This window comes from Methylovulum psychrotolerans (assembly GCF_002209385.1).
Taxonomy (GTDB): Bacteria; Pseudomonadota; Gammaproteobacteria; order Methylococcales; family Methylomonadaceae; genus Methylovulum; species Methylovulum psychrotolerans.
On the sequence record NZ_CP022129.1, the window covers coordinates 1557719 to 1615389 of the forward strand.

Below are 57671 nucleotides of genomic sequence, written 5' to 3' on the forward strand. Positions count from 1 at the left end.
CTCTGCCCTACGTTTTTCAGATCACGTTCGGCGGCATAGTGTCCAACTCATAATATTGATGCCGTACCTGTTCCACTATGTGGTTGACCATAGCCTTTTGCAGGTCAAGCAGAACTTCCGCCTGTGCCTCGCTAAAACCTGCCGGCTTAAGTTCAGTAAAAACTTTATGGGTGTCGAAGAATACTATAGCCATTTTTTCCTCATTTCATAAATTCAATCACTTAGCAGCAGTTTATCAAGCAAGATTTGATGGGGCAATAAAGGAATATAGGCTTTGCGGCTATATTCCATCGGCAATAGCGTTTATTTTATCGCCAAGGGGTTTAATAAAATCCCATAATGATCTAAGCTTATAATAAGCAAACCTAATATAAGGTAATGGATATGAAGTTTTTAGCAAAATTGCTTGCCCAGACTGTTGGCGTAGGCCTTGGGGTGTTCTGTGCAATATTGGTTTCTAAGTCTATAGAAGTTAAGGATATTAAAGAAAATACCTTAATAAGCTACATAGCCGATAAGCTCCAACCCGATGCCGACAGTAAGGACGATAAAAAGCCTAAACTGCCTGAATTTAAGCCAGTTGATGAAGGCGTTGAAGTGACAGGCGGGGTTTTGCTCAACGCCGATGGCCAAGGCCATTATAGGGGTAGAGCGGTCATTAATGGTGTCACTATGCCCTTTTTGCTGGATACCGGAGCCACCTCAGTGACCGTGCCTATTGAATTGGCCAGAGCCGCCAATATGCCTATTGGCGAGATCAGGCGAATGCTGACGGCTAACGGCGAAACTTATGGCGTGGGCTCTACGATTAAAGAAATGAAGCTAGGCAAGGCGCTGTTAAAAAATATCGATGCGACCGTCAGTTATTCGCTGGACGAAGTGCTAATGGGCATGACGGCCTTAAAGATGTTCAATGTTAAAATTGAAAACGGCACGATGAGGCTAACGGCGAAAAAAGGTTATAATACCGACTTGACCGTCAGTGAGGGTGACTCAGTAACGAAATGGAAGAAAAATCGGGTCTGTAATGCCGATGGCGAAGAGTGCCGGACAACCTATAGCGAATGAGTTTTTGGCTATTTTCCAATCTCATTAAAAGATTGTGCCACATAGCCTGCACTTTGCGCCCCAACTGCCAGTTTAAAAAAGGTACTGTTATGAGTTCTTGGACAAAATTAAGCCAAGGTATGGTGGCGTTTTTGATGCTCTTAGGCGTGTTGCATACTGTCGATTACCGCCAAGCGATAGGCCCGTTTATCGGGCAGCACTGCGAATTAGACCAAAAAGACATTGTTATCCACGGCGATAATAAAGGCCATTTCAGGGGTCGGGCATTGATTAATGGGGTCAGTATGCCCTTTTTGATTGATACCGGAGCGACCACTACCGCCATACCCAGCAAATTAGCCAAGGAAGCGAAGTTGCCGATAGGCGAATCCGGCATGGTCAGTACCGCTAATGGTCTGGCGGAAGTGCATGAGACGGAAATAAAAGAATTGAAATTGGGTAACGCCATTATCAAAAATACTGAAGCCAGTATTAGCGATAATTTGGACGAGGTGCTGATCGGCATGACCGCCCTGAAACATTTTCAGGTGCGTTTTGAGGAAAATACCTTAATACTGATCGCCAATAAAGGCTATGGTGTCGACATCGCGGCAGAGAAAACCTGGAAAAAGAATGTGGTATGCAATAGCGAAGGCAATGACTGCAAAACCAGTTACAGCCATTGACAGGATAAGCCCCCTGCCCCGCTGGCTTAAGCTTAGGATGGCCGATGCGTTATAAGATACAAACGGCAAACCTGTCTTATGATTTTAAATCCTTGCGCAACCTGATGGCGAAAGCCACGCCGCCGCGTTCCGGTGATTATTTGGCCGGCGTAGCGGCAGTTAACCATCTGGAGCGGGTGGCGGCGCAATGGGTGTTGGCGGACGTGCCGTTAAAGCAGTTTTTAAACGAAGCCTTAGTGCCCTATGAACAGGACGAAGTGACGCGCCTGATTATCGACAGCCATAACGCGTCGGCCTTCGCGCCAGTCAGTCATTTAACGGTCGGAGATTTCCGCAATTGGTTGCTGTCAGAACAAGCGACAACCAAAGCGTTAACCGCCCTCGCCCCTGGCCTGACCCCTGAGATGGTCGCGGCAGTATCAAAAATCATGCGGATTCAGGATTTGATTCTGGTGGCGAAAAAATGCCGTGTAGTTACCCGTTTCCGTGGCACTATCGGCTTGGCTGGCCGCCTGTCCACGCGCTTGCAACCCAATCACCCGACCGATAATGCCGCCGGAGTGGCCGCCAGCCTGTTAGACGGGTTGCTGTACGGCTGCGGCGATGCGGTGATCGGCATCAACCCGGCCTCGGATAATTTGCAGGCCACCACGCGCTTATTGCATTTGCTGAATGATGTTATTGAGCGTTATCAAATCCCCACCCAAGCCTGCGTCTTGGCGCATGTCACCACGACGTTAAACGCTATGGCGCAAGGTACGCCAGTCGATTTGGTGTTCCAATCCATTGCAGGTACTGAAAAAGCCAATGACAGTTTCGGCATCAATCTAACCCTGCTCGATGAAGCCCATCAAGCCGCTTTGGCGTTACAGCGCGGCACAGTCGGCACTAACTGCATGTATTTTGAAACTGGCCAAGGCAGTGCCTTATCCGCCAATGCCCATTTAGGCCTAGACCAACAAACTTGTGAAGCGCGGGCTTATGCGGTGGCGCGGCGTTTTCAGCCTTTATTGGTCAATACCGTAGTCGGCTTTATCGGCCCCGAATACCTGTATGACGGTAAGCAGATTATCCGTGCGGGTTTGGAAGACCATTTCTGCGGCAAACTGTTAGGCCTGCCGATGGGTTGCGATGTTTGCTATACCAATCACGCCGAAGCGGATCAAGATGATATGGACATACTGCTGACCCAGTTCGCGGTGGCGGGCGGCACATTTATCATGGGTGTGCCGGGGGCGGATGATGTCATGCTCAATTATCAGTCCACGTCTTTCCATGACGCGTTGTATTTACGGCAGGTGTTAGACCTGCGCCCTGCCCCCGAATTTGAGCAATGGCTGCAAAACCAACAGATTTTTACTGGCGATAACCGTCTGCCCAATCACCGCGATATCCCCGCGCTGTTTAAACCCACTTTAGAAAAACTCGGCGGCTATGGCAGTGAATAAACCCGAACAACCCATAGCACCGCCAGACCCATGGCAGACCTTACGCGAGTTTACCCCGGCGCGTATCGGCCTAGGCCGTGCGGGTATGAGCCTGCCCACCCAAGCCAGCTTAGATTTTCAGTTAGCCCATGCCTTAGCGCGTGATGCAGTCAATATCCCCTTAGATTTTACCCATCTGGCCGAGGCTTTGGCGGCGCGGGGCTTAGCATCGTTGACCTTGGCAAGCCAGGCGGACAACCAGCGCCTGTATTTACAGCGTCCTGATTTAGGGCGTTTATTGGCGGAGTCGGCGGCAGAGACGTTACGCCGCCACACCACTCACCAAGCCGATGCCGTCATTGTGGTGGCGGATGGTTTATCGTCAAAAGCCATTGCCTGTCATGCGGAAAATTTTTTAGCCCTGCTGTTGCCGGCCTTGCAAAGCTATGCCCTACCCCCGGTGTGTCTGGTCAGGCATGGTCGGGTCGCTATCGGCGATGCCATCGCCGAGCAGTTTGCCGCCCGATTATGTATCCTCTTAATCGGCGAACGCCCCGGCCTAAGTTCGCCGGACAGTATGGGAATTTATTTTACCTATCGCCCCCGTGCCGGTATCAGTACCGATGCCGACCGCAATTGCATTTCCAACATCCATCACAATGGCTTAAGCTACGCACAAGCCGTGCAAAAGTTGTTGTTTTTAATCAAAGAAGCGGAGCAGCGCCAGCTTTCGGGGGTGGAATTAAAAGACGGGACGGTCGAGGCGGTGCTGGACAACCAGCAAGCGTCAGGGTGTTTTTTATTGGGGTGACGAACAGACACTCACTTGGGCGGCTTATAAACAAAGCCCCCTCCTGAGGGATTGGAGGGGGCCATATATTTCATTGGGTCGCTTAAGCTTGCCAATTTTTACACAAACTTAAGTCAATGAGACAAACACCACAGAAACGCCTGTATAATTTACGCCAGTATCTGGGAATCTCATATCGTAAATTAAAGCGCCGCTTGCCGTATAGTTATACAGATTGTTTGCCGATGCCAAATAGACATTGCCTGACTTACCGGCAGCTATGCTGCTTATGCTAAACCCTGTATTGCAGTAGGACAACTGATTCAAATTCAGATCGCGTACAGTGAACCCTAACTGGGAACCGTTGTAGGAAGCATAAACTTTATCGCCAAGAACGGTCACATCGGTATAGTTTATCGTGTTAATGGGGAAGACCATATCGTAAATCAGCGCCCCATTTGTTCCATAATGGTAGATATGGTTTCCGGAAGCCAGATAAAGGTCATTATTCGTTCCGGCGGCGATGCCGCTGGTAACAAATGGTGTGGCAAACCATGAAAGCTGGTTAAGGTTCAAATCACGGACTGTCACGCCCACTTGTGAGCCGGAATACGAAGCATAAACATGGTCTACGGTGACGGTAATGCTTGTATAATTGATTCCCGCATCTGGAAAAGTCATCGTGTTAATCAAAGTGCCATCTGCTTTGTAATGGTAAATACGATTGGCCGAGGTCAGATATAAATCACCGTTCGCCCCTGCCGCGATGCTGTTGATATTAAAGCCAGTGTTACAAAAAGACAATTGGTTTAAGTTTAAGTCGCGTACGGTAAAGCCTTTTTGTGAGCCATTGTATGATGCATATACATTGTTAGTCATTTTAAACGCCTTTGAAAAAGTTAAACGCATTGCAGGCCATTATTTTTATAATAACCCAAGAAAACATTACCCATATTATCGGTAATGCGGAAGGTGCATCCATGCCTGTACGCCATATAAACTTTTGTATTTCCAAGCCAGTTTAAAGGCGCACTCATTCATAGAAGTCATTGAAATTTAATTCTTGTGACTAATGGGATTAATAAAAACTCTGTTTTATTTAAAAGCCTGATAAAACTTAAAAAATCATAAGCTAATCTCAATTTTAATTATTAAAAAATAATATATCTGAAAGATAAATTTAATGAGTTGTTTTAGTCTAAGTTAAAAAACTATTAAATGAAATTAACTATTACTATTAAAAATAGTCAATATTTAACAAATGGCACGCCTACGGCAATAAGCAGCTGATATTTAAAGCTAAAATATTTATTGTCGGCATGATTAAAAACGGTTTTTTTATGAATAACCATCTAAATCAAGCAACGGAAAGATGCAAGCCACTGACTCCTTCGCTTAGCAAAGCCAAGGATAAACAGTAAAAATGCAAAGTGGCGGGTATTAACAGCTAGCGTAAGAATAACCTCGCTAACTTTTTTGGGGACACAAGCAAAAGACGCGGCTCGCGTAGCTGTGCCAGATATAATCTGGCGATCGCTCCGGGAAGCCTATTTTTGGCGTGGTTAAAAACCGTAAAGGTTATGGTCTTGTGGCTTGTAGAATAGGGGATTTAGCCAGCGTGAACGGGATATTAACCCGTTCCGTGACTTATTATTAGTGAAGAGGGGGGGGATTAGCGCTTACACTAATGTAAGGCTTTTATGATTCAGGGCGTTGCGATTGCGCGGAACGCATAAAAGAAATCGGCGCATCATTTTCGTTATCGAACGTGACCATTTCCCAAGCGTCTTTCTCTTCAAGCAATTTACGCAATAATTTGTTATTCAAACCATGGCCGGACTTATGGCCGGTAAAGCCGCCAATCAGGCTATAACCCAGTAAGTACAGGTCGCCGATGGCATCAAGAATCTTATGTTTGACGAATTCGTCAGCACAACGCAGGCCTTCTTCATTGAGGATTTTATAGTCATCGACAACAATGGCGTTATCTAAACTGCCGCCCAATGCCAGATTGTTTTGCCGTAACATATCAATGTCTTTCATAAAGCCAAAGGTTCTGGCACGGCTGACTTCCTTGACGAAGGTGGTGGACGAGAAGTCCATTGTCGCCGTTTTGACATGTTCTTCAAAAGCAGGATGTTCAAAATCAATGGTAAACGTGACTTTAAAGCCGTCGAAGGGATCAAAAGCGGCCCATTTATCGCCGTCTTCAACCAGCACCCGACGTTTGATGCGGATATATTGTTTAGGGCACTCCTGCTCTTCAACCCCGGCAGATTGCAATAAAAACACAAAAGGCCCGGCACTGCCGTCCATAATCGGCACTTCGGCGGCACTGACATCAATCATGGCATTATCAATACCCAAACCCGCAAATGCGGACAATAAATGCTCAACTGTGGAGATTTTCACCCGCCCCGCAACCAACGTGGTCGACAGCACTGTTTCACCAACATTATTGGGCGATGCTTGGATAGTGACGGGGTCCGCAAGGTCGACACGGCGGAATCTGATGCCCGTATTCGCTTCGGCAGGACGTAAGGTCAGATAGACTTTTTCGCCGCTGTGCAAGCCGACACCCGTGGCCCGAATAGTATTTTTTAACGTACGCTGTTTGATCATAAACTCATTAACTCCGAATGAAAGGAGCAAAAACCGTGAATATTATCACAATTTGTTAAGAAGGAAGCATGTTAACGCCAAGCATTACAGCGCATAAAGGCATTAATATGATTTGGATAGTGACTATTTACAGCCAGCAATAGGTACCGATAGTTTGGCGTAGCGATTAATGCTACTCTTACTGCCGCTCTTAGTGCTATTTTTGATGTTAACTCTTGATTGACCATTTCATTAAAGAAAAGCTTCAACCCATAAAGAGCTGACTTTACTATTTTTTACGGAATTATGCTAAAACATTTTTTTCAGCCCCGCCCTACCCTGCCTCCCGATCCTGCGCCTGAGTTAGCAGGCTTATTAGCGGGCAGATATGCACAGCAAGTTGTGCAAAAACAACTCCGGCAAGACCCCGCCCAACTCCAAACGTTGCAAGTTTTGCAAATCTTGTTGGAGGAATTGGCGGCGCAGGAGGGCGGCAAGCAGCGGCCTTGCCGGAGCGTATACATTTATGGTGATGTCGGGCGCGGCAAATCCATGCTAATGGCATTGTTTTACGAAGCCTGCCCCATTACCCAAAAACGTCGGGTACATTTTAATACCTTCATGCAGGAAGTTCACACATTTATCTATAAATGGCGGCAACAAAACCAAACTGACGCGATTTCCGCCTTGGCGCAAAATATCCGCAGCTCGGTGCGGCTATTGTGTTTTGACGAGTTCCATGTCACCGATATTGCCGATGCCATGATTTTAGGGCGTTTGTTCGGTAAGCTGTTTGAACTGGGGCTGGTGGTGGTGATCACTTCCAACCGTCACCCTAATGACCTTTATCAAGGCGGCCTACAGCGCGAGCAATTTTTATTTTTCATTAGCATTTTAGAAAAAGCCGCGCATATTATAGAGCTGTCTGCCGAGCAAGACTACCGTTTAGGCCATGGCAGTGCGCAACAGGTCACTTATTATTGCCCGCTTAGCGAAGTGCCGGGCGAACGGACTGAGCAGATGCGCCAATTTGTTTGGCAAACCTATCGGGAATTATCGGAAGGGGCCTTGTTACAGCCGGATTTTGTCACCGTCTTAGGCCGTGAAATCCAACTAAAAGCCACCTATCAGGATATTCTGTTCACCTCATTTGACGAACTGTGCGCCCAAGCCCTCAGCGCCGCCGATTATCTGGCGATGGCCGGACGCTTTAACATCGTCATGATGGTCGGCATCCCTCAGCTGTCCGCCGAAAAGCGCAACGAAGCCAAGCGTTTTATGACCTTAATCGATGTGTTATATGAGCATACCATCAAGCTGATTTGCAGCGCCCAAGTCCCCGCCCCTGAGCTGTACACCGAAGGCGACGGCGCGTTTGAGTTTAAGCGCACCGTCTCCAGGCTGATTGAAATGCAATCGGACAGCTATTGCCAACGTGCCGACGCATTGCGCCAAAACCGTTAACCCAGCTCAAGGCTGGTCACGGCAAAGAGCTTGCCGATAGCAACATTGGGCGGGGATTGCGTGTACATCCGCGCCGTTTCAAAAACCGGCTGCATGGCACGGTCAGCCGCTAAGGCTAAAGCCTCGCGGTTAGGTTCGGGGATGTCCATAAAAAAAGGGCTACCTTCGGGCAAGGTCGCCACTAAGGCCGTTAATAACGCTTCGGCAACGTTGGCGGTATCCGCCAGCAGCGGCCCTAGCCGATAACCGCCATGGCAAGCACGGATGACCCCAAAACCTTGCAGCCGCCCTTCCCTCACCACCGCCAAGGCCGTGCCGTGGGTTTGGTTTAGCCAAGCCTTTAAAAACCCTGGCCTAGGCGCTGGAAACAAGGTACTGTCATACGCCAATAATTCCGCAAACGGCACACTGGCCGCTGCCCTGATGCCATTATCTGAGCTGGCGGCCTCCACCGTACTTAAGCCTTGATAACGGACATGCCGATAGGCGCTGTGAAAACCCGATTTCTGATAATTGCCCTGTTGGGCTACTACCCCGTCCAAGCCTATATTACCGCCTTGTAAATAAGCCATGGCCGTTTGCCAAAGCTGCATACCAAAACCCTGCCCACGGTAGTCTGGCTTGACGATATACAGCCCGATAAAGCCGTACTCTGGGCTATATTTCACTCCCGAAATGCTGCCTATCGGCTCGCCATCCAATAAGCCGAGAAAAAACCCTTGCGGGTCGGTCGGGTAAAAATACCCGGCATCTGCCACCCCAGGCCGCCAGCCTTCTTGCCCTGCCCAGCCCAAAACCGTTGTCAGCTCCGTTGAGCCCATTGTACGGATCAGATATTCAGCCATTTTTTTAACCTCTTATGTAAATGTGGGTAGGGTTTACTATGCTTAGCTTTTCGCTTGCTTTCAAGCTTTAATTAGGGAAATTGGCACACTCTTGCATTGCCACCTACAGCATTTTCTTATACAATCATTTCAAACAACTGTTTAATACTGCCGTTTACATGTTAGAGACCCGCTCAGCAACCAAGCCAGAATTAGCCATTAACCGCTTATTGCAAATTGCCGTGGAAGTGTTTGCCGAGCAGGGCTACCGTGACGCGACCGTGCGCGAAATTTGTACCCGCGCCAATGTCAATGTGGCGGCAGTTAATTATTATTTCCGCAGCAAGGAAGGCTTGTATACGGAAGCATTGGTTTTTGCCTTTACCGAACTGAACAAACTCTACCCTTACCAAGCTGCCGAGGATGTCGGTTTGCCGCCTGAGCAACGCCTAAACCTATTTATCCAACATTTTCTCAATAAATTATTGGATGACAGCCATTTGGGTATACCGGGCAAACTGATTAGCCGGGAAATTGCCGAGCCGACCAAAGCCTTGGATATCATCATCGCCAAGGCGATTATTCCGCAATGTGCGTTGCTGGAAGAGATTATCTTAGTATTGTTAGGTGGACAGGCCGATAAAATGCTCTTGCAACGGTGTGTGATGAGCATTTTAGGGCAATGTCTGATGTTTAAGCATTCGCGGTCGATTATTGACCGCCTGTTTCCTGAAGCAATTGCCGGCCCCGCCGCCATACAAGCGAGCAGCCAGCATATCGCCGCGTTTTCCCTAGCGGCGCTCCAGCAATTAAAGCCCGCCGTCGAGAGTCCGTTATGAATCATATCGCCTTAAAAATGCTGATGGGAGATAAAGGCAAATATCTAGGGATTGTCATGGGGCTGACGTTTGCCTCACTGATTATGACTCAGCAGCCAGCCATTTTCATCGGCCTGATGGCACGTTCTTACAGCTTTATTTCTGATGTCGGTTTGCCCGACATTTGGGTGATGGATCCCAAAGTGCAGTTTATTGACGACATTAAGCCCATGCAGGAAACCGAACTGTACCGGGTGCGCGGCATCACTGGCGTGGAATGGGCAATGCCCTTGTATAAGGGCTTATTAAAAGCCCGTCTCACTGACGGGGCGTTTCAGACTTGTAATGTCGTTGGTTTGGATGATACTACATTGATCGGCGGCCCGGCAGTGATGTTGGAAGGCAAGCTGAGCGATTTACGCCGCAGTGATGGCGTGATTGTCGACATTGACGGTGCGAGTGAAAAGCTGGCGAAACCGGCGGCAACCCCAGACGGTAAGAAAACACCGCTGAAAGTGGGTGATAGCCTAGAATTAAATGACCGCCGCGCCATCGTGGTCGGTTTGGCAAAAGTGACCCGCACCTTCCAGTCACAGCCTGTCATTTACACCACTTATTCACGGGCTAAATCCTACGCGCCTGTAGAGCGAAAAATGCTCTCGTTTGTTTTGGTAAAAGCCAAACCCGGCCAAGATAAAGCGGAATTGGTCAAACGCATAGTGGCCATCACAGGCTTGGAGGCCTATACCCAAGATGATTTTAAAAAATTGACCTATTCCTATTTTCTGAAAAATACGGGCATTCCGATTAACTTTGGCATCACCATCGCTTTAGGCTTTATCGTCGGCACGGCTATCGCCGGGCAAACGTTTTACAACTTCACCCTGGAAAATTTGCGCCAATTTGGGGTATTAAAAGCCATGGGGGCAAGCAACGGCATCCTCTTGCGGATGATCTTACTGCAAGCCGTGGTGGTGGGCAGTATTGGCTATGGTTTAGGGGTCGGCATCGCCGCCTTATTCGGCTTTTTGATGCGCCATAGCATTTTGGCTTTTAAGATGCCTTGGCAATTGCTGGTGTTTAGCGGCGGTGGGGTCGGGCTGATTTGCGTCATGGTCGCCCTCATCAGCATCATGAAAGTCATCCGTTTAGAACCCGCCATTGTTTTTAAGAGCTAAACCTTGGGAATCCCGTCATGAACGCCACGCCGTTAGCTATCCGTTGCCGTGATATTGTTAAGACCTACGACACAGGCGGCCAAGTGGTAACTGCGCTCAACGGTGTGAATTTGGATATTAACATGGGCGAACTGATGATGTTGGTCGGCCCTTCAGGTTGCGGAAAAACGACCCTCATCTCCATTATTGCCGGTATTCTTGACCAAACATCGGGTGACTGTGAATTGTTTGGCGAGAACTTGTTGACCTTACGCAGTAAGGACAAATTACGGTTCCGCGCCGAAAATATAGGCTTTGTCTTCCAAGCTTATAATTTGCTGCCCGCCCTGAATGCCGCCGAAAATGTCTCGGTGCCGTTAATTATCAACGGGGTAAAGCGTGGTGAGGCCGAGCGGCGGGCGGCGCAAATGTTGGAAAAAGTGGGCTTGGGCGAACGGACAATGTCCTTACCTGCGCAACTGTCCGGTGGCCAGCAGCAACGGGTCGCCATCGCCCGCGCTTTAATACACGGCCCGCGCCTGATTGTCTGCGACGAACCTACCAGCGCCTTGGATCACGAAAGTGGCCAGAATGTCATGAACTTGCTAAAAGCCGTAGCCCTCGATCAACAGCGGGTTTTGGTGATTGTGACCCATGATGCGCGGATTTTTAATTTTGCCGACCGTATCGCCGAAATGGACGACGGGCATATTGTCAACGTGGCGCATTCCGCTGCCGAGCTGAAATAACCCCACGTCCGCACCGCAGATTTTTAAACTCTCATGTCGGTGCGGTTCTAAACGTAATTAGGCTTTAACGTAAGGGTACGCCAGACGTATCCCACCCTATCCAGAGGCGTTATGAAAATCAGACATGTCTTGCCGGTACTCGCCAGTGCCGGATTTATTTTTGCCATTTATACCGTCATCAGCGGTAGCCAACCCATGCCCGTGGCCGCTGCCGTGGCCGAACCCGCTTCCGCGCCGTTCCAAAGCTTTATTGCCGGAGCCGGGATCATCGAAGCCAAAAGCCAAAACATCGCTATCGGCACACCGCTGTCGGGTATCGTCAACGTGGTCACCGTCAAGGTCGGCGATAAGGTCAAAGCGGGTGCGGTGTTGTTTTATCTGGATGACCGTGAGGCAAAAGCCACCCAAGCGGTCAGACACGCCGATCTTGCCAAAGCCCAAGCCGAAGTCAATGTCGCGCTCGCTAACGTCAATGACAGCCAAGCGCTGAGCCGCTTAGCCGAAGCAGTCACCGACAAGCGGGCGATCAGCGGCGAAGAGTTGCTGAAACGGCAAAACACGCTGTTAATCGCCAAAGCCCAGCTAGAGAGCGCCAAAGCGGCAGTACAGCAAATGGCGGCGGCTCTGGCGGATAGCCAAACCACCTTGGACAGGCTGGTGATACGCGCCCCTGTTGACGGCGAAGTGTTGCAAATCAATCTGCGGCCAGGTGAATTTGCCCAAGCGGGCGGCGGTAATGCCTTGCTGGTGTTGGGTAATTTAGACCAACTCCATGTCCGGGTCGATATTGACGAGAATGACGCGTGGCGTTTCGATAAAAGCCGTCCGGCAGTGGCGTATTTACGCGGCAACCGCGATTTTAAATTTCCCCTGCAATTGGCTTATGTCGAGCCGTTCGTCGTGCCGAAAAAATCCCTCACCGGCGACAGCACCGAGCGGGTCGACACCCGCGTGTTACAAGCCTTGTATAGCTTTGACCGTAAGCAGTTTTCAGTGTATGTCGGCCAGCAAATGGATGTGTTTATCGAAGCACAAGCCTTTGCCGAGCCCAACACCCCCAAAACGGGAGGCTAGCAGCGATGAAGCCCTCCTTCTTAGTGTGCCTGAGTATGACGCTGAGCGCGTGTACGGCGGTAGGCCCCGATTATAAGCCCCCGACCGTTAGCACCCCCAAGCAATGGCAAGGTATGGCCGCGCCAACGGCAGCACAAGCCAAGCAAGCGGACGCATGGTGGCAAACTTTTCGCGACCCGCAACTCAATCAACTGATTAATGAGGCCATTACCGCCAATTTAGACGTAAGGAAAGCCTTGATGCGTGTTAAAGATGTCCGCGCCCAGCGCGTGGCCATTTATGCCTCGGCGTTGCCGAGCATGACCGCCAGAAGCAATATCAGCCGCCGCTTAAACAATACCTCTAGCGGCTCGTCAGCGGCGGGCGGCAGTAGTGCGGGCGGCGGTTTTGGCATCGGCAACCAACTGATTGACATTTTCCAGACCGGCTTTGATGCCCAATGGGAACTGGATTTTTTTGGCGGCGTCAGGCGGGCGGCGGAAGCGGCGGATGCGACGGTAGACAGCGAAATCGAAAACAGCCGGGACATTTTAGTGACCTTGCTTGCCGAAGTCGCCAGAAACTATCTGGAATTACGCGCCAACCAACAATTGTTGGGCATCACCCAAGCTAACGTAACAAGTCAAGCCGATACCTTGGCATTGACGCAAATCCGCCAGCAATCGGGGTTGGCAGACAGTTTGGCAGCCGTCCGCGCTGAGGCGCAACTGGCGACCACCCAAGCGCAACTGCCCAATTATGAAAGCCAAATCCAACAAAAGCTGCACGCGCTCAGCCTGTTATTGGGCAAGCAACCTGCCGCCCTGAATGGCAAGCTGCAACGCCCTGCCCCGCTGCCCAGCGTAGCGGCTACGGTCATCCCCGACTTACCTTCGGAACTGTTAAAACGCCGCCCCGATATTCGCCGTGCCGAACGCTTATTGGCAGTGGCGACCGCCAATATCGGCGTTGCCAAGGCGGAGCTGTACCCTAAGCTGAACCTGACCGCGTTTCTGGGTTTGCAAAATATGAGCGTCAAGGATGTCACGCCTATCGGCAAGTCGTGGTCAACCGCCGCCTCCCTGACCCTGCCGATTTTTAACTGGGGCAATCTGCAAGCCAATGTCAGCAGCAAGCAAGCCTTATCCGAAGAAGCCAAGCTAAGCTATGAAACGGCGGTGCTAACGGCTTTTAAAGACGTTGAAGACTCGCTGATAGCCTACAGTAAAGAACAGCAACGTCACCAGGCCTTAGCGCGTGCCGTGGCGGCTAACCAGTTGGCGGTGCAATTGGCGACCGAACGCTACCAAAAAGGCCTGACGGCTTTTACGGAGGTGTTGGACAGCCAACAAGCGCTCTACCAAACCCAAAGCAGCCAAGCCGAAAGTAACCTGATGGTTGCCAGCAACTTGGTGGCACTTTATAAGGCTTTAGGAGGGGGGTGGCAAACGCCGGTCAGCACCTCAATGTGCCAAGATTGCAAAAATAGCTGGGCGGAGAGTATTCATCAGGAGGTAAAGGCTTTATTATATAAAAACCAGCCTTAAACCGCCTTTAGTCAGCATTTGTCCACACATCACGATACCCCCATACCGCCGCGATGGCCGATTAGCGTTATCTTACGCAATCTGCTGTTATTCTTCCTCTTATCGTCTATCGGCTTATGCACTCTGCTCCGTTGGTTGCCGCCCCCGACATCAGGGATGATGCTCTATCGGCACGGCGAAGACTTGTTGGCGGCGGGCATATTCCAAGCCATTGATTACCGTTGGACGAGTCTGGACAATATCGCCAGTGCCGCACCGTTAGCCGCCATTGCCAGCGAAGACCAGAACTTTTTTCAACATAACGGCTTCGACCTTGCGTCTATTGAAGCCTCGCTTGAGGTTTATAATCATGGCGGCAAACTGCGCGGGGCCAGCACCATCTCCCAGCAAGTCGCTAAGAATCTGTTCCTGACCCCCTCGAAAAATGTCGTCCGCAAAGGCTTGGAAGTTTGGTTCACGTTATTGCTGGAAATGCTCTGGGATAAGCAACGGATTTTGGAGGTGTATCTGAACATCGCCGAATTTGGCGACCATATTTTCGGCATTGAAGCGGCCAGCCAACATTATTTTGGCATTCCCGCCAAACAATTAAGCCGCCAACAAGCGGCCTTGTTGGCGGCAACCTTACCTAACCCGATTAAGTTTAGGGCGACCCAGCCATCGGCGTATTTGCTCAAACGCCAGCAATGGATACTGCGGCAAATGCAAAACTTAGGGGGATTGCCATGATTGGAAAGCTTTCAGGGCGAGACCCAGTTTCTTGTTACTTAGGCACGGTATCGGGTGAGCTGTCCACCAAACGCGCACTGTACACAATCGGGCTAAGGACTTCGGTGCTGGCACGCACCAACTCCAATTGCACAAAGTAAGCGTTGTTATGGAAGTCGAAGCTAGCATCAAAGGTCACATAACCTTCAGTACGCCCTACAGTGCTATTCGTGTTGCTATTAAAGATTGCCAAAGTGCTGGTCGCGCCAGTGGCGCGTTTAACCTGAATGAGTCTGGCAACGACTGAAGCATCGGTTTTTTGCAAATCCGGATCCATATAACCGATAATCAAGGTGTTCCATTTGGGGTTGACATTCGCGTCTAAAGGATTATCGACATTACAACGGCCTACCAGCGGAAAAACCCCGCCTTTACGGTTAGGGGTACTCACCGCACTGCCAAGATAATAAAAGTCGGCATAATTAAACGCATACTGCTTTAAACCGCTTTCATCCACCGCACAGGTTGACGCGAGTGTTGTCCAAGGTGAGGGGTCATTCCACTCAATGCGGCCGGCAACATCGGCGGCGGCTTGGCCGCCATAAGTGAAACTGGCTAAAGTTAAAGCCAGAGCGGCAAGTTTGCCGACTTTATTGACTGCTGTTTTCATGATCGTCTACTCCAAGTGCTATTATTAGATGCCCTATAAGGGCTTGCTTCAAATAAGGCCAAGGCGTTACGCAAGATCCTGGGCGGTTTTTGAAGTCAGGTATAGCTTAGGACGATTTTACAAACAAGTGTTATGCGTTATAACCACTATCATTGTGCCGTATTTACCCGACATATGGGTATGATTTTTAGCTAAGCCTTGATATGGCTGGCTCAGCCTTTAGGTTGACCGGATGGCTTGATTTGCCTGTAAAAAGGCTGGAGCATTTGTTTTAACAGACTTGGGGTCATCGGCGTATCAATGCCATAGCGTTTAGGCCAAGCGTCCTTAGGCAAATAATAAGTGCCGAACAACTTGTCCATCCACGGCAACATCGCCGCATAGTTTTTATTGATGACGTGTAGATTGTCTTTCGTGTGATGCCAATGATGAAAAGCTGGCGTAGAGATAAACCATTCCAAGCAGCCAAACCGCCAACGCAGATTGGCATGGATAAAAAACCCCCAAACCGTACCGACTAACGTAACCAGCAAAGGCAATAAATCCACCTGATCGGCAGCCGGTGGTTGCGCCAACCCCAACAAAAGCATCGGCACAAAACCGCATAAGCGCGGCAACGCCAAATCTATCGGGTGGGCGCGGGTATTGACCAGCCAATCTATCTGTTCGGCACTGTGGTGGATGGCATGGAAACGCCATAAGAAGGGGATTTCGTGCATCCAACGGTGCCCCCAATAAGTACCGAATTCCCCCACGACCATAGCGGCGGCAAAACGCGCCCATAGCGGTAATTCAGAGACATAGCGGTGCAATTCTACGGGCATCAGATCACGCAGCCCCAGCGTGATAAAAGTCATCGGCAGGACTAAGAAAAACTTGGGCAACAAACCGCTTAAAAAAAAGTAACTTAAATCGGTCAACCAAGCTTTGCGGAAAAATGCTTGCCGATGTAAGGGCCAAAGCGCCTCTAAAGGTGCAAAGATAACCATAATAATCAGTAGCCAAAGCGATAGCCTGAAAACATCAATGACAAAAGATGGCGCGTTTTGAAGAAAGTCCATAATGAAACGGGAAGGCTATAAACAAAAAAAGCGGCGGCTGTTTTTAAACAGCCGCCGCTTCCATTTTTTTCTGCAATAATGGCTACTTAAGCCCGTTTAAGGCGGCGTTGCCGCATCAATCCAGCGGCTCCCATACCTAAAAAGACTAAAGCCAAACTACCCGGTTCGGGCAATTGTTCCGTAAGGGAAATGCCGTCAAGCAACGAAAAAGGCGGCTGCCCTAAAGGCCCACCCAACGCTAAAAAGCCCAACAGTTGGTTTTGCGCAGTAGCCCTAAACGTCATAGATTGATAAGACCAGCCAGTAAAGCCTTTGCTGGTATTGCTCATCACTTGTGACAAACGGGTGTCGCCGCCGCTGACAACCTGCGTTGAACCGCTATAGGTTTGCCCGTTAGGCAAAGTAATGCTATTGACGGTCGTTAACGAACCGCCAAAAGACACCTGCCACTGGTTGGTCGTGTTACCCGTAAAACCGGTTTGCTGTCCCGCCGCCTGATAAAAACGTAGCTGATACAAATGCCCGACACTCAGCCCAGTTAAGGTTTGGTAAAGTGTGGTCAATTGATAGGCGCCGTCACTGACGATAAATTTACCGCCATCCGGGCTAGACGTAGGGATGGTATTCAGCCCGCCATTGCCTTTATCCCATAACCTAATGCCATTGCTGCCATTAATGCTGGTACCCGCCGTACCGGGAAAAGCCAAAAACGTATAACCGTTACCAGACCCGGCCCCAACAGTCCAACCGGATAAGGCATGGGTACCGCTTTGGAGTAAGGTTGATCCGGTCGCCGTAGTGGTTTCAAAAGAACCATTGTTGACAAACTCGACTTGCCCTGCAAAAGCTGCCGTAGAAACGGATAAAGACAACGCCGCGCATCCTATGGCAAGGAAGCCGCGTAACGCGTGAAGATTTGTGCTAAATGAACAGGCCATTGGTCACTCCAATTAAGTGTGTCACTAAAGATAACTTTCAAATATAAAGCGATCTCGCGGAACAACACCTTAATTCCTACGAGGGCACGGAGGGTACATAAAAAATAACCATTGGTTATGGACACTATTTTAAATAATTTACAGCATTTTATATACCATTTTTTTTATAAAAACCGTATTTCTGATAAAAACCCATACACTATATGCAATAGATGGGCTTTTTATTCGCCCTGAAAGACACTAGCCAATAAAAAAAGTGACAAAATGCGGCACTTGTTGACAAAAATACCGACTATATCCCGTTTTGTTTTCCAGTCTTCATGCCATTAAATGGTAGAATCGCCTTACAGACGCGCTTCTGGCCTTCCATCCCGCTGACCCTCTTTTTAGGAATTTAACTATGCAACTGAAACCTGCCGTAACATCCGTAGATATTCATGACCTTATCGCAAATCGTTGGAGTCCGCGGGCGATGGATCCTAGCAAACCCGTTAGCCATGCTGATTTACTGGCTTTGCTAGAAGCCGCCCGCTGGGCCGCTTCATGCTTCAACGATCAGCCATGGCGGTTTGTCGTTTGCGACAAAAGTACCGATCCGACTGGCTGGGAAGCGGCATTGGCGACTCTCGTCGAAAAAAACCGCCTTTGGGCGAAAAATGCCCCTGTGCTGATACTGTCAGTGGCCATGGCAAATTTTAACCATAACGGCCAAGCCAACCGCTGGGCCATGTACGATACTGGCGCGGCCAGCGCTACCTTAAGCTTGCAGGCTACCGCCTTAGGCTTGGTGGCACATCAGATGGGCGGGTTTGATGCCGATAAAGCGCGTCATACTTTCGCTTTGCCAGAGGACTGTACGCCAATGGCCATGATGGCAGTAGGCTATCAAGCTGAGGCGGCAAGCTTGGATGACATGTTCCAAGCCGCCGAAGTGGCGGAGCGCTCACGCGCCGAGGTCGGACAACAGTTTTATGCGGGGACGTGGGGCAAAGGTTTTGCCTAAGGGATTTGGTTTGGCATATAGAGTCCAGCGTTAAGCAAACGACAGGCTAAAATTGGTACACACGGTTAGGTAAGCGTACAGTGGCTGAAGACCATTGTACACCGGGCGGTATGGCCTCTCCAGTAAAGTGCAATGGCCTTACTGATTAACCCCCGCCTCAGCAAAGGTCGCCATCGTATTTAAAAATAGCACGGCGGATTGCAGTATAGGGTAAGCGATAGCGACCCCGGAGCCTTCGCCCAAACGCATATCCAAATTTAACAGCGCGGTGGCATTAAAATGCGTTAACAAAGCCTGATGGCCGCGCTCGTTGGAGACATGGCTGAACACGCAGTACGCCAATACCGCCGGATAACACTGTGCCGCCACCAACAACGCCGCACTGGCGATAAAGCCGTCCACCATAATCACCATGCCCAATTCGGCGGCTTGTAAGTACGCCCCAACCATCATGGCGATTTCAAAGCCGCCGAACGCCGCCAGAACCTCTAAAGGCGAGTCTGCCGACACGCTCTGATGCCGCGCCAGCACCTGCTCCAACACCGACATTTTATGGCGTAATTGCCCGTCATCCAGACCCGTGCCGCGCCCGACACAATCCGCCAAAGGCAAGCCCGTCAAGCGGTGCATCAGCAAACTAGCCGAAGCCGTATTGCCGATGCCCATCTCACCCAGCCCCAGGCAATTACAGCCCTGGGCATAGCTGGCTTTGACCAATTCCGCGCCTTTTTGCAGTGCCGCGTAACACTCTGCCGTACTCATCGCCGCTTCGGTAAGGCAGTTGCGTGTACCCCTAGCGATTTTGGCGGCAATTAAGCCCGGATACGCCGACAAATCGGCATCCACCCCCGCATCGACAATCCACAGCCCCAAACCGTGTTGCTTGGCAAAGACATTAATCGCCGCCCCGCCGTTAAGGAAATTGGCGACCATTTGCGCGGTAACGCTGGCCGGATACGCGCTCACCCCAGCCGCCGCCAACCCGTGGTCGCCCGCAAAAACGATAATCTGCGGCTTATTTAGCGTCGGCGTTAAGGTGTTTTGGATCAGGCCGATGCGTAAGGCCAACGCCTCCAATTGTCCTAAGGCTCCTAGAGGCTTGATTTTTTGATCGATTTTTTGCTGTAAGGCGGATGCCAAAGCCGAAGACGGCGGCACGATAGTAAAATTTAACGGCACGGGGGGGTATTCCAATAGTTCTCAAAGATCAGTTCGTCAAGATTCTGACGCTCGGCCCAGCCTGCTTGCTGCAATAGCGGCTGCTCATAAAACGTGGCGACATGGCCCAGACATAACACCGCGACCGGATGGCTATCCTCAGGCATGTCCAGCAGCCCCTTCAGTGCCTCAGGGGCAAACAGCGACACCCAACCCATGCCCAGACCTTCGGCCCGCGCCGCCAGCCAAATATTTTGGATGGCACAGGACACCGAAGCCAAATCCATTTCCGGCAAAGTCCGCCGCCCAAAAACATGCTGATCGCGCTGTCCGCATAATGCCGCGACCAACACCTCCGCACAGTCCAAAATACCCTCCACTTTCAGCTTCATAAAGCTGTCCTCGCGCTCCCGCAAAGCTTTGGCCGTCAACAGGCGTTCCTGCTCAACCAATTGGTGCAATTGCGCCCTCAGCGTCGGGCAACGGACACGGACAAACCGCCACGGCTGCATAAAACCCACACTGGGCGCGTGATGGGCAGCCGCCAGCAAACGCCTGAGCTGTTCGGGGGCAATCGGGTCGGGCAAAAAATGCCGCATATCACGCCGCTCATAAATCACCCGATAGACGGCGGCAATGTCGGCATCGGAATAGCGGTTATCAGCGGGCAAATGGTTTACCGTTGGGTTGTTCCTGCATGGCCTTAATCATCATCAGCCTTTTTTTGGGGAGCTTTCGGCAAATCTAACAAAGGGATATTATAAGACTCGATAATCTTACGGATATCCGCCGCTTTCGCCTGGATAAGCTTATCTAGCATAGCCTTACGGTCTTTATCACCGTTACGCACCCCCATCGCCATAGAAAACTCAAATTGGATGCCTTGCGACGAAACCATCGGGATAATGTTGTAACTGTTTTTAGGGCTTTGCGAAATGATATAGCCCGCCAACGGCCCCCAGACAATCACCATATCAATTTTCTTGGCTTTTAAATCCTTATCCAACTGCATGGCGATATTATTGTCCTCATCGCCCGACATCGACTGATACGGGATACCTTGGTCGAGCAAGCCGTTCTTTTGCATCCAAGTCGTGCCGGGGCTGCGGTCAAACATGGCAATCTGCAACTTTTCTTGTCGCTGCAACGGCATCAGCACCAATTGCTTGGTATCGGTAATGTCATCCCAGCCCCGCCCTTTAGCGATTAACAGCACATAAGTCGAACGGTAATAAGGCTGGGTGGTGAGGGTCATGTCCGAACCGTCCGGCACATTCATCACCACATCGCATTTAAACACCTTACTGTCGACTTCCTTATCGTTAACAGGCGCGGTCAAGGTATTGCGGATAAAACCGATACGTTGCGGAAACCAAGTGTACTCTAAAGGCTGGCCCAACTCCTTGGCGAACAGCTCGGCGATTTTGTTTTCAAACCCGTCTTGCTGCTTGCTGGAATACGGCGGGTTGAGCGGGTCGGCGCAGACCTTAAAAGGCTCGGCGGCAGCGGAAAACGTGACGGCGGCCAGACACAGTCCGGCCAAGAGTTTGGTCATATCCATTCGTTAAGTCTCAGATGTCAGTTAGCAATTTCTTCAATAAAGGTGTTTTCGATAGGCACTTGCACATAATGCTTATGCTCATCCCAAAAATAATAATAGCCCTTCTCGCTGGTCGTGACCTTACCGTTTTTAATGACCCAACTTTTTTCCGTAGGACCATTGGCATAAGTGACGCGATAATTGCCGTCCAGCAACTCCACCACCTTTCTGGATAACTGGTTCTGCTGGTCTTGAGTACAACCTACCAGCACTAGGGCAAATAACAAGCAACGGCATATAATAGGGGCTATGGTCATCATAATCGCTCTAATGGGCTAGGCATCCGCCTATTCTACACGCAAGCATGGCTTTCTGGGGAGATGGGGTGAAAATATAGGATGATGCCAATGGGGTTGCTAAAAATAAACACTATTCAGTATAGCTTTGCCGATCAATAAATAGATTACATTGTAAAAAATCTTGCTATATTGTCGCATCAAGAGTCCCTAAGCTACCCCAAAACCCAGCAATTAAACATCCGGCGACAAAAAACTAAACAAGCCACTGTACACATCAGCACCTAACAGGCCGTTATTGCGGTATAAACCCTAGCGTTGCCAGCCCCCAGAGCGTACCGACCAGCCCTTACCCAAGGCCTTAAGGAACGTGGATGCGCCAATCACCCACCAGACCGCCGCCGACCCGTAACCCAAATAAATAGCGAAAAACCAACTGAACGGGATGCGCAAAATATTTAACGGCGCTGACCAGTAAAAGATGGTCGTGGTTTTGCCTGCCCCGCTCAACACGCCTTCGGCTAAAGATTCATAAGCGACAAACAATTGTGCGAAGGCTAGGATTTGCGCATACCGCACCGCTTCGGCCAAGACTTGCGCATCTTTGGTAAACCAGCCGCATAACCACTGCGCCCCGAAGAAAAATATCCCCGTCACCAGCAAACCCGTTAAGGTCAATAATTTAAACCCCAACCGGATGGCCTGTTTGGCTTCGGTCACATCCCCTGCCCCCAGATTACGCCCGACCAGACTGGCGATGCCCATTGAAAAGCCCCAGAAAATCGGCCAAGTGAAGCCTTCTAAGGCCGAAAAACCGATGCCCAAGGCGGCATTAACCGGTGCACCCAAGGGAGAAATCACCCAATGCAGCATCGCCCCGTACACCAGCGAGAACATTAAAATCCCCCAACACATCGGCAAGCCGATTTTGGCGATTTTCAACACTGCGCCATCAAAGCCTAGGTGCCGGAACCGGAACGGGCAACTCCTGCGTAATAACAGCAAGCCGATTAAGGCGGCAACCGCTTGGCTCAATCCGGTTGCCATAGCGGAGCCGCCAATGCCGTAGCCTAAACGGTAGATACAGACGGGGTTTAGGACAATATTCAGCACGGTGGCGATAATTTGTAACCCTAAGACAATGCGGGTGCGTCCATAGGCGATAAAAATAGCATCTAAGGTCGGCATTATCGCTTGCGGCAAACAATACGCCGCTTGCCAGCGCAAGAAAAGGGTGGCTTGGTCGGCGACCGCGTCCGACAAACCCAGCAAATGCGTGATGGCAGGTGCGAACAGGCCGCTTAAGCCCAAGACCACTGCGCCGATCAGCACCGCTCCCGTCAATGCGTTACCGATCAGACGCTGTTGTTCGCCCGCCTGTTCCGCCCCCACGGCGCGGGCGACCAACGACAAGGTGCCTGCGGAGATAATCGAGTAAATGGCGTAATAGCCAATCAGGATAAACGTACAGGAAGCAATCGCGGCTTGGGCATCGACCCCCAGCCATTGTACGGCCTGCTGGTCGATGACCCGATAGGCGTTATTGAGCATTGCCGATAAGGCGGTGGGCAAGGTCAGGGCAATGAGTTGGCGGCTACGGATGGTCATGGATTAATTATTCAGAAAGTAGCTGGCAAAAACCAGACGTGATGACAGACAATAAACCGTATTGCAGGGGCTTAGTCAAACGCCCGGCCATTCAGCGGGCATAAAAAAAGCCGCATCAAGCGGCTTTTTGTTTACAGCTTAAGCGCTTTGTTAATGGGCATCATCATGATGCCATTCGGGTAACATGACGATGCAGTTCGGGTTAAAGCCTTGGTTTTTTAAAGTATCAATACTGGTTTTCTTTTCCATTTTCACCAAGTCGATAACACTGATGGAGCCGTCATCCATATTGGGCAGATTTAAAAAACTGTTTTGTACAAAAGCATAATGCTCGTCGGGCGAAAACACGACGTGGTGCGCCCCACCTGCGGTAGGGATGGATTTTAACAGTTTCGGTTGCGTCGGTTTGCTGATGTCGAAAACGTTCAACGCCCCTGGATTCGCCGTGGTGACAAACATGCGGTCATGTTTGTGGTTAAAGTAAATCTCTAACGGCACGCCTTGTTTAATCGGGCTGAAATCGTAGACTTCACGGAATTTCAAATCCTTGCTGTCTTTATCCCAAGTACCCGCCCAAATCGTCCCGCCAAACATATTGTTGACATAGACCGTCGCCGGATCAGCACCCGGCAAAAAGACCGCTTCGACAGGCGACACACCCGAAGGCGAGGGTTTGTCCGACAGCTTATGGGTAGACAACACTTTGCCGCTGCTGGCTTCAATCACGGTGACGGTTTCGCCGGCGTTACCTAAATCGGAAGGTCGCACCGTGCTGGTGACGACGATACGGTCAATATCATCCTGTAAGCCGATGCCGTGCGGATAGCTGATAAAAGCGCTTGCCGCGCCAGTTTCAGGGGCGGCGATGGTTTTGATGGCTTGGTCAGTTTGCGCGTCACCGACGATGACATTACTGGAACCCATACAGGTGAGATACCAGAATTTATTGTCCTTGGAAAAGGCGACATCTTCAGCGACTTGGCAATCGGGTACGGCAACCGTTTTTAGGCGGTACGGATATTTTTTCATATCCATGACTTGCAGGGGATTACTGCCTAATGCCGTCAAATAGGCTTTGCTGGCATCTTTATTGTAAAAAATATGGTGTCCGACCAAATCCGGCGGCAAAGGGATGTCCGTCACTATTTTGGCGAAATTGGCGGAGGCGGGATCAACATCAATAATCGCTATGCCTTCCCGTCTGGGGGTAACGTTGGGCTTGCTCTCATAATTGAGCATAGCCAGTATTTCCGCATGTGCCAGCGGTGACAGTAACGCCATGCTTAGCAACAAGGATTTTAGAGTATTTGTTGTTTTCATTGTCAACTCTTAAGGTAATGGATGGCGCAATCCGAAACCGGCACGTTTTAGCCAGTTCCGGTTTCGGATAGTGTGTGCTTAGGCTTCAGCAGTGGTCGGGTCGATGATGGTTTTTATTTCCGAGACGCGATTCGCCGGAAAACCGCCTTTTTCGGCATGTTCACGCACGGTATCCGCATCGGGGGCGATGTAAACGCAATAGACCTTATCATCGGTCACATAGCTTTCCAGCCATTGGATTTTCGGCCCCATATCGCTCAGGACACCGCAAGATTTTTGCGAAATACCTTGTAAATCGGCAGCAGTTAAAGCACCTGCTCCAGGAATATCGCGTTCGATAATATATTTTGGCATCAGTGGATCTCCTCGTTAATTTATAAAATGACCAGTCGTCTTGAAATCAAATAATAGCATCAATTCCTAAAATAATCATCCAATAAATTTTCGCAACATTGCTTAAGCGGTACCGAGGATTTATCAATTTTCATGCGCAACAACACTCCTTGCCAAGTGTTGACCAGCAAATCCGCCATTTCCTCTGCCGTCTTATCGGTTCTGACCGTACCTTCCTGCTGGGCTTGGCTTAAGCCCACTTGCAACAAATCGCGGTATTGGTTGACCGCCTGTTGTAGAGAAGCCCTGACCACCTCGCTGGTATCGCCAATTTCCCCCATTAAATTGCCTAATAGGCAACCGCCTTTAAAGTCGGTTTGCTCAAGCTCGGCAATCAGCTCATCAAAATAGCGCTTGATCGCGGTCAGCGCGTCGCAATTGGGATTTTGTAAATGTTCGCTTAACTGCCGGATAAAAGGGGCGATATAGTGCTGGGTCACTTCGGCGGCAAAGTTTTCTTTGCTGCCGAAATAATTATAAAAAGACCCCTTGGGGATTTGCACGGCATCCAAAATTTCTTTCAGGCCGGTACCGTGATAACCCTGACGGGTCAATAAGACTACGCCTTGGTTTAACAAATTGTCTTTATTGATTTGTTTTTGTGTGGGGTGTGACATAGCTTCCTAAACTTTTTAACTGCAATCGCCGCCATTATGCCGCTTCTATTGGGCTTACGTCAGCTAAAATATGCAAGAGTGAAAAGTTACCAAAATAGTTGTTAAGCACTTAATAGATTTTCGCAAAATTCCCCGCTAAGCTAAGGCGAATAGCAAATAGTTGGGCTCTATATGGGTTTCAATATCTTTTTTGGTTTGATGGAGCGCTGATTACGCCCTGCCACCAAACCCCTATTAGCAAAACCCTGCTTAAAATTTGTCTGACCACAAAAAGTGCCCACAATTCGGTTATAATAACCGTTTGCATAGACCGATTTGACACAATTCATGGATAAACCTCGATTAGCGTGGGCAATCACTGGCTCCGGCCATTATATAGAAGAATGTATCGCTTTCTTAATGACTTTGGAGGCCGTAGACTTATACCTGAGTCCGGCCGCCGAGGAAGTGCTGAAAATGTATGGCATCCCATTGCAGGATATCCGTAGCAGAATGTCGGTTTACCGCGACAAAGCCGCGTCAGCCCCCCCGGTCGGGCTGTTTTACAAAAGCTATTACCACACTTTCGTCATGGCGCCGACCACGTCCAATACTGTCGCCAAATGTGTGTTAGGCATCGCCGATACCTTAGTGACCAATCTGTATTCGCAGGCGGGCAAATGCCGCATCCCCAGCATCGTCTACCCTTGCGATATTGCGCCAGAAATGGAGACCACCGCCCCCGGTGGCAGAGTCATGGTGTATCCGCGTAAAATCGACTTGGAAGGCACTGACAAGTTACGGCAATTTGAGTACACAACCGTGGTGGACAGCGTTGAGTCCCTAATCGCGACGGTACAAGCCCGCTTGGCGACTTTGGCATGAGCGAACATATCCTATTTTTGACAGGCAAACTGGCCGAAAAGCAACTGCATAACATACTCGAAAAAATGCAGCCGGATTTTACTTATACGGTGCATCAATTGGGGCTGAAAGTCGCCGCACTCATGACCACCGACATGGTGGCAAGACGTTTGCACGACACCTTCGGGGCAGATAGGATCATTTTGCCGGGGCGTTGCCGGGGCGATATTGCCGCTTTGTCGGCGCACCTTAACGTGCCCGTCCTGCGCGGCCCGGAAGAGCTAAAAGATTTGCCGCAGTATTTCGGCAAAAAAGCCCAGGCTTATGATTTAAGCCGTTACCAAGTGAAAATTTTTGCCGAAATCACCGACGCGCCTAACTTAAGCGTCGCGCAAGTGTTGGAGCGGGCGGCGTATTATCGGCACAACGGCGCCGATGTCATTGATCTGGGCTGTTTGCCCAGCACCCCTTTCCCGCAGATGGAAGAGCTGATCCACGCCTTAAAAGCGGCGGGATTTAGGGTCAGTATCGACTCGTTGGTCGATGAAGATTTGCTGAGGGGCGGCCAAGCCGGGGCGGATTACCTGCTCAGCCTCCATGAAAGCAGCCTCTGGATTGCCGATGAGGTGGCCGCGACGCCGATTTTAATCCCCGAACACCATGATGACTTGGCCTCTTTGGACAGGGCGATCGCCATGATGCAGGCCAAAAACAAGCCGTTTATCGTCGACCCAATTTTAGACCCCCTGCATTTTGGCTTTACCCGCTCGCTGGCGCGTTACCATGAAGTCAGGACCCGGCATCCCGGCATAGAAATGATGTTGGGGGTAGGCAACATTACCGAACTAACCCACGCCGATACGGTCGGAATGAATGCCCTGTTGTTGGGCATTTGTTCCGAATTGGATATTAACCATATTTTGGCGACCGAAGTCAGCCGCCATGCTTGCCGGGCGATTAAAGAGGCCGACGTGGCCAGACGTATTATGTTTGCCGCCAAACAGCAGGCCACTTTACCGAAACATATCCACCCTGGCCTGATGACCACGCATGAAATTGCGCCTTTTCCCTATTCGCCAGAAGAGATACGCGAATTGGCCGGGGCTATTACAGACCCCAGTTTCCGTATCCAAACCAGTGCCGAAGGCCTACATATTTTTAACCGCGATGGCTTATACAGCGCGACTGACCCGTTTGCCCTCTATCCGCACCTCAATGTCGGCCAAGATGGTGGCCATGCTTTTTACCTGGGGGTAGAGTTGGCCCGTGCCGAAATCGCGTGGCAACTCGGCAAGCGCTTTACCCAAGACCAGGCCTTAACCTGGGGTTGCGCCACCGACCAGGCCGAAGCCACCGTTGACTTACATACTTTTAAACCCGCCGGAACTACTTTGCCGAAAAAATGATTCAAGAAACCATAGTCACCACTCAAGATAGCACAGGTGCTAGCCATATCGCCCCGATGGGTGTCCACTGCCAAGGCGATGAATTCATCATCCTGCCGTTCCGGCCTTCGACAACCTTGGACAATCTGCTGGCAAACCCTAACGCCGTGCTCAATTATTGCGATGATGTGCGGGTGTTTGCCGGTTGCCTGACCGGACGGCGCGAGTGGCCCCTCCAAGCAGCCGTCCATGTCAACGCACCCGTTTTAGCGAATGCCTTGGCGCATACCGAAGTGCAAGTTGTGCGCATAGAAGACGACAGCACCCGCCCTAAGCTGTTCTGCACGGCGGTGCATAGCGTCAACCACGCCCCGTTCACCGGGTTTAACCGCAGCCAGTTTGCGGTATTGGAAGCGGCTATTTTGGTCAGCCGTCTACATTTATTGCCGATGGCAAAAATTGAGGCCGATTTGGCGTATTTGCGTATTGGTTTTGAGAAAACCGCTGGTGAGCGCGAACGCGAAGCCTGGGATTGGCTGATGGAAGCCATTGAAACTTTCAAAAATGGAGACAGGCCATGACCGGCATGTTAGCAAGCGTCAACAGCATTGAAGAAGCCTTAGAGGTATTGGCAGCACAGGTTGACATCATTGACCTGAAACAACCTGCACACGGCGCTTTAGGGGCTTTGGACACCGAAGTTGTCCAACAAATTGTCGAGGCCATTGGCCATCGCTGCTTGGTCAGCGCCACTATTGGCGATTTGCCGATGCAGCCGGAGTTGGTCTACTTTGCCACCCAAATTATGGCACAAACAGGGGTTGATTATATAAAAATCGGCTTTTTTCCGGACGGCGACTGGCCGACCATGATTAACAAGTTATCGGCATTAACGCCCCAGCATAACCTGATAGCCGTGCTGTTTGCCGATGCCAGTCCCGATCTGAGCCTGATAAAACTCTTTAAAAGAGCTGGTTTTAAAGGCGTAATGCTGGACACCATGACCAAAAACCGAGGCTCATTGACCAAAGCGATGGATGTGATGGAACTGCGCCAATTCATCCGTTTGGCGAAACGCAATAAACTGTTATGCGGCTTGGCCGGTTCCTTACGGCTGACCGACATTCCTGGCCTGATGATCTTAAAGCCCGATTATTTAGGCTTTCGCGGGGCATTATGCGTCGGCAACAAGCGCACCGCCCAACTGAATGGCGAGGCGATCACGCTCATTAAACAGGCGATAAACCCCGTGAAGCCGGCTTCCCTAAAAGTCTAGCACCAGACCCCGTAAGCATAGGCCTTACCAAGGCCTATGCCACAGCCTATCCGGCGTTATTTGCCAAAAACCAAATGCCCCGCCCCGTCAACCGCCACCGTTATCACATCACCGGCCACAAAATCCCCCGCTAAAATGGCTTGCGCCAGCGGGTTTTCCAAGTGCTGCTGGATAGCGCGTTTCATGGGTCTGGCTCCATACACCGGATCAAAACCCGCTTCGCCGAGCAAATCTAACGCGGCTTCGCTGATGACAAAACCGAGTTCGCGGTCTTGCAGGCGACGGCGTAAGAAGTCGATCTGAATGCCCGAAATGGCGCGGATTTGTTCGCGTCCTAAAGGGTGGAACACCACCGCCTCATCAATCCGATTAATGAACTCAGGCCGGAAATGTTGGCTGACCCGTTCCATTACTGCCGACTTCATCACTGGATATAACGTCTCACCAGCCAATTCTTGGATAATATCGGAACCCAAGTTAGAGGTCATGACAATGACGGTATTCCTAAAGTCCACCGTCCGGCCTTGGCCGTCGGTCAAACGCCCGTCATCCAACACTTGCAATAAGACATTGAAGACATCGGCATGGGCTTTTTCAATCTCATCCATCAGAATGACCGAATAAGGCCTACGCCGCACCAGTTCGGTCAGATAACCGCCTTCTTCATAACCGACATAACCCGGAGGTGCGCCAATCAGGCGGGCGACCGAATGCTTTTCCATAAACTCGGACATATCAATACGCACCATCGCATCGGTGGTGTCAAACATGAACTCCGCCAAAGCCTTGCATAACTCCGTTTTACCGACCCCTGTAGGCCCTAAGAATAGGAACGAGCCATTAGGGCGGTTAGGGTCTGATAACCCGGCACGCGAGCGGCGGATGGCGTTGCTGACGGCTTTTAGGGCCTCTTGCTGACCAATGACCCGCTGGCTTAAAAACTCTTCCATACGCAATAATTTATCGCGTTCGCCTTCAAGCATTTTCGAGACCGGAATCCCTGTCCATTTCGATACCACTTCGGCAATTTCTTCGTCGGTGACTTTGTTACGCAACAAGGTCATTTTTTGGGCTTCCGCAGGTACCGCTTGGTTGAGTTGTTTTTCTAAAGCCGGAATAATGCCATACTGCAATTCGGCCTGACGCGCCAAATCGTTAGCGCGGCTAGCCGCTTCCAACTCGGTTTTAGCGTGTTCCAGTTTTTCCTTAATTGAGGCCGAGCCTTGCAAAGAGGCTTTTTCGGCTTTCCAAATTTCTTCCAAGTCGGAATATTCTTTTTCCAAATCGGCAATTTCGTCTTCAAGAATTTCCAGACGTTTTTTCGAGGCGCTGTCTTTTTCTTTCTTAAGCGCGACTTGTTCGATTTTCAATTGGATGAGGCGGCGGTGCAAGCGATCCATCGCCTCCGGTTTGGAATCAATTTCCATACGGATGCGGCTGGCGGCCTCATCGATCAAATCAATGGCCTTATCAGGCAATTGCCGGTCGGCAATATAACGGTAAGACAACGTAGCGGCGGCGACGATAGCCGGATCAGTGATTTCCACACCATGATGCACTTCGTATTTTTCTTTCAAACCGCGCAAAATGGCGATAGTGTCTTCAACTGACGGCTCATCCACCAACACTTTTTGAAAACGGCGTTCAAGCGCGGCATCTTTCTCGACATATTTGCGGTACTCGTCTAAGGTCGTCGCCCCGACACAATGCAGTTCGCCCCGCGCCAAAGCCGGTTTGAGCATATTGCCCGCATCCATCGCCCCTTCGGCTTTACCTGCACCGACCATGGTATGCAGTTCGTCAATAAAGAGAATGACCTGCCCTTCTTGTTTGGCAAGATCACTTAACACGGCCTTCAAGCGTTCTTCAAATTCGCCGCGAAATTTGGCCCCCGCAATCAAAGCCGCCATATCTAACGCCAACACTTGTTTGTGTTTCATGCCCTCAGGCACTTCGCCATTGACAATACGTTGCGCCAAGCCTTCGACAATAGCCGTTTTACCGACGCCAGGCTCACCGATCAGCACCGGATTGTTTTTGGTGCGGCGCTGCAACACCTGAATGGTGCGGCGGATTTCATCATCACGGCCAATAACGGGGTCGAGCTTGCCGCGTTCGGCGCGTTCGGTCAGGTCAATGGTATATTTTTTTAAGGCTTGGCGCTGGTCTTCGGCATTGGCATCATTGACCGCCGCCCCCCCGCGCATCGCATCGACCGCTTTTTCTAACACGGCCTTGGTTACGCCGTATTTTTTCAGCAAGTCGTTAAGCACGCCTTTTTCTTCGCAAGCGGCGAGCAGGAACAGCTCACTGGAAATAAACTGGTCTTGGCGTTTTTGCGCCAACTTATCGGTCAGGTTAAGCAAACGGGTTAATTCATTCGACAATTGGACATCGCCGCCAGAACCGCTGACGGTGGCGATACGGTCGAGCAATTTAGCCAAATCTTGGCGTAATGCGCCAGGATTGGCATTGATCTGAGCGAGTAAAGGCTTAACACTGCCGCCTTCTTGATCGAGCAAGGCCGCCATGACATGGGCGGGTTCTATAAATTGGTGGTCTTTACCCAACGCCAAACTTTGGGCATCGGCAAGGGCAGACTGGAACTTGCTGGTGAGTTTATCCATACGCATAGCATTACCTTTACATTTGTAGGTTTTTAGTTAGCTAGGATATGGGGGGGAGCGGCGACACTTTCAAGGAAGGGGGAAATATTTTGCCCGTTACTTTCATCACAAGATTTTGCGTAAGCTAAAAAAGCACCCTGCCCAAAGACAGGATGCCGTTTGCCCAAGCATTTACAGTTCTACACGCATTGGCTTAACCGCATTTTTATCCAACGAAGGCAAAGCCGCGATAGCCTCGCGTAGTTTCGTTTCCCAGCTACGGCGGAGCTGGAGCATGTAATCGTCGCCGTCATCAAAACAATAATATTCCTGAAAAGCGAAGCTGTCTTTACGGTATACCAGCATTTCTACCGGCGCACCGACACTGGCGTTACTGCGGATAGTCGAGTCCATAGACACCAGGCAGCACCGCGCCGCTTCATCTATGGAAGTGTCCAGCTTAAGGAAACGGTCAAGGATCGGCTTACCGTATTTGCTTTCGCCAATTTGCAAAAAGGGCGTGTTGGCGGAAGTGGTGATGCTATTGCCTTCGGCATAGATCATATACGCGCCGTGCGGCTCCCCGCCGATTTGTCCGGCCAAAATAAACGTCGCCGACGGGTTAAAGGCCGATTGACCCTGAGTATTGATGTGCTGCTTTTGTTTTTCGACGCTGATATGGCCTAAATAATCGGCGGCTTCGGACAAGCATTCGACCGTATTGATATTCACCTTGGCCTCTTTGATTTTATCGCGGTGCATTTGCTCAAGGACGGCCTGAGTAGTGGCAAGGTTACCCGCCGAAAGCAAAATTATCTTGCGGTCGGGACGGCTATCGAAAGCGTGCATTTTGCCATGCGTACTTACATTATCAATACCCGCATTGGTTCTTGAATCGGAAACCAGGATTAACCCTTCGTTGATTGAAGCTGCAATACAATAAGTCATAGTTGTTATTTTTTATGAGACGTTCAAAATGACCGCTATTTTAATCTTTTTCGGACAGAAATGCGCCATCAATTCATGGAATTACCCAAGTTTTCCACCCGCACCACCATGCTGGTGAGGATTGCCCCGAAACCGAACTGGTGAAAAACCGATACATCGGCGGCATCGCGGCCAAATGCGATAATCACCCGCCCACCATATAAGCCATATTGGGTAGGGTCAAAAGCATACCATTGCCCGCCAATATAGGCCTCAAACCAAGCGTGCATATCCATAGGCTGGAGATTATGCAGATACCCCACGACAATCCGTGCCGGAATGCTGATGCTGCGGCATAAGGCTATCCCCAAATGTGCCAAGTCACGGCAGACCCCGAAACCCCGTTGGTAAATTTCGGTCGCCGACAAATGGACATCGCTAGAGCCGGGTAAATACTGCACATTTTGGCGTATCCAGTCGGCCAGGCAAGCCACTTGGTCATAACCCGGCAAAGCCCCTGCGGTCAGGTCTCTGGCCAGCTCACCAAAGCGGTCAGATTCGCAATAGCGGCTAGGCAACAGATACGGCAAGACATCATTAGGCAAGTATTGGATTTCGACAAAATGCGCTCCCGGCATGGTGTCGATAAAATCATTAACAATCACTTCCGCCGAGGTATAAAGTAAAAAATCCCCTTGTGGTGCTACCAGCCGCTGGCAGGAATTACCGTAACTATCCGTGCTTTCGGTCACTGCCACGGCGGGCTTGATGGTGTAGGTCTCCCGGATAATCCATTGTTGTATGCCCCGAAATGGCCGCAACATTAAGATCAGCGCGACCGGATTATCAATTTGGAAGCATAAGTTACAAGTGACTAACAGCCTCATAACCGTTTTATCCCCTGCCCTGCCCATCAAACGGTTCAAACGCCCAACATATCAAGCTGGCTATAGGCATGGTTCAACCACATTTTGACCCGCTGCCTATCAATCAGGCCCAAGGCGTTAAGGTTTTCAAGGTCACGGTTTCTGGCCGCCCAAAAACTGGAATTGTTACCGTCAATTTTGGTCATGATCGGCGTATACAAACGTTTTAGCGTCATCACTTTTGCGCCCATATCCACCGCACGGTCTTTAACACCGGAAAATTCCAGTAAGCTGAAATCATCTTCACGCACTTGGTTTTGCACCAGAACATAGTGTAATTTCACGCCATAATGGTCCAACAGCTTACTGAGCAGTTCGACACTGTCCTTACCCGAATCCATAACATTCCAATACACCAAAGACACGCCCATTTCTTCGGCTAATTCCAGCACTCCGCCATCATCTATCCATGTCGCCAACGAATGGTGAGTTTGCGCCGCCAAGTCCACCAACACCCGTTGCTCAGGATTGGCGACCGCCGTTTCCATGATAACATCCAGGCTTTGGTAATCGTCAATGATGGTCGGTGACGCATAATCGGCATAAAAACGCAGTAACGCACCGTGTGAGCGGTCAGTGTCGAAACCAATAAAAGGGATATTGCTGTCAATCATATATTGCGCCAATACCCGCGCCAGCACCGATTTGCCGACACCGCCTTTTTCACCGCCAATTAGATGTATAGTAGTCATAAAATCCTCCGTTTTAGTTTGAATGCTTAGCAATAGCCTTATGGTTATGCTGGTAAAGGTTAAAAAAATTCTTCGCCAAATCCTCCGTCCCCCTCCAGGCGCAACACATCCACAGAGACCGACAGAGTATGCTGGCCTCCCCCGAAAGCAATGCCTTTTAGCGGCGTGACATCGGCATAATCACGTCCCCAAGCCAACGTGATATGCTGGTCATGGGGCATTTTGTTGTTGGTCGGGTCAAAATCCAGCCAGCCCAAATCAGGGATGTAAACGGCAAACCACGCATGGGAAGCGTCGGCACCCACTAAGCGGGGTTTGCCCGGAGCGGGTACGGTTTCCAGATAACCGCTGACATAACGGGCAGGAATGCCAAAGCTACGCAGACAACCGATAGCCAAATGGGCAAAATCCTGACAAACCCCGCGCCGTTTCGCCAACACCTCCAATAAGGGTGTGGCAATAGTCGTGGAAGTGGGGTCGTAAGTAAAATCGGTGTAAATCCGCCGCATCAAATCCGACACGACATCCAGCAGCGGGCGGTCGTCTTGAAAAGACGGCAGGGCGTAGTCCGCCAATTCCGGCGAAGCACTAATCATCGGCGAATCCAAAACATATTGCTTGGCCTCCAATAAGGTTTGCAGTTGTTGCTTATTCAGGTTTTGCCCGGAGGTTTCCTGAAAAAAATGCTGCACCTGCCGCCAGCTTTGCTGCGGTAACAGTTCATGCCGTTGCCGTCCGGGAAATAAGCTGATATCGCTGACTGCCGTCACCACTAGCTGCCTATGTGGTTGCTGGATGGCAAAATAGGCGAGGCGGTTGCCGAAATAATCGCTCAGTTCCCGAAAATCTTTAGGGGGCGGGATAATCTCAAAACGGCTGTCCACACAATGTTGCCGCCAAAAATTGCGCGGCTGCAAACGCGCTTGGTTTTGGCATAAACCAACGGCTTGGCTGTAATTGTAGGTCGTTGTATGGGTGATGCGGTATTTCACGGCTCGTCCTCAGGCGGGATATTCGCGGTCATTAATTGCGAGGTCTGGGAATGGCTGAAATAGGCTTGGGCGATAGTATCGGCAATCCCCCACAATAATTTTGTGGTGTCGGCAAGCAATTGCTCCAACTGCGTATAGATGCCCTCGTCATCGCTAATTTTTAGCAAATCGACGATATTGCTCAAACGCAAGTCAGTATAAGCTTTAATAATCAAACGCTCTTCTTCGCTTAACTTACGCTTGCTTCGGTCTCTAGGTAAGGCGCTGATATGCTCAGATAACAAGCGTAGCTGATAGGCCACCGAACGCGGATGGGTCTCGTCCAACAGCAACAATTCCAGCACTGCCGACAATTCCATAAAAGAACGGTAGCGGCGCTGGTAAATGGTCAGGCTGTCGGTAGAAAACAGCACCGCCTCCAATACTTGATTTTGCACCGCCGTGTCATAACGCTGGACCAGCGTGGCGCGTAATAAGGCAATCAACGCCAAAGCCCGTTCCAAGCGGCGGCCACTACCCAGCATCAGCCAGCCGGCCTCACGGGTCATGGTTTCGCTAGTCAGACCGGAAAAAGCCACGACCCCAGTAATCAGGTCATCCAAATAACTTTGCAATTGCTCAATGACGATTTCCCCATTGACCACCCGCAATTTCCAGCGGTACTGGATATTATCGACACTCCGCCAAGTATCCTGTGACCATAAGTCACGGATATTATAGGCGGATTGGACGAATGCCTGGATATTTGCCGCCAATGACCCAGGGCGGTGGCCATCTTTAGCAAGGGATAATAATTCGTCTTGCGGATGTTCCAAGCTCTCAGGCGGGCCGTTAACAAACCCAGGATACGTCATTGTAACGTGAGTAAGGCTATGCAGTAAGGCCGCCAGCGCGACACTGTCAATCGTGTCCTTAAACTCCAGCATGTCCTGATATTTTAACAAGGCCGTACGCAATAACCGGGCGACCGCTTCCGTACGTTCCAGATAACGCCCTACCCAAAACAAATGGTCGGCGGCGCGGCTGGTTAACGGTTCGGTGACGGCATCAAGCAGAAACAAACGGTTCGGCTGAACCAAAACACTCGGCGCTTGGCTAGGCTCGGCCGCCAATACCCAAGTGTCCTTACTGATGCCGCCTGCTTGGTTAGAAACGGCCACATCGTCCTTATCTTGAGCGACACGCGTCAGGCCACCTGGCATGACCAAGTAATCTTCACCATTAGCCACTACAAAATTGCGTAACACCGCCGTGCGCGGTTGGATACGGTGGCTGATAAAAGAAGGTACGGTCGAAGGGGTCACTTGCTCTTGGCCGACATACAAATGCGGCTTGGCTAAAATTGCCGCGCGTAAGGCATCTTTTTGCGCGGCACTTAAGGTATTGCCCGCCAAAAAGCTAGTATCTTGCCGACGGTTGATTTGCTTAATATCCAGATGTTCGAGGTTTTGCAGGACAAAATCACGCTCGCGCTGTTGTCCGCACCACCACGTCGCCACTGACGGCAAAAGTAGGTCTTCATTCAAAAAGTACCTGGCCAGTTTCGGTAAAAATGCCAGCAAAGCCGGATTTTCTAAGACGCTGCTGCCTAAGGGGTTGGCTATCGCCACATTGCCGCGCCGTACCGCCTCCAATAAGCCGGTCACCCCCAAACGCGAATCGATACGCAGTTCCAAAGGATCACAAAAAGAATCGTCGACACGGCGCAAAATCACATCAACATGCTGCAAGCCTTCCAACGATTTTAGCCAAACATGCCCGTCCCGCACCGTCAAGTCATCACCTTGCACCAAGGTATAGCCTAGATAAGCCGCCAAATACGCATGTTCAAAATAAGTCTCGTTAAAAGGGCCCGGAGTCAGGACGACAATCCGGGGATTTTCCTTATTGTGCAGGGCAATATTGGCCAAGCCTTTACTGAGGCCCTTAAAAAAACCCGACAGGCGGTGGACTTGGGTATCGCGCAAAATATCCGGCAAGACCCGCGTCATGACGGTACGGTTCTCCAGCGCGTAGCCAAAGCCTGACGGGGCTTGGGCGCGGTCATCCAATACCCAAAAGCGGCCTTTGGCACCACGGACTAAGTTGGCCGAATAAATTGTCAATTGGATAGGCTGGTTTTGCAAAGTCCCCTGACAGGGATGCAAAAAACCCTGATGGGCAAAGACCAGTTCCATAGGCAACAAGCCTTTTTTCAGCAGGTTTTGTTCGCCATAAATATCTTTAAGGATCAAATCCAACAGCCGCGCCCGTTGCTTTAAACCCGCTTCAATAACCGTCCATTCCTCACTGCTGATCAGCAAAGGGATAGGGTCTAACCGCCACGGCCTGGTCAGTTTTTGGGTATCGCCATAGACATTATAAGTAACGCCGTTTTCTCTGAGTAGGCGTTGGGCTTCACGGCGGCGATGCTCGATTTCCTCGCTGCCCATGGTTTCCAAGGCGTTGACAAAATGCTGCCAATAGGGCAAGACCTTATGCTCAGTCGTGACCATTTCATCATAGACACCCAGTCGGGTCTCGTAATATTGCACACCGATGTCGTTGGCTAATTCACTAGGGCTACGCACTCACTAGGCCTTTGGTTGGTTAATTTTTATGGTTTGGATAATACGGCGATGGGGTAAAAATGGCTTTTTACCCCATCGGTTAACCAGGCCAATATAATATTGTTTTACACCTTAATCAGCGTCCCCGCAACCGTAAATCCAGGGTGAACGGATATTCAGGATTCAGCTCCTCAGCGGGCGGCGCCATCGGTCTCGGCGCGGCATTACTGATACTGAAACGGTTCAGGAACGGCTTTTCCGAGGCTTCTGAGTAAGAGGCCGATAACGGTGGACGGATGACCGCCCCAGGGGTGTGCCCATAATCCCAGAAACGGGTAATGCGCCGCGCTTCGGCCTCAAAACTGTTGACCGGAAACGAATCATAACTGCGGCCACCCGGATGGGCGACATGATAAGTACAACCACCTATGGCATGGCCGTTCCAAGTATCAATGACATCAAACACTAGCGGAACGTGCGGGGCTATGGTCGGGTGTAAAGCTGACGGCGGTTGCCAAGCGCGGTAGCGGACTCCGGCGGTATATTCGCCTTTGCGTCCGGTACTGCGCATCGGTAGGCGGCGGCCATTACAGGCCAAGACATAACGGCCTTCGGTAAAGCCCGTCACTTTTATCTGCAAACGCTCCACTGAAGAATCGACATAACGGGCGGTGCCGGTACTGCTGACCTCCTCACCCAACACATGCCAAGGTTCGATGGCAAAACGCAACTCCAATTCCATCTCATCAATCATGGTGGTGCCGTAGCGCGGGAAGCGGAATTCAAAAAATGGGTCTAGCCATTCCAATTCAAAAGCGTACCCGCCACGTTGCAAATCTTTGACGACATGGCGCAAATCTTCACGCACATAATGCGGCAACATAAAGCGGTCATGCAACTCCGTACCCCACCGCACCAATTCGTGCTTGTACGGATTGCGCCAAAACCAAGCGATCAACGAGCGCAACAACACCATCTGCACCAACGACATCCGGGCATGGGGCGGCATTTCAAAAGCCCGCAGTTCCAAAATGCCTAAACGGCCTGTGGAACTGTCAGGTGAGTATAGTTTATCGATACAAAATTCCGAACGGTGCGTATTGCCGGTAATGTCGGTCAACAAATGCCTAAGTAACCTGTCCACCAACCACGGTGCCGGGACTTCACCTTCGGGCATTTGCTGGAAAGCGATTTCCAACTCATACAACTTCTCATCCCTGCCTTCATCAACACGCGGGGCTTGGCTGGTAGGGCCGATAAACATGCCGGAAAACAGATAAGACAAGCCAGGATGATGCTGCCAATACGTCACCAAACTGCGCAACAAATCGGGGCGGCGTAACAAGGGGCTATCGGTCGGGGTTTCCGCCCCCATCGTAATATGGTTGCCGCCGCCCGTCCCTGTATGGCGGCCGTCCAACATGAATTTTTCCGTACCCAAACGGACTTGGAAAGCCTGTTCGTACAAAATAGTAGTTTTATCGACCAATTCCCGCCAGCTTTTGGACGGATGGATATTGACCTCAATCACCCCTGGGTCAGGCGTGACCATTAGGCGTTCAATCCGGTAATCACGCGGCGGCTCATAGCCTTCAAGCACGACAGGCATCGCCAACTTCTCGGCGGTCGCCTCAATTGCGGCGATCAAATCCAGATAATGCTCCAGCAGCGATAACGGCGGCATAAAAATGTGCAGGCGGCCATCACGCGGTTCGATACACACGGCGGTGTGCGGCACTTCGACGTGTACAGTCGGCGCATCGCCAACTTCTTGGTCGACAATCTCTGGATGTTCCTTGGTTTTTTCCTCAAAATGGCTGTAACGGCGAGCCACTTCGCCGTAATAATCGCCTAATTCCGGCAAATCGCCAAACAAGCTTTGGGGTTCCTGGTGGTCACGCTTATCAGGGGCGACCCAAGGCAAACTATTGAGCGGCATCCGCATCCCCATAGGCGAATTGCCGGGGATCAGGAACATATTGCCGCGCCGGAAATCCCACGGCCCGCTTTGCCACGTTTGCGCGTACCAGTTCCATTTTAGCGGCAGGGCAAAACCGACCGGTATCGCCAAATTGGCATCCAACACCTTGGTGATGGTTTTGCGTTCTATCGAATCTTTCAGATCATATTTTAGCGGGTTGACGTTAGTCGGCAAATTGCCTTCTTGCCACAGATAATAAAAATTATCTTCAAACGCCGCGCTGATATAGCCGGGTTTTACCCCCAAATGCTGGCTCATTTGCAAAACAAATTGCTCGGCATGTTTGACCGTGTGCTTATAATCTTTATTAATATCGGCAAGCAACTCAGGGTTCCGCCAAACAGGCACACCGTCCTTGCGCCAAAAAATGCCGTATTGCCAACGCGGTATCGGTTCTCCGGGATACCATTTGCCCTGCCCATAATGTAGCAATGCACCTTTGGCAAACACATCGCGCAGACGCTTGGTCAACTCTTGTGCGCGTTCGCGCTTGTGCGCACCATCAGCGAGCGTATTCCATTCCCCACCTTCCATATCATCCACCGATACAAAGGTCGGCTCACCGCCCATCGTCAGGCGGACATCGTCATCAAGAAATTGCTGGTCGACTTGCTCACCTAAAGCGTCAATGTAATACCATTGCTCGTCAGTATAAGGCTTGGTCACACGCGGGTCTTCATGTAAGCGATCAACGGAATTGCTAAACTCAAATTCCACTTCACACTCATCGGTCGCCCCGGTCACTGGCGCGGCACTGGAAGGATGCGGTGTGCAGGCCAGGGGGATATGGCCTTCCCCTGCCAACAGTCCGGAAGTCGGATCTAAGCCTATCCAGCCTGCCCCAGGCACATAGACTTCTGTCCAAGCATGAAGGTCAGTAAAATCTTCTTCGGGGCCGGACGGGCCATCCAAAGATTTAATGTCAGCGGTCAACTGTACCAAATAGCCGGACACAAAACGCGCCGCCAAGCCCAAATGGCGCAGTATCTGCACCAATAGCCATGCCGAATCGCGGCAGGAGCCACTACGTTTGGTCAGTGATTCTTCGCAACTTTGAATACCGACTTCCATGCGGATATTGTAACTGATGTCGCCGTACAGCTTACGGTTGACATCAACTAAAAAGTCGTTGATGTTGCGCGGGGTCAAATCAAAATCTTCCACCCATTGCGCCAGCAATGGCCCATCTTCAGTGACTTCAAGATAGGGCTGCAACTCTTTAAGCAGTTGTTCCTCATATTTAAACGGAAATTTTTCGGCATATTCCTCAACAAAGAAATCGAAGGGGTTAATGACGGTCATATCCGCGATAACCTCCACTTCAACACTGAGATGTCGGCACTTATCAGGAAACACGACCCGCGCCAAAATATTGCCGAACGGATCTTGCTGCCAATTAATAAAGTGTTCTTTCGGTTCGATATTCAGGCTATACCCTATAATCGGTGTCCGACTATGTACCGCAGGACGCAAGCGAAACACATGCGGCGACAAAGATACAGCCCGATCAAAGATATATTTGGTTTTGTGACTGAGGGCCACTCGAATTGTCATGATGATTATTCCTATTGCCTGTGTGGGGTGGTAATCAAAAGTTGGGAGATAAAAAGTACACGCCGAACTGGCTTGGCACTAACCGCCCTAAAGCCCAAAAGATGCGCCTACACAAGGAAGACACGCCCGGCACTTTATACAGCAATCATTAAGCAAGCACTATACCATAATGTCAGTGGTAAATTGATTTACCTTTTTCCCGAACCTTTATTTTATAGATGAAGGCTATACTAACAAAATCCGCCGCTTTAACTATCACCTACTTGTTAGTGGTCAACGGTGACGGCTTTTTTTATAAGGCTTTTGCACCAATTTGAAGCAAAATAGGCTTAGCCCGTGGCTAGCGGCTTTTTTGGCACGTTATCGCCCACTAATGGGTAATTAGCGGACTGTTTGCTTGGCTTCGGTGCGAAGCCCTACAAAACGGCTGAATGGCAAAAATCCCAAAATAAAATATAAACACTTTACTTTCAATGAGATAAAACAAATCCTTAATAACTGTATTATTGGCATAATATATGCTTTATGTTTAATACAAGCATTCATCGGTTTGTTTTACCTCCTCGTGATAAAATTTGCTTTGTTAAGCACTGCGCATTACTCCTGTCGTCGGTTTAATGCGCTTTTTTTTGCCTGACGGTTTCCCCTCCCCCATCTGCAAACACACACTTTTGGGCTTAACTTCGCCCTGACCCACCCTACGATAAAGCCCGCCACTTTTTTGTTCTGATAATAATCCGCTTTGGCTTAAACTAGTCTTATCCTTTTTATGCTTAACTGACACAGCTGCATTATGATGCCTACCACCTATCCTTTTTTAGACAAAAAACGCATTATTGCCGAGGCTGGCTTTAACCGCTGGCTAGTCCCGCCCGCCGCGCTGGCCATCCATTTATGTATCGGCATGGCTTATGGCTTCTCGGTATTTTGGTTGCCGTTATCGAAAGCCATCGGCATAAAAGACAGTGTGGCCTGCCCTCCCGAAGTCGGTTTTTTCCAAGAATTGTTCACCACTACCTGCGACTGGAAAATATCCACACTCGGTTGGATGTATACCTTATTTTTTGTCTTTTTAGGCTCTTCGGCAGCGGTGTGGGGCGGCTGGTTGGAACATGCCGGCCCGCGCAAAGCCGGCGTGGTCAGTGCCTGTTGTTGGTGCGGCGGGATGCTGCTGTCCGCCTTAGGCATTTATCTGCACCAATTTTGGTTAATGCTGCTAGGATCGGGTGTTATCGGCGGCATGGGACTAGGGTTGGGTTATATCTCGCCCGTCTCCACCCTCATCAAATGGTTTCCCGATCGGCGCGGTATGGCGACCGGCATGGCCATCATGGGTTTTGGCGGCGGCGCGATGATCGGCTCACCCTTAGCGACCGAACTGATGAAATTCTTTGCCAGCCCTAGCGATGTCGGGGTTATGGCGACATTTATCAGTATGGCGACGATTTATTTCGTCTTTATGATGGCAGGCGCGCTCGGCTACCGCATCCCACCGGAAAATTGGCAACCCGCCGGGTGGACAGCCCCCGTCAAGCAAAACCGCAACCGCATGATTACCCCCCACCATGTTCACGTTAAGAACGTCTTCAAGATTAAGCAATTTTGGCTGTTATGGGGGGTCTTGTGCATGAATGTCAGCGCCGGTATCGGCGTGATCGGCATGTCTTCGCCGATGTTGCAAGAAGTGTTCGGCGGGCAATTGATCGGTATCAGCAAAACTTACGGCGAACTGGATAAAAGCCAACTCGCCGCCATTGCCGCCATCGCCGCCGGATTTACCGCCCTGCTGAGCTTATTTAACATTGGCGGGCGGTTTTTCTGGGCCAGCTTATCGGACAAAATGGGGCGAAAAGTGACCTTCATTGTCTTTTTTGTCTTAGGTGGCCTGTTGTATCTGAGCATCCCAGGTAGCGCGGCCTCAGGCAACAAATTGCTGTTTGTCGGGGCGTTTTGCCTTATCTTGAGCATGTATGGCGGCGGCTTTGCCACCATCCCCGCTTATCTTGCCGATTTGTTCGGCACTTTAAATGTCGGCGCCATCCACGGGCGGTTGCTGACGGCTTGGGCGACCGCCGGTATCCTAGGGCCGGTCATCGTCAATTACATGCGCGAATACCAGCTCAGCATCGGCTTGCCGCGCGAGCAGGTCTATAACCAAACCATGATGATTCTGGCAGGCATGCTGATGCTCGGCCTGCTTTGCAACCTCTTGGTGCGTCCGGTTGCCGAGAAATGGTTTATGAATGAAGAACAATTGCTGGCGGAACAAACGCCCCAACAACCCGCCCCGGCAGTGGTCATTGCCGCCGAAACCCAAGCCGCCGCCCAACCCAAAGCACTGGCTATCGCCTTGGCGGTATTGGCCTGGGCAGGGGTGGTTATCCCTTTGTCTTGGGGGATTTACAAAACGGCACTGAATGTCAGTAAGTTTTTTTCTTGAAGCAAAGGGAAGCCGCTTTACAAGGTGTTCCGCGCGAGGGTTATTACTGAAAAACGGGTATGCACTGATCACTTGAATCCATGAGGACAAAAAAAGTGCATCCAGCTACCTTCTATATCGTCGCCACCAATCCCAATAAAAATTTGGGTTACATTCATGAGAGAAAATACGCCTAACATGAAGCAACTTAACACCATAAAAATCAAGTAGAAATAAGATATGGGCTTAGTTTTAAAGAAAAGGGCAGATGCAATGGTAAGTGTCATCAGGCACAACGCGTACATCATTAATAGGGCATCACAGCCAATAGTCGTCGCATGGCTTGCATAATCGGTGCGTACTAGTAAGACGTTCAGGTAAATGCCTTCAATAAACAGCAGGGCAAATAACACCCATGAAACCGCTTCTTTTAGCATAAGCCCCGCCTCTCTTTTTAAATTACCGCACAATCAATATTTTATATAAAAATCGGCAGTTATTGGTGCTTTTTATGCTTGTACCTTATGATTGTAAGGGGTTTTATTATATGCGGCACACTGCCTATACAGCAGGAATTATCCGGCTAACCGCTTCATTAGAAGCCAATTCCAAACCTTTTTTATAGCACTGGCTGGCTTCGGCCTGTTCGCCTTCGGCGGTGAGCAGATCACCAAGTAACTGGTAAGCGGACACGGTCGGCTCAATCGCCAAGCTTTGCTGCAAATACGTCCGCGCTTTGGTGTTATCGGCGCATTTCGCGCTTAATTTACCTAACACCGCCAATAACACGGCATCGTTTTCATGTACCGATAGCCAGCGTTCCGCCATCGCCAGTTGCTTTAAGGCATCGTTAGACGGGACGCTGCCAAACAGCACCAATAGCGTGGTGTCCCAATCAATCGACAGGGCCAAGGCCAGCTCATCTTCAATGTCAGCCCCTGCCCCGCCATTAATCATGGCGGCAAAGTAAATGGCGGAAATGCCCGACAGTTTGCGGATGTAATTGGGAACTTCCGCCCAATGTTGCTGGAGGGTGTCGATGTGTCCGGTGGCGGCCGATTGTTTTAACAAACGGGTGAACGCTTCAGTTTCCAATTGCCTGATCTCGGCCTCCAATAACACCTTATGGCTATGTAAGGACGGCAATAATTTGCGGATAGCCTCCCAGTCGCCCATCGTTTTGTAGGTTTGATGCAGCAATTTTAAGACGCTGGCATGGCTGGGTTCAATAGCGTGCAGCTTGCCCAAGGCCTCTAAAGCTTGGTCGAATTCATTACCCGACAGATGCAGTTCAGCTTGGGTGAGGCCGATGGCGATAGCCGAATCGGGGGCGTGGTCGCTGGCTTTTTTCAGGTATTCGTCACGCTTATCCAAAGCCCCGCGCGATTGTGCGGCTTTGGCGGCGGTCAGGTAATGCAGTAACGGCGCACCGCTATGGGAAACATGTTTAATTAAGGCGGTTTCTGCCCTTTCCCAGTTACCTTCTGCGGAATCGACCAAACCGGAGATTAAAGCATCTTGCGAGCGGTTAAATTTGACTAACCTTGACCGCGCCTTAAGCTGTCCGGGTAGGCGGATTAAATAATCCAGCGTCCTAAGGCTAAAGTACAAAAGGAAAAAGGTGATAATCAGGGCGAAGATGAATACCGACAGGGTGGTTTCCAACGACCAATGGCCAATCCCCAATAAGACATAGCCAGGGGTGTCAAAACTCTCTAGCCAAACATAAGCCAATCCCCCTAAGACGATGGCAGGCAGAAGCAGTACCAGAACATACAGTATCTTTTTCGAAAATAGTTTTTTCATTTGAATGCTCAGTTATTATTCTGCTTCCGGCGCATGTTCGGTACTGGGTTGGGCAGCGGGGGCTGCTGCGGGCGGTGCGGGTTGTACGGCAGGCTGTGGGGCGGGAGGCGGGGCCGACGGGGCGGCTTCCGCTTCCGGTTTTATGTCCTTATCGGTATCCAGCCTGAGTTTGGCGATGTCCCTGAGCATTTTAAAGGATTGGCTAATATCGGGGAATTGGCTGTTGAGTTTAACCGCCGCCAAACGCTCAAGTTCGCCAGCTAACGCCTTGCTCTCGTCATTTTTGGTAAAATGCTCGGCCAACCAAGCTTGGGCATCACCCAGGCCGGCCTGATAAATGGCCTCATTATGTTCGACCAAAGCAATTTTGACCATTTCCAGCTTCACGCGCAGTTGCTCATGGATAAACTGGGCCTGTTCTGGGGTTAAGATTTCCTTAACCGGTTGGTCGGTGTGGCGGATGGTGACAATGCCTTCCAATTGGTCCATCGCCGACTGCAACAAGTCATGGCCTTCGGCTTCGGCTGTGCTATCGGCGTGGGCATGGACGGCGGTCTCCCCTGATAAAGGCTTGCCGGCATAAGGCAACAGCAGGTTGAGCTTATCGGCCACCGCTTCCAAGCCCTGTAATTTTGCATAAATGCCGACTATATCAGGCATACTGATATTGCGCAGGGCACTGATGTCCTTGGCGATTTGCTCGCGGACTTTAATGACCCCGACATCACCGCTTTCGCGCAAACGCTGGTCGGCGGCTTCCAAGGCTTCACGGGTAGTATTGACATCGCCGACCAAATGCAGCCTTTCGTTGGCGATACTGAGCAGGTATTCGGCATCGGCAATCAGCCAATCGCCACGGGTCTTACCGAGCTGACGTTGCAGGTGCTGGATAGATTCGCCTAATTCCTTACGCGTGTTGTTCAGCTTTTCTTCATGCAGTTGGGAAAAATCGGCCAACGTCTTGGTAAAATGGCCGTCTTTGTTGCTGATGTTAGTTTCTAACGCGGCGAGTTGGCTTTGGATGGCGGCCAATTGGCTTTGGTAGTCGCCTAATTGTTTGGACATTTCGCCTTTTACTTCACCGCCTAGGCCTTCCTGACGGTCACGCAGTTGGGTAAACAGATAAAAACCTGCCCCTGCCAAACTGGCAATAATCAGTAACATGATGATACCAAACCAGAATCCGTTTCGTGACCGCTGGACTTTTGTGCTTGCGCCCAGTTCTTCTTGTTGTTGTCCGCTCAATTCTGCCACGCTATTTCCCCGTTAAACACATTGTTACTGCTTTAATCATTGCGCTGTCGGCAGGCTGCTCCGCCACGACAACGTGTTTAAAGCCTAAATTATTTGCCATTTGCGCCAGCCGCCCACTCACCACAATGACGGGGATCGCCGTCAATAACGGATGGTAAGCCGGTGCAACCATCATCAATAGATTCTGCAAGGCTTCGCCGCTGGTGATGGTAATGGCCTGCAAGCGTTGCTGCGTTAATAACGCCTGCACCTCGGAGGCATTATTATCCGGCATAACCCGTTTATAGACATCAATATAGCTGACTTCAGCCCCCCGATGCCGTAGCTGTGCCGCCAATTCTTCGCGCCCGCCTTCACCACGCACAATTAAGATGCGTTGCCCACCGACTTGTTGCAAAAGCGGCTCCGCCAACAAGGCTTCGCTGTTAAAACCCTGTGCAGGCACAAGATCGACACCCAAGCCCGAATTTGCGAGGGCTTGGGCGGTACTTTGGCCAATGGCCGCTAAGCGTGGTGCAATTAATTTGGGTATTTTGCCACCATTCGCCTTGAGCGCAAAATTTACCGCATTGGCGCTAATAAAAATAAGCCATTGAAAATTTCCCAAATTTGCCAAAGCCGTTTGTACCGCCACCGTATCTGCGGTGGCCTCAATTGCTAAGGTCGGGAAACGGATGGCGGTACCGCCTTGTTCGGCAATCAGGCGACACAAAACCTCAGCCTGATGCGCAGGCCTGGTCACTAACACACCCGCCCCGCCTAACCCGCTCATTCGGCAAACAAGGCCTGAAGAATTTTATCCGCGCCTTGGCTTAACAAATCTTCGGCAATTTGGCGGCCCAAGTCTTGCGCCGCATCTAAGTCGGCCACGCCCTCGCTACGGTAGAGCAGACTGCCGTCAGGCGCCCCGACTAAACCGCGCATATACAACTTCCCGTCTTGATGAATGGCAAAACCGGCAATCGGCACTTGGCAACCGCCTTGCAAACGTGCGTTCATCGCCCGCTCCGCCGCCACGCATAAACCCGTATCAGCATCGTGCAAGGCCGCCAACAGGGCATTGGTTTCGGCATCGTCAATCCGGCATTCTATGCCTATCGCCCCCTGCCCTATGGCGGGCAAGCTCAGGTTAACCGGCAAAGCCTGGCGGATCCGCCCCGCCAAGCCCAAACGCTTTAACCCTGCCGAGGCCAAAATGATCGCATCATAGTCACCCGCATCGAGTTTCGCTAGGCGGGTGTTGACATTACCGCGTAAAGACAGAATTTCGGCTTCGGGGAAACGCCCTTTAATTTGGCATTGGCGACGTAAGCTAGACGTGCCAATTTTGGCATTGCCGGGCAAGTCGTCAATCGACGCATAGCGGTTAGAGACAAACGCATCACTAGGGTCTTCCCGCTCCAAGATAGCCGCCAAATGCAGGCCGTCGGGAAAGTCAACCGGCACATCTTTCATGGAATGCACGGCAATATCGGCAATCCCCTCCAGCATACCTTGCTCTAATTCTTTAACGAACAAGCCTTTACCGCCGACTTTTGCCAAGGGCGCGTCAAGGATTTTATCGCCGCGCGTCACCATTTTCACCAATTCGGTGCTGATATTCGGAAACAGTTGCTGTAAACGTTGGGCGACATGCTCGGCTTGCCAAACGGCTAAAGGGCTTTGCCGCGTGGCAATGCGAATAATTTTTTTAGTCAAAGGAAAAGACCTGCATTTTTAGCAAAAAGAAACGGGTTATGCCGCATATTTATAGTTTCCGCACGGCAACCTTCACAAGCGTTGCCCCAGAATCCGCCGGATGGCACAACCGCCTTGGGATGCGGTGCTATAGCGCGGAACAGGGCAGATAAATATGCCTATTGTAACCTGCTTGACCTGTACTCTTAAATGCCATTCTTCGTTATTAAGGCTCCGATAATCCCAATACATTGGTATCCCATTATATTTCCGCGAAAAAATAGTTTTTAAACGGGTAATATTGCCAGAGCTACGGCCATGTTTAAGGTTATCCTAAGGCAGGTTATTGTGCCGTTATCAACGCATTGCCGAATAAATACGGCGCATTAAACCTGTCCGCCCCGCTTGGCCTTAAGAAATTGCCCTAACCTTAATGATTAAGGCGATGCGCATGAGGCAAACAAGCCAATAATACGGGCAAACGCTTGCTTTAGCGGTGAAAGTGTCTTGCCGGTTAAGCAACCGGACAAAAGGGTATTGCTGTTTGCTGGGGACGGTTACCTGGCAAACAGCGGCTGGACGCGTGCCGCAGGGAGGCGATGCGTTGCCTCCCTGCCCTAAATTAACCGGCGGCTTGTACAGGAATGGCAGAAGCAGAACGCAAAACTTCGTTCTTGTCATTGAAATAAACCAAGATAGGCTTATGCTTGTCAGCGGCTTCTTGGCTAAAGCTAGCGTAGGCGCAGACAATAATCAAATCGCCCGGACAAGCCATACGCGCGGCTGCCCCATTAACCGAAAACACTCCTGAATGGTCTTCGGCGCGGATAGCATAGGTGGTAAACCGTGCACCGTTGTTAATGTTGTAAATCTGAATCTGCTCGTATTCTCTGATGCCTGACAAATCCAAAATAGCCCCATCAATCGCACACGACCCTTCATAACCCAATTCCGAACGGGTGACCGTCGCTCTGTGTAACTTTGCCTTAAGCAGCGTAATTTGCATAATAAAACACTATAAAATACGTTAGAAAACCGCTAATTATCCCTTAACCTACCATTTCCTTCAACTATTGGCGGGTTTTGTCTCGGATTAGCATTAAAAAAAGACCATCATCGCGGGGTCATGACCCTGTTCTGCCCCGGCTCATCGCCCGTTTAGAACAGGGGCTTCTTTGGGCAAGCGCACCAAGCTGACGTTATCGATCAAGCGGGTTTTGCCCAATTTTGCCGCCGCCAAAATGACCAATTCGCTGTCATCATGGCTAGCGGGCTGCAAATCGGCACTACGGCAAACGCTGAAATAATCCGGCAGAAAGCCTGCTTGCCGCAAACGGTGCAGGGCTTCGGCCTCAATCTCGGCAACCGCAGCCCCCCCCTGCAACAAGGCCTCGCGGGCCGCGCATAGTGCTTGGTACAGCACAACAGCGGTAGCCTTTTCCGCCGTTGTCAGATAATTGTTACGCGAACTCATCGCCAAGCCGCTGGCTTCGCGTACCGTGGCGACACTGCGGATAGCGACCGGCATGTTCAAATCCCTGACCATCGCGCGTATCACCGCTAACTGCTGAAAATCCTTCTCGCCAAAGACAGCGATGTCCGGCTGTACCATATTCAGCAACTTACAGACCACTGTTGCTACGCCGGTAAAATGCCCAGGCCGCGACGCGCCACAATAGCGTTCGGAAACGCCATTCACCACCACAACCGTTTGCGCGTGGGGATGGTAAATCTCTGTCACTGGCGGCAAAAATAACAAATCAGTGGCAATTTCTTGCAGTTTTTGCTGATCTTCCGTTTCGGTGCGCGGATAACTGGCAAAGTCTTCGCCGGCACCAAATTGGGTGGGGTTGACAAAAATGCTCACCACAACACGATTGGCGCGGGTTTTGGCCGCCTGCACCAATTGTAAGTGACCGTTATGTAAATTGCCCATCGTCGGCACAAAAGCGATGCTATCGCCTGCTTGCCGCCAAATTTTTAACGTGGCCTGCAAAGCGGGAATGGTTTTGACTATTTGCATGATGGACTAAAAGCTGTGTTCGGCGGCTGGGAAAGCGCCTTGTTTGACGGCGTTATGATAAGCCAGTATCGCCCCTGCGACCGTCCCAGCCTCCTGCATAAAATCTTTGACAAAGCGTGGGCGTTTGCCGCCGCTGATATTGAGCATATCTTGCAACACCAGCACTTGACCGTCACAATCGATCCCGGCGCCAATACCGATGACCGGGATGTGCAATTGGCTGGCGATAGCTTTGGCTAAGGTCGCGGGAACGCATTCTAATACCAGTAATGCCGCCCCTGCCTGTTGCAATGATAGGGCATCGGCAAGGATTTTATCGGCGGCAGCCGGTTCTTTACCTTGCACGGCATAACTGCCCAATTGGTTGATATGCTGGGGCAAAAGGCCTAGATGCCCGCATACCGGAATGCCTTGCTGCACCAAAAAGCTGACGATATCCAGCCGTGCCCCTTCGAGCTTGACCATTTGGACCCCACCCGCCTGCATCAGTTTAGCGGCATTGGCGGCGGCGGTGGCGGCACAAGGATAACTCATAAACGGCAGGTCGGCGACGACAAAAGCCCGTTGCCGGGCGCGGCTAACACAACGGGCATGGTAGACCATATCGCGGATGGTCACAGGCAAAGTTGTCGTGTGGCCTTGCATGGTCATCCCTAAAGAATCCCCGACCAACATCATATCAATGCCGGTACGGTCGATTAACGCACCAAAACTGGCATCATAAGCCGTCAGGCAAGTGATTTTTTCACCGCGCTGTTTCATTGCCGTCAAATCATTGATAGACAGCGGTTTTACTATAAAAGTCATATCAATTTAACCGTTGGAGTCCTAGCAAAGGACAGTGTGCCAGCAATTCAGTAACCGTGCCTTTGCCTGGAATGACCAACTGTGGGGCAATTTCAGCTAAAGGCAACAAGACAAACGACCGTTCGGCGATGCCGCTGTGCGGCACGGTCAAATCCGGCGAGTCAATCAACTGCTCGCCGTATAATAAAATGTCGACATCCAATGTCCGCGCCCCCCAGCGTTCGCCTTTACGTTCACGCCCGTGGGCTTGTTCAATGGTTTGCAAATGCCGTAACAAGGCTTGTGGCGACAAGCAGGTACTGACGCACATCACCGCGTTAATGTAATCGGGTTGGTCTTGCGGCCCCATCGGCAGGCTACGGTACAGGCTGGAACAGGCGATCGTTTGGATGTCCGGCAAGGCCGAAATCGCCCGGCAGGCGGATTTTATCTGCCCGACAGGTTCAGCAAGGTTGCTGCCCAAACCTAAATAAACCAAGCTCGGCACAGCGGTGTTTTCAGAAAAAGAGAGGGTCATGGTTCATCATAATAGGCTCTACAGTGGCTTGCCTAACCCCGCGTAGCGCTTACGCGGAGTTAGGCGGTTTAGCGTTATACGTCGGTTGGGGCGGACGTAGATTTTTTCCGGTACATCCGTTTACGCGGCTTGCCGCCGGTGCTTTTACGGGACGGCTGGGTCATCTTGCGCTGCTCATTTTCATCAGCATTTTGATAGGCTTGCCACCACTGCGCCAACTCCGCATCAACGCCGCCAGTTTCGGCGCGGAGCAACAGAAAGTCAAAGCTGGCGCGAAACCGCGGATGCAACAGCAGACGGCTGGGCTTAGACCCTACGCGGGTAGTAAATTTAGGCTGCAAAGCCCAAACTTCACGGATAGCCAAACTGATATGACGGGGCATAGCGGTATAGCGGACTTGCCGGGCGATGACCTCGTTAGCGGCATCCTGATAGGCCATGTACTCCACCTGCCCTTCCCTCATTTTTTGCAGAGCCGACAGCCGCACAGGTTCCCACAGCAAGGCCGCAAATAAGAAATACGCCGTTACTGTCTTGCCGTCAGCAATCCGGTTATCAGAATTTTGCAAAGCCCTAACCAAAAGCATACGCGGAAAATCGTTGTCCTGGTCGGCCAAACTCCGCTCCGTATCGGGGAACAGCACCTGGAATAGGCCGTAATGCCTGAGCATTTCAAAAGTTTGTAAGGCATAACCGTACAAAAACAGCTTTAACACCTCGTCATACAGCCGTGCGGCCGGGATGCTTGACAACAAGGCCGCCGCCCCATGCAATGCCTGTTGGCAATCAGGATGCAGCTTAAAGCCCAATTTCACGGCAAAACGCACCGCCCTGAGCATCCGCACCGGATCTTCGCGAAAACGGGTGCTAGGCTCGCCTATCAGCCGGAGAATGCCATTACGGTGGTCTTCCATACCCTGCACATAATCGGCTACCGAAAAGTCCTTAATATTGTAATACAAGGCATTGACCGTAAAGTCCCGCCGCCAGACATCTTCCTCAATTGTGCCGTAGACATTATCCCGCAACACCCGCCCTTCCTGGTTGAGCACTTGCGCATCATTTTGGGCAGCACCGTCACCGCGAAAAGTGGCCACTTCGATCACTTCCCTGCCAAAATGGACATGCGCCAAGCGGAACCGCCGACCAATAATCCGGCAATTGCGGAAAACTTTCCGCACTTGTTCAGGGTCGGCGTTAGTGACGACATCAAAATCCTTAGGCTCCCGCCCCAGCAATAAATCCCGCACACAGCCGCCTACCAGATAGGCTTCAAAACCTTCTTTTTGCAACCGATACAAGACTTTGAGCGCATTATCACTGATTTGCGCCCGCGAAATGGTATGCTCGGAACGTGCATAAATCTTGACCTTTTCAACTGTTGGCGGCGGTATTTGCGCCCGCGCCGACTGAATTATTTTTTTGAAGAGATTTAGGATGAGCGTTACACCATTATTGTTTATTTTTCTAATTGTATTAATCATATCATTTCAATGAATTCTATCCCACCATGGTAAGTTTGTTTTCTTTTACATTCCCCTTTTGATTATAGTAGAATCGTTGTTCTGATTTTTTACAAGTCTATTATGCGCATTGTAACCAGATACAAGATCAGGTAACCATTTTTTTACACACTCGCACCTTGACGTGCTTGACGGAATTGCTATGTTTAAGAAGATTATTAGTGGCTTTATCGACCACCCAATCCTTACCAGTATTTTTGCGGCAGACTTTTTTATCCTTCTGTTCCACAGGCCGCCGTTTGTTTTTTCTTTGCTGATGCTGGGCGCATTGATGGCAATGTGCATGTATTTTGGCCAAAAATTAGCTTTATTCAAAGATTAATTGGCCCGCCATCCCGCACCCCAAAAACCACAACCAGGCTTGGGTTTCGAGCCTGCACCTGGTTTTTTGCGCCGATTAGCAGCGGTCATCTATGACCTGATCCTGCTGATTGCCGTTTTTTTTGTCGCAACCGCCCTGTTATTGCCTTTAAACTCAGGTGAAGCCTTCACTGGCCAACACTTTTTATTCCCCTTCTACCTGTTGACCATCGGTTTTATTTTCTACGGCTGGTTCTGGACGCACGGCGGACAGACGTTAGGCCTTAAAGCGTGGAAAATACGGGTTTTGACAGACAACCAAAAGCCTATAAACTGGACACAAGCACTGGTCCGCTATCTCACCGCCTTGGCATCTTGGGGGCTGTTCGGACTGGGTTTTTTGTGGATTTTGTTCGATAAAGACCGGCGTGGCTGGCACGACCACCTATCCAAAACAGCGGTGTTCTTCGATGCTCAAAAAAAACAATAACAACGCTTCCGTCATCATCACCTTTAACGCAACCTGAGCCCCTATTTTTTTACCCTTATGAACAATCCCTTATTAACCGAGAGTTCTTTGCCGCTGTTTTCAGAAATAAAACCGGAACATGTCGTACCCGCCATAGACCAATTGTTGGCCGACGCACGGGAAACAGTTGCCGAATGCCTAAAAACCAAGCAAAACTACAATTGGGCAAAACTAATCCAACCTATCGCCGATGCCGAAGACCGCCTTAACAAAGCGTGGTCGCCCGTCAGCCACCTCAATTCAGTCTGCAACAACGAAGCCCTACGCGAGGCCTATAATGCCTGCCTGCCTAAGCTGAGCGACTATGGGACAGAAATGGGTCAGAACAAACGGCTATTTTACGCCTATCGGCAAATTGCCAAGCATTCCGAATTCTCCACCTTCGACACCGCCCAACAAAAAATCGTCCGCAACGCCCTGCGTGATTTCCGCTTGTCCGGCGTTGACCTCAGCGAAGAGAAAAAACAGCGCTATAAAGAAATTTGCCAAGAACTCAGCCAGCACACCAGCCATTTTGAAGAAAATGTCTTAGATGCCACCAACGCTTGGAGCAAATCTATCAGCCACAAAAGGGATTTGGTCGGTATGCCCGAATCCGCCATCGCCCAAGCCAAACAGGCTGCCGAACAAGCGGGCGAGGAAGGCTGGTTGCTGACCCTGCAATTCCCATCCTATAACGCCGTTATGACTTACGCGGACAGCCGTGAATTGCGCCGGGAAATCTACGAGGCTTATACCACCCGCGCTTCCGAAATCGGCCCGCATGGCGGCCATTGGGACAACAGCCTGCTGATGGAGCAAATTTTGTCCTTACGCCATGAAAAAGCCAAGCTGCTTGGCTTTAATAATTTCGCGGAACTGTCACTCAGCACCAAAATGGCGAAAAAACCGGAAGAAGTCATCAGCTTTTTGGAAGACTTGGCGCATAAATCTTGGCGGCAAGCGCGTAACGATTTAATAGAGTTACAAGACTATACCCGCGAAGTCCACGCCTTTATTGAAATGGAACCCTGGGACATCGGCTATTACTCGGAAAAAATGCGTCAGCATTTGTACCAGCTTTCACAAGAAGAAGTCAAAAGCTATTTCCCTATCACCCGTGTCCTACCCGGCCTGTTTGCCGTTGTCGAGCGTTTGTACGGCTTACAAATCAGCGAAATAACCGAATTCGACACCTGGCATCCCGATGTCCAATTATTCCAAATCCACGATAAAGACGGACAATTGCGCGGCAAATTTTATACCGACCTGTTCGCACGGACAAAAAAGCGCGGCGGCGCGTGGATGGACGATTGCGTAGGCCGGAAAAAAACCGACGATCACATCCAAATTCCGGTCGCTTACCTCACCTGTAACTTTACCCCGCCCACCGCCGACACCCCCGCGCTGCTGACCCACGACGAAGTCACCACGCTGTTCCACGAATTTGGCCACGGCTTGCATCATGTACTCACCCAAGTCGACTATTTGGGTGTGTCCGGTATTAACGGTGTGGAATGGGATGCGGTCGAACTGCCCAGCCAATTTATGGAAAACTGGTGTTGGGAAAAAGACGCGTTAGCCTTAATGTCCGGCCATTACCAAACTGGCGAAGTGTTGCCCGACAGCTTATTTGCCAAAATGCTGGCGGCAAAAAACTTCCAAGCCGGGCTGTTCATCGTCAGACAATTGGAGTTCAGCCTGTTTGATTTTCGGATGCACTTAGAATATGACCCCGAACGCGGTGGCCGTATTTATGAAATCCTCGACCAAGTCAGAAACCAAGTCGCGGTCATCCAAGCCCCCAAATTCAACCGCTTCCCGCACAGCTTTACGCATATCTTTGCGGGGGGCTATGCGGCGGGCTATTACAGCTACAAATGGGCTGAGGTACTGTCCAGTGACGCTTATTCTTTATTTGAAGAAAAAGGCGTGTTCGACGAGGCAACCGGCCAGTCTTTCCTAACCAATATCCTCGAAAAAGGCGGCAGCAAAAATGCCATGGAACTGTTCGTCAGCTTCCGTGGCCGCGAGCCTAACATCGACGCACTGCTCCGGCACAACGGCATAACCGCATGAAGTACCGCGACTTGCGCGATTTTATCGCGCAACTGGAAAAACAGGGCGAACTGAAACGCATCACCGTCGAGGTCGATCCGTACCTGGAAATCACCGAGATCTGTGACCGGGTCTTAAAACAAGGCGGCCCCGCCCTGCTGTTTGAAAACCCCAAAGGTTCCCACACCCCCGTGCTGGCCAACCTGTTCGGCACCCCACGCCGTGTGGCTATGGGTATGGGGGCCGAATCGGTCAGCGAATTGCGCGGTATCGGCGAATTACTGGCCTATCTGAAAGAGCCGGAACCGCCTAAAGGCATGAGGGATGCGTTTGAAAAAATCCCTGTGTTCAAACAAGTGCTGAACATGGCGCCGAAACTGGTCAAATCGCCGCCCTGCCAAGAAGTCGTCCGAGTCGGCGACGAGGTGGACTTAAGCGATTACCCCATCCAAACCTGTTGGCCCGATGATGCCGGCCCCTTAATCACCTGGCCTTTGGTCATTACCAAAGGGCCGCATAAAGAGCGGCAAAACCTCGGCATCTACCGTCAACAAGTGATCGGCAAAAACAAAGTCATTATGCGCTGGTTAGCGCACCGTGGCGGAGCCTTGGATTTTCGTGATTGGCAAAAAGCCCATCCGGGCGAGCCGTTTCCGGTCGCCGTCGCCCTAGGTGCAGACCCCGCCACCATCCTCGGTGCCGTAACGCCCGTACCTGACAGCCTGTCCGAGTACGCCTTTGCCGGCCTGTTGCGCGGCAGCAAGACCGAAGTCGCCACCTGCTTGAGCCATAACTTACAAGTGCCCGCGAGTGCCGAAATTGTCCTGGAAGGCTTCATCTATCCCGGCGAGACCGCCCCCGAAGGCCCGTTCGGTGACCATACCGGCTACTATAACGAAGTCGATGAATTTCCGGTCTTCACCATAGAGCGCATCACCCAACGCTATGCGCCGATTTACCACAGCACTTTTACCGGCAGGCCGCCCGACGAACCCGCCATTCTGGGCGTGGCCTTAAACGAGGTGTTTGTGCCGATTTTGCAAAAGCAATTCCCGGAAATCACCGACTTTTACTTACCGCCCGAAGGCTGTTCCTACCGGATGGCGGTCATCAGCATGAAAAAACAATACGCTGGCCATGCTAAACGGGTCATGCTCGGTACTTGGTCGTATTTGCGGCAATTCATGTACACGAAGTTTGTCATTGTCGTTGATGATGATATCGATGTCCGCAATTGGCAAGACGTGATCTGGGCCATCACTACCCGCATGGACCCGGCACGCGACTTGACGATACTGGAAAACACCCCGATTGATTATCTCGACTTTGCCTCACCAGTCTCCGGTTTAGGTTCCAAAGTCGGTTTTGACGCCACCAACAAATGGCCGGGCGAAACCAGCCGTGAATGGGGCAAAACCATTAGCATGACCCCCGCCGTCGTCAAAAAAGTCGATGAAATGTGGGCATCGCTATTTTAGGCTGTTAACGCGCCACAGCCGGAAGGGGCTTTATAAGCCCCTTCCCTTTGTCTGGCGTAAGGTATTCCCTCTTATCTGACCTTCACTGGCATTAT

The 57671-nt window shown here is 50.7% G+C and carries 54 protein-coding genes (1 of these 54 cut by a window edge); 22 read left to right on the plus strand and 32 right to left on the minus strand.

The annotated features are described in order from the left end of the window. Positions 1 to 16: 16 nt before the first annotated feature. Positions 17 to 193 (minus strand): CCDC90 family protein, encoded by a 177-nt coding sequence (locus CEK71_RS22460; protein WP_157679038.1) that lies wholly within the window; start codon positions 191 to 193, stop codon positions 17 to 19. 191 nt (positions 194 to 384) lie between these two features. Between CEK71_RS22460 and CEK71_RS07070 the strand changes: the two genes are divergently transcribed. The 4 genes from CEK71_RS07070 (at position 385) to eutC (ending at position 3971) form a co-directional block, all read left to right on the plus strand. Next, entirely contained in the window at positions 385 to 1068 is a 684-nt protein-coding gene (locus tag CEK71_RS07070) for a retropepsin-like aspartic protease family protein (protein ID WP_157679040.1), read from the plus strand. An 89-nt stretch (positions 1069 to 1157) separates the two neighbouring features. Next, positions 1158 to 1733: a retropepsin-like aspartic protease family protein gene (locus CEK71_RS07075; protein WP_157679042.1), complete on the plus strand. Its 576-nt coding sequence runs from the start codon at positions 1158 to 1160 to the stop codon at positions 1731 to 1733. 44 nt (positions 1734 to 1777) lie between these two features. Further along, positions 1778 to 3181, plus strand: a complete 1404-nt coding sequence (locus CEK71_RS07080; RefSeq protein WP_088618733.1) for an ethanolamine ammonia-lyase subunit EutB — start codon at positions 1778 to 1780, stop codon at positions 3179 to 3181. Continuing rightward, positions 3168 to 3971 carry an ethanolamine ammonia-lyase subunit EutC gene (gene eutC, locus CEK71_RS07085; protein WP_088618734.1) on the plus strand — a complete coding sequence of 268 codons (804 nt, stop codon included), beginning with the start codon at positions 3168 to 3170 and terminating at the stop codon, positions 3969 to 3971. The genes CEK71_RS07080 and eutC overlap by 14 nt, the downstream gene beginning before the upstream one ends. Before the next feature lie 108 nt (positions 3972 to 4079). Here the strand turns inward: eutC and CEK71_RS07090 are convergent, their stop codons facing one another. Together CEK71_RS07090 and lpxC are read right to left on the minus strand one after the other, a co-directional pair. Further along, positions 4080 to 4829 carry a hypothetical protein gene (locus CEK71_RS07090; protein WP_088621530.1) on the minus strand — a complete coding sequence of 250 codons (750 nt, stop codon included), beginning with the start codon at positions 4827 to 4829 and terminating at the stop codon, positions 4080 to 4082. Between the two features lie 819 nt (positions 4830 to 5648). Continuing rightward, complete coding sequence (gene lpxC, locus CEK71_RS07095) at positions 5649 to 6572, minus strand: UDP-3-O-acyl-N-acetylglucosamine deacetylase (RefSeq protein ID WP_088618735.1); 924 nt, start codon at positions 6570 to 6572, stop codon at positions 5649 to 5651. A gap of 285 nt (positions 6573 to 6857) precedes the next feature. Between lpxC and zapE the strand changes: the two genes are divergently transcribed. After that, positions 6858 to 8015, plus strand: a complete 1158-nt coding sequence (zapE, locus tag CEK71_RS07100; RefSeq protein ID WP_088618736.1) for a cell division protein ZapE — start codon at positions 6858 to 6860, stop codon at positions 8013 to 8015. On the opposite strand, the gene CEK71_RS07105 is transcribed toward zapE, so the two are convergent. Next, entirely contained in the window at positions 8012 to 8860 is an 849-nt protein-coding gene (locus CEK71_RS07105) for a GNAT family N-acetyltransferase (protein ID WP_088618737.1), read from the minus strand. The genes zapE and CEK71_RS07105 overlap by 4 nt on opposite strands. A gap of 158 nt (positions 8861 to 9018) precedes the next feature. Between CEK71_RS07105 and CEK71_RS07110 the strand changes: the two genes are divergently transcribed. From CEK71_RS07110 to mtgA, 6 genes are all read left to right on the plus strand, one after another. After that, positions 9019 to 9678: a CerR family C-terminal domain-containing protein gene (locus CEK71_RS07110; RefSeq protein ID WP_088618738.1), complete on the plus strand. Its 660-nt coding sequence runs from the start codon at positions 9019 to 9021 to the stop codon at positions 9676 to 9678. Next, the gene (locus tag CEK71_RS07115) at positions 9675 to 10835 is read left to right on the plus strand and encodes an ABC transporter permease (RefSeq protein ID WP_088618739.1); all 1161 of its coding nucleotides are present in this window, start codon (positions 9675 to 9677) and stop codon (positions 10833 to 10835) included. The genes CEK71_RS07110 and CEK71_RS07115 overlap by 4 nt, the downstream gene beginning before the upstream one ends. A 17-nt stretch (positions 10836 to 10852) precedes the next feature. Beyond that, positions 10853 to 11563, plus strand: coding sequence for an ABC transporter ATP-binding protein (locus CEK71_RS07120; RefSeq protein ID WP_088618740.1), 711 nt, complete (start codon positions 10853 to 10855; stop codon positions 11561 to 11563). A 111-nt stretch (positions 11564 to 11674) separates the two neighbouring features. After that, positions 11675 to 12637 (plus strand): efflux RND transporter periplasmic adaptor subunit, encoded by a 963-nt coding sequence (locus CEK71_RS07125; protein WP_088618741.1) that lies wholly within the window; start codon positions 11675 to 11677, stop codon positions 12635 to 12637. Between the two features lie 5 nt (positions 12638 to 12642). Beyond that, positions 12643 to 14163 (plus strand): efflux transporter outer membrane subunit, encoded by a 1521-nt coding sequence (locus CEK71_RS07130; RefSeq protein WP_088618742.1) that lies wholly within the window; start codon positions 12643 to 12645, stop codon positions 14161 to 14163. A gap of 18 nt (positions 14164 to 14181) precedes the next feature. Further along, positions 14182 to 14892, plus strand: coding sequence for a monofunctional biosynthetic peptidoglycan transglycosylase (mtgA, locus tag CEK71_RS07135; RefSeq protein ID WP_198328492.1), 711 nt, complete (start codon positions 14182 to 14184; stop codon positions 14890 to 14892). Positions 14893 to 14926: 34 nt separating this feature from the next. Here the strand turns inward: mtgA and CEK71_RS07140 are convergent, their stop codons facing one another. The 3 genes from CEK71_RS07140 to CEK71_RS07150 form a co-directional block, all read right to left on the minus strand. After that, positions 14927 to 15541, minus strand: a complete 615-nt coding sequence (locus CEK71_RS07140; protein WP_088618743.1) for a hypothetical protein — start codon at positions 15539 to 15541, stop codon at positions 14927 to 14929. 212 nt (positions 15542 to 15753) lie between these two features. Then, the gene (locus CEK71_RS07145; protein ID WP_088621532.1) at positions 15754 to 16530 is read right to left on the minus strand and encodes a sterol desaturase family protein; all 777 of its coding nucleotides are present in this window, start codon (positions 16528 to 16530) and stop codon (positions 15754 to 15756) included. A 158-nt stretch (positions 16531 to 16688) separates the two neighbouring features. After that, positions 16689 to 17474: a PEP-CTERM sorting domain-containing protein gene (locus CEK71_RS07150; RefSeq protein ID WP_170065010.1), complete on the minus strand. Its 786-nt coding sequence runs from the start codon at positions 17472 to 17474 to the stop codon at positions 16689 to 16691. Between the two features lie 466 nt (positions 17475 to 17940). On the opposite strand from CEK71_RS07150, the gene CEK71_RS07155 reads away from it, so the two are divergent. After that, complete coding sequence (locus CEK71_RS07155; RefSeq protein WP_088618745.1) at positions 17941 to 18543, plus strand: nitroreductase family protein; 603 nt, start codon at positions 17941 to 17943, stop codon at positions 18541 to 18543. Between the two features lie 138 nt (positions 18544 to 18681). On the opposite strand, the gene cobT is transcribed toward CEK71_RS07155, so the two are convergent. From cobT to CEK71_RS07195, 8 genes are all read right to left on the minus strand, one after another. Further along, positions 18682 to 19722 carry a nicotinate-nucleotide--dimethylbenzimidazole phosphoribosyltransferase gene (gene cobT / locus CEK71_RS07160; RefSeq protein ID WP_088618746.1) on the minus strand — a complete coding sequence of 347 codons (1041 nt, stop codon included), beginning with the start codon at positions 19720 to 19722 and terminating at the stop codon, positions 18682 to 18684. Next, complete coding sequence (gene bluB / locus CEK71_RS07165; RefSeq protein ID WP_088618747.1) at positions 19713 to 20372, minus strand: 5,6-dimethylbenzimidazole synthase; 660 nt, start codon at positions 20370 to 20372, stop codon at positions 19713 to 19715. The genes cobT and bluB overlap by 10 nt, the downstream gene beginning before the upstream one ends. A 32-nt stretch (positions 20373 to 20404) precedes the next feature. Next, complete coding sequence (locus CEK71_RS07170; protein WP_408630482.1) at positions 20405 to 21256, minus strand: quinoprotein dehydrogenase-associated putative ABC transporter substrate-binding protein; 852 nt, start codon at positions 21254 to 21256, stop codon at positions 20405 to 20407. Positions 21257 to 21279: 23 nt separating this feature from the next. Then, complete coding sequence (locus CEK71_RS07175; RefSeq protein WP_232463780.1) at positions 21280 to 21561, minus strand: hypothetical protein; 282 nt, start codon at positions 21559 to 21561, stop codon at positions 21280 to 21282. Between the two features lie 288 nt (positions 21562 to 21849). Beyond that, complete coding sequence (locus tag CEK71_RS07180) at positions 21850 to 23145, minus strand: MATE family efflux transporter (RefSeq protein WP_088618750.1); 1296 nt, start codon at positions 23143 to 23145, stop codon at positions 21850 to 21852. A gap of 150 nt (positions 23146 to 23295) precedes the next feature. Beyond that, the gene (locus CEK71_RS07185; protein ID WP_088618751.1) at positions 23296 to 24465 is read right to left on the minus strand and encodes a YncE family protein; all 1170 of its coding nucleotides are present in this window, start codon (positions 24463 to 24465) and stop codon (positions 23296 to 23298) included. A gap of 78 nt (positions 24466 to 24543) precedes the next feature. Then, a complete protein-coding gene (locus tag CEK71_RS07190) occupies positions 24544 to 24819 on the minus strand; it encodes a DUF4242 domain-containing protein (protein ID WP_088618752.1) in 276 nt (91 codons plus the stop codon). 59 nt (positions 24820 to 24878) lie between these two features. Next, complete coding sequence (locus CEK71_RS07195) at positions 24879 to 25475, minus strand: TetR/AcrR family transcriptional regulator (RefSeq protein WP_088618753.1); 597 nt, start codon at positions 25473 to 25475, stop codon at positions 24879 to 24881. 327 nt (positions 25476 to 25802) lie between these two features. Here CEK71_RS07195 and CEK71_RS07200 point away from each other — a divergent pair, with 327 nt between their 5' ends. Genes CEK71_RS07200 through CEK71_RS07215 form a run of 4 tightly spaced genes read left to right on the plus strand, consistent with a single transcriptional unit; the run spans position 25803 to position 28979 of the window. Continuing rightward, the gene (locus CEK71_RS07200) at positions 25803 to 26339 is read left to right on the plus strand and encodes a flavoprotein (RefSeq protein WP_088618754.1); all 537 of its coding nucleotides are present in this window, start codon (positions 25803 to 25805) and stop codon (positions 26337 to 26339) included. Next, positions 26336 to 27724, plus strand: a complete 1389-nt coding sequence (locus tag CEK71_RS07205) for a DUF6513 domain-containing protein (protein ID WP_088618755.1) — start codon at positions 26336 to 26338, stop codon at positions 27722 to 27724. Before CEK71_RS07200 ends, CEK71_RS07205 begins: the two co-directional genes overlap by 4 nt. After that, positions 27721 to 28284, plus strand: a complete 564-nt coding sequence (locus CEK71_RS07210) for a DUF447 domain-containing protein (protein WP_088618756.1) — start codon at positions 27721 to 27723, stop codon at positions 28282 to 28284. Before CEK71_RS07205 ends, CEK71_RS07210 begins: the two co-directional genes overlap by 4 nt. Then, the gene (locus CEK71_RS07215; protein ID WP_088618757.1) at positions 28281 to 28979 is read left to right on the plus strand and encodes a (5-formylfuran-3-yl)methyl phosphate synthase; all 699 of its coding nucleotides are present in this window, start codon (positions 28281 to 28283) and stop codon (positions 28977 to 28979) included. The genes CEK71_RS07210 and CEK71_RS07215 overlap by 4 nt, the downstream gene beginning before the upstream one ends. 56 nt (positions 28980 to 29035) lie before the next feature. On the opposite strand, the gene clpB is transcribed toward CEK71_RS07215, so the two are convergent. The 7 genes from clpB to CEK71_RS07250 form a co-directional block, all read right to left on the minus strand. Beyond that, positions 29036 to 31612 carry an ATP-dependent chaperone ClpB gene (gene clpB / locus CEK71_RS07220; RefSeq protein WP_088618758.1) on the minus strand — a complete coding sequence of 859 codons (2577 nt, stop codon included), beginning with the start codon at positions 31610 to 31612 and terminating at the stop codon, positions 29036 to 29038. 165 nt (positions 31613 to 31777) lie between these two features. After that, entirely contained in the window at positions 31778 to 32533 is a 756-nt protein-coding gene (locus tag CEK71_RS07225) for a peptidase (RefSeq protein WP_088618759.1), read from the minus strand. A gap of 68 nt (positions 32534 to 32601) precedes the next feature. Continuing rightward, a complete protein-coding gene (locus CEK71_RS07230; protein WP_088621533.1) occupies positions 32602 to 33399 on the minus strand; it encodes a transglutaminase-like domain-containing protein in 798 nt (265 codons plus the stop codon). Positions 33400 to 33434: 35 nt separating this feature from the next. Beyond that, positions 33435 to 34130: a P-loop NTPase family protein gene (locus CEK71_RS07235; RefSeq protein WP_088618760.1), complete on the minus strand. Its 696-nt coding sequence runs from the start codon at positions 34128 to 34130 to the stop codon at positions 33435 to 33437. 59 nt (positions 34131 to 34189) lie between these two features. Next, on the minus strand, positions 34190 to 35122 hold the full coding sequence (locus CEK71_RS07240) for a transglutaminase family protein (protein ID WP_088618761.1): 933 nt from the start codon (positions 35120 to 35122) through the stop codon (positions 34190 to 34192). Continuing rightward, a complete protein-coding gene (locus CEK71_RS07245; RefSeq protein WP_332455534.1) occupies positions 35119 to 37692 on the minus strand; it encodes a circularly permuted type 2 ATP-grasp protein in 2574 nt (857 codons plus the stop codon). Before CEK71_RS07245 ends, CEK71_RS07240 begins: the two co-directional genes overlap by 4 nt. Positions 37693 to 37807: 115 nt before the next feature. Beyond that, the gene (locus CEK71_RS07250) at positions 37808 to 41206 is read right to left on the minus strand and encodes a transglutaminase family protein (protein ID WP_088618762.1); all 3399 of its coding nucleotides are present in this window, start codon (positions 41204 to 41206) and stop codon (positions 37808 to 37810) included. Between the two features lie 793 nt (positions 41207 to 41999). Here CEK71_RS07250 and CEK71_RS07255 point away from each other — a divergent pair. Further along, a complete protein-coding gene (locus tag CEK71_RS07255) occupies positions 42000 to 43646 on the plus strand; it encodes an OFA family MFS transporter (protein ID WP_088618763.1) in 1647 nt (548 codons plus the stop codon). A 68-nt stretch (positions 43647 to 43714) separates the two neighbouring features. Here CEK71_RS07255 and CEK71_RS07260 read toward each other — a convergent pair whose 3' ends face one another. The 10 genes from CEK71_RS07260 to pcnB all read right to left on the minus strand — a co-directional run bounded on the left by CEK71_RS07260 (position 43715) and on the right by pcnB (position 53193). Beyond that, positions 43715 to 44062 carry a hypothetical protein gene (locus tag CEK71_RS07260; RefSeq protein ID WP_088618764.1) on the minus strand — a complete coding sequence of 116 codons (348 nt, stop codon included), beginning with the start codon at positions 44060 to 44062 and terminating at the stop codon, positions 43715 to 43717. Positions 44063 to 44186: 124 nt separating this feature from the next. After that, positions 44187 to 45431: a heme biosynthesis HemY N-terminal domain-containing protein gene (locus CEK71_RS07265; protein WP_088618765.1), complete on the minus strand. Its 1245-nt coding sequence runs from the start codon at positions 45429 to 45431 to the stop codon at positions 44187 to 44189. Between the two features lie 15 nt (positions 45432 to 45446). Next, entirely contained in the window at positions 45447 to 46685 is a 1239-nt protein-coding gene (locus CEK71_RS07270; protein ID WP_088618766.1) for a uroporphyrinogen-III C-methyltransferase, read from the minus strand. A gap of 1 nt (position 46686) precedes the next feature. Continuing rightward, positions 46687 to 47457, minus strand: a complete 771-nt coding sequence (locus CEK71_RS07275; protein ID WP_088618767.1) for a uroporphyrinogen-III synthase — start codon at positions 47455 to 47457, stop codon at positions 46687 to 46689. After that, positions 47454 to 48383, minus strand: coding sequence for a hydroxymethylbilane synthase (hemC, locus tag CEK71_RS07280; protein WP_088618768.1), 930 nt, complete (start codon positions 48381 to 48383; stop codon positions 47454 to 47456). Before hemC ends, CEK71_RS07275 begins: the two co-directional genes overlap by 4 nt. 601 nt (positions 48384 to 48984) lie before the next feature. Continuing rightward, positions 48985 to 49368, minus strand: a complete 384-nt coding sequence (gene panD, locus CEK71_RS07285) for an aspartate 1-decarboxylase (RefSeq protein WP_088618769.1) — start codon at positions 49366 to 49368, stop codon at positions 48985 to 48987. A gap of 141 nt (positions 49369 to 49509) precedes the next feature. Then, positions 49510 to 50385 (minus strand): pantoate--beta-alanine ligase, encoded by an 876-nt coding sequence (panC, locus tag CEK71_RS07290; protein WP_088618770.1) that lies wholly within the window; start codon positions 50383 to 50385, stop codon positions 49510 to 49512. A 6-nt stretch (positions 50386 to 50391) separates the two neighbouring features. Further along, on the minus strand, positions 50392 to 51192 hold the full coding sequence (gene panB, locus CEK71_RS07295; RefSeq protein ID WP_088618771.1) for a 3-methyl-2-oxobutanoate hydroxymethyltransferase: 801 nt from the start codon (positions 51190 to 51192) through the stop codon (positions 50392 to 50394). A gap of 1 nt (position 51193) precedes the next feature. Next, a complete protein-coding gene (folK, locus tag CEK71_RS07300) occupies positions 51194 to 51709 on the minus strand; it encodes a 2-amino-4-hydroxy-6-hydroxymethyldihydropteridine diphosphokinase (protein ID WP_088618772.1) in 516 nt (171 codons plus the stop codon). 74 nt (positions 51710 to 51783) lie between these two features. After that, positions 51784 to 53193 carry a polynucleotide adenylyltransferase PcnB gene (gene pcnB / locus CEK71_RS07305; protein ID WP_088618773.1) on the minus strand — a complete coding sequence of 470 codons (1410 nt, stop codon included), beginning with the start codon at positions 53191 to 53193 and terminating at the stop codon, positions 51784 to 51786. A 163-nt stretch (positions 53194 to 53356) separates the two neighbouring features. Here pcnB and CEK71_RS07310 point away from each other — a divergent pair, with 163 nt between their 5' ends. The 5 genes from CEK71_RS07310 to CEK71_RS07330 form a co-directional block, all read left to right on the plus strand. Further along, positions 53357 to 53554 carry a hypothetical protein gene (locus CEK71_RS07310; RefSeq protein ID WP_408630483.1) on the plus strand — a complete coding sequence of 66 codons (198 nt, stop codon included), beginning with the start codon at positions 53357 to 53359 and terminating at the stop codon, positions 53552 to 53554. Positions 53555 to 53620: 66 nt separating this feature from the next. Beyond that, positions 53621 to 54022: an RDD family protein gene (locus tag CEK71_RS07315; protein WP_232463781.1), complete on the plus strand. Its 402-nt coding sequence runs from the start codon at positions 53621 to 53623 to the stop codon at positions 54020 to 54022. Positions 54023 to 54079: 57 nt separating this feature from the next. Continuing rightward, entirely contained in the window at positions 54080 to 56119 is a 2040-nt protein-coding gene (gene prlC, locus CEK71_RS07320) for an oligopeptidase A (protein ID WP_088618776.1), read from the plus strand. Next, entirely contained in the window at positions 56116 to 57576 is a 1461-nt protein-coding gene (gene ubiD, locus CEK71_RS07325) for a 4-hydroxy-3-polyprenylbenzoate decarboxylase (protein ID WP_088618777.1), read from the plus strand. The genes prlC and ubiD overlap by 4 nt, the downstream gene beginning before the upstream one ends. A gap of 93 nt (positions 57577 to 57669) precedes the next feature. Next, positions 57670 to 57671, plus strand: a 2-nt sliver of a protein-coding gene (locus CEK71_RS07330) for an AlbA family DNA-binding domain-containing protein (RefSeq protein WP_088618778.1). 826 nt of this gene lie beyond the right edge of the window; only 2 of the gene's 828 nt are visible here; the start codon is cut by the window's right edge — 2 of its three bases fall inside, at positions 57670 to 57671; its stop codon lies beyond the right edge, outside the window.

What these genes read in the sequence shown, in the direction of transcription:
- CEK71_RS07205 (WP_088618755.1), top strand. Translation starts at nt 26,336, where the DNA reads ATGAGCGAACATATCCTATTTTTGACAGGCAAACTGGCCGAAAAGCAA.
- CEK71_RS07215 (WP_088618757.1), top strand. Translation starts at nt 28,281, where the DNA reads ATGACCGGCATGTTAGCAAGCGTCAACAGCATTGAAGAAGCCTTAGAG.
- CEK71_RS07090 (WP_088621530.1), bottom strand. Translation starts at nt 4,829, where the DNA reads ATGACTAACAATGTATATGCATCATACAATGGCTCACAAAAAGGCTTT.
- CEK71_RS07200 (WP_088618754.1), top strand. Translation starts at nt 25,803, where the DNA reads ATGGATAAACCTCGATTAGCGTGGGCAATCACTGGCTCCGGCCATTAT.
- CEK71_RS07275 (WP_088618767.1), bottom strand. Translation starts at nt 47,457, where the DNA reads ATGAGCGGGTTAGGCGGGGCGGGTGTGTTAGTGACCAGGCCTGCGCAT.
- CEK71_RS07230 (WP_088621533.1), bottom strand. Translation starts at nt 33,399, where the DNA reads ATGAGGCTGTTAGTCACTTGTAACTTATGCTTCCAAATTGATAATCCG.
- zapE (WP_088618736.1), top strand. Translation starts at nt 6,858, where the DNA reads ATGCTAAAACATTTTTTTCAGCCCCGCCCTACCCTGCCTCCCGATCCT.
- CEK71_RS07120 (WP_088618740.1), top strand. Translation starts at nt 10,853, where the DNA reads ATGAACGCCACGCCGTTAGCTATCCGTTGCCGTGATATTGTTAAGACC.
- CEK71_RS07185 (WP_088618751.1), bottom strand. Translation starts at nt 24,465, where the DNA reads ATGAAAACAACAAATACTCTAAAATCCTTGTTGCTAAGCATGGCGTTA.
- clpB (WP_088618758.1), bottom strand. Translation starts at nt 31,612, where the DNA reads ATGCGTATGGATAAACTCACCAGCAAGTTCCAGTCTGCCCTTGCCGAT.
- CEK71_RS07265 (WP_088618765.1), bottom strand. Translation starts at nt 45,431, where the DNA reads ATGAAAAAACTATTTTCGAAAAAGATACTGTATGTTCTGGTACTGCTT.
- CEK71_RS07255 (WP_088618763.1), top strand. Translation starts at nt 42,000, where the DNA reads ATGATGCCTACCACCTATCCTTTTTTAGACAAAAAACGCATTATTGCC.
- folK (WP_088618772.1), bottom strand. Translation starts at nt 51,709, where the DNA reads ATGACCCTCTCTTTTTCTGAAAACACCGCTGTGCCGAGCTTGGTTTAT.
- CEK71_RS07075 (WP_157679042.1), top strand. Translation starts at nt 1,158, where the DNA reads ATGAGTTCTTGGACAAAATTAAGCCAAGGTATGGTGGCGTTTTTGATG.
- CEK71_RS07140 (WP_088618743.1), bottom strand. Translation starts at nt 15,541, where the DNA reads ATGAAAACAGCAGTCAATAAAGTCGGCAAACTTGCCGCTCTGGCTTTA.
- CEK71_RS07210 (WP_088618756.1), top strand. Translation starts at nt 27,721, where the DNA reads ATGATTCAAGAAACCATAGTCACCACTCAAGATAGCACAGGTGCTAGC.
- panB (WP_088618771.1), bottom strand. Translation starts at nt 51,192, where the DNA reads ATGACTTTTATAGTAAAACCGCTGTCTATCAATGATTTGACGGCAATG.
- CEK71_RS07260 (WP_088618764.1), bottom strand. Translation starts at nt 44,062, where the DNA reads ATGCTAAAAGAAGCGGTTTCATGGGTGTTATTTGCCCTGCTGTTTATT.
- eutC (WP_088618734.1), top strand. Translation starts at nt 3,168, where the DNA reads ATGGCAGTGAATAAACCCGAACAACCCATAGCACCGCCAGACCCATGG.
- CEK71_RS07175 (WP_232463780.1), bottom strand. Translation starts at nt 21,561, where the DNA reads ATGATGACCATAGCCCCTATTATATGCCGTTGCTTGTTATTTGCCCTA.
- CEK71_RS07080 (WP_088618733.1), top strand. Translation starts at nt 1,778, where the DNA reads ATGCGTTATAAGATACAAACGGCAAACCTGTCTTATGATTTTAAATCC.
- CEK71_RS07235 (WP_088618760.1), bottom strand. Translation starts at nt 34,130, where the DNA reads ATGACTACTATACATCTAATTGGCGGTGAAAAAGGCGGTGTCGGCAAA.
- CEK71_RS07125 (WP_088618741.1), top strand. Translation starts at nt 11,675, where the DNA reads ATGAAAATCAGACATGTCTTGCCGGTACTCGCCAGTGCCGGATTTATT.
- CEK71_RS07130 (WP_088618742.1), top strand. Translation starts at nt 12,643, where the DNA reads ATGAAGCCCTCCTTCTTAGTGTGCCTGAGTATGACGCTGAGCGCGTGT.
- CEK71_RS07180 (WP_088618750.1), bottom strand. Translation starts at nt 23,145, where the DNA reads ATGACCATCCGTAGCCGCCAACTCATTGCCCTGACCTTGCCCACCGCC.
- CEK71_RS07070 (WP_157679040.1), top strand. Translation starts at nt 385, where the DNA reads ATGAAGTTTTTAGCAAAATTGCTTGCCCAGACTGTTGGCGTAGGCCTT.
- lpxC (WP_088618735.1), bottom strand. Translation starts at nt 6,572, where the DNA reads ATGATCAAACAGCGTACGTTAAAAAATACTATTCGGGCCACGGGTGTC.
- CEK71_RS07190 (WP_088618752.1), bottom strand. Translation starts at nt 24,819, where the DNA reads ATGCCAAAATATATTATCGAACGCGATATTCCTGGAGCAGGTGCTTTA.
- panD (WP_088618769.1), bottom strand. Translation starts at nt 49,368, where the DNA reads ATGCAAATTACGCTGCTTAAGGCAAAGTTACACAGAGCGACGGTCACC.
- CEK71_RS07250 (WP_088618762.1), bottom strand. Translation starts at nt 41,206, where the DNA reads ATGACAATTCGAGTGGCCCTCAGTCACAAAACCAAATATATCTTTGAT.
- pcnB (WP_088618773.1), bottom strand. Translation starts at nt 53,193, where the DNA reads ATGATTAATACAATTAGAAAAATAAACAATAATGGTGTAACGCTCATC.
- CEK71_RS07115 (WP_088618739.1), top strand. Translation starts at nt 9,675, where the DNA reads ATGAATCATATCGCCTTAAAAATGCTGATGGGAGATAAAGGCAAATAT.
- CEK71_RS07195 (WP_088618753.1), bottom strand. Translation starts at nt 25,475, where the DNA reads ATGTCACACCCCACACAAAAACAAATCAATAAAGACAATTTGTTAAAC.
- CEK71_RS07110 (WP_088618738.1), top strand. Translation starts at nt 9,019, where the DNA reads ATGTTAGAGACCCGCTCAGCAACCAAGCCAGAATTAGCCATTAACCGC.
- CEK71_RS07145 (WP_088621532.1), bottom strand. Translation starts at nt 16,530, where the DNA reads ATGGTTATCTTTGCACCTTTAGAGGCGCTTTGGCCCTTACATCGGCAA.
- prlC (WP_088618776.1), top strand. Translation starts at nt 54,080, where the DNA reads ATGAACAATCCCTTATTAACCGAGAGTTCTTTGCCGCTGTTTTCAGAA.
- CEK71_RS07225 (WP_088618759.1), bottom strand. Translation starts at nt 32,533, where the DNA reads ATGACTTATTGTATTGCAGCTTCAATCAACGAAGGGTTAATCCTGGTT.
- CEK71_RS07155 (WP_088618745.1), top strand. Translation starts at nt 17,941, where the DNA reads ATGCAACTGAAACCTGCCGTAACATCCGTAGATATTCATGACCTTATC.
- ubiD (WP_088618777.1), top strand. Translation starts at nt 56,116, where the DNA reads ATGAAGTACCGCGACTTGCGCGATTTTATCGCGCAACTGGAAAAACAG.
- CEK71_RS07105 (WP_088618737.1), bottom strand. Translation starts at nt 8,860, where the DNA reads ATGGCTGAATATCTGATCCGTACAATGGGCTCAACGGAGCTGACAACG.
- panC (WP_088618770.1), bottom strand. Translation starts at nt 50,385, where the DNA reads ATGCAAATAGTCAAAACCATTCCCGCTTTGCAGGCCACGTTAAAAATT.
- CEK71_RS22460 (WP_157679038.1), bottom strand. Translation starts at nt 193, where the DNA reads ATGGCTATAGTATTCTTCGACACCCATAAAGTTTTTACTGAACTTAAG.
- CEK71_RS07170 (WP_408630482.1), bottom strand. Translation starts at nt 21,256, where the DNA reads ATGACCAAACTCTTGGCCGGACTGTGTCTGGCCGCCGTCACGTTTTCC.